The sequence below is a fragment of the Pseudarthrobacter linnaei genome (genome assembly GCF_055412825.1).
The window spans coordinates 55,750-112,370 of sequence record NZ_JBVAYX010000005.1 but is presented as its reverse complement, the minus strand read 5'-3'; the positions used below and the strand labels follow the sequence as shown (position 1 = coordinate 112,370).

The window sequence follows — 56,621 nt, the reverse complement described above, 5'->3', positions numbered from 1 at the left end:
CGACGGTGTTCTGGGCGGCGTTCATGTCAGCGGCCGGGGAGGCGGAAGTCATACGGGCTCTTTCTTGTCGGCAGCAATGGGTCGATCAACGCGATCGTCATCGGTGAGCAGTTCTTCGAATTCAGCGTCCGGACCCGGATCGCAGCCGGTGGCACCGGATTTCTCGGCCGGATCCTCGGTGGCGCTGATACCGGCGGCCGCTTCGGCGGCGGTTTCCGACGCTGCGGCGCCGAGGGCGGCATCTCCGGCGGCGGCGGGGAGCCCGCCAAGGTCGGTGCGTTCGAGCAGGTTCTTGCCCAGCTTGTCGGCGCCCGGGAGTTCAATCGGGTACTGGCCGGTGAAGCAGGCGGTGCACAGGCGTTCGCGCGGCTGCTGTGTGGCGCCGATCATGCCGTCTTCGGAGATGTAGGCCAGGGAGTCGGCGCCGATGGCCTGGGTGATCTCATCGACTGTGGCGCCGTTGGCAATCAGTTCCGCCCGGGAGGCGAAGTCGATGCCGTAGAAGCACGGCCACTTTACTGGCGGGGACGAAATTTTGATGTGGACGCTGGCGGCGCCGGCCTCGCGGAGCATCCGGACGATGGCGCGCTGTGTGTTGCCGCGGACGATCGAGTCATCCACGACCACCACGCGCTTGCCGCGAATCACGGATTCCAGCGCGTTGAGCTTGAGCCGGATGCCCAGCTGGCGCAGCGTCTGCGAGGGCTGGATGAAGGTGCGGCCGACATAGGAGTTCTTCACGAAGCCGTGGGCGAACGGGATGCCCGATTCCTCGGCGTAGCCCACGGCGGCGGGCGTGCCGGACTCCGGCACCGGAATGACGATGTCCGCTTCCTGGGTGTTCTCGCGGGCCAGCTGGCGGCCCATTTCCACGCGGGACTCGTACACCGAGCGGCCCGCGATGGAGGCGTCCGGGCGGGCGAGGTAGACGTATTCGAAGACGCAGCCTGCCGGCGTCGCCTCGGCGAAGCGCTGGGAGCGGACGCCGTCCTCGTCGATCGCGATGAACTCCCCGGGCTCGATTTCGCGGATGAAGCTGGCGCCGACGGTGGCGAGGGCGGACTGCTCGGAGGCGACCACCCAGCCGCGCTCCAGCCGGCCCAGGCAGAGCGGGCGGACGCCGTACGTATCGCGGGCCGCGTAGAGGGTGCCTTCGTCCATGAAGACAAAGCAGAAGCCGCCCTTGATCTTGGGCAGCAGCTCCATGGCGGTCTGTTCGAGCGACTTGCCCTCTTCACCCTCCAGCAGGGCGGTGACGAGGGCGGTGTCCGAGGTGTTGCCCTGCTTCATTTCACCGGTGAGGTGGCCGCCGTTGCGGTCCACGATCATGGCCTTGAGCTCGGCGGTGTTGGTCAGGTTGCCGTTGTGGGCCAGGGCCACGGTACCGGTCGCGGTCGCGCCCAGGGTGGGCTGCGCATTGGCCCAGTGGCTGGCACCGGTGGTGGAATAACGGCAGTGGCCGACGGCCAGATGCCCGGTCAGGGTGTTGAGCGTGGTCTCGTCAAAGACCTGGGAGACGAGTCCCATGTCCTTGTAGACGTTGATCCGCGTGCCGTCGCTGGTGGCTATACCAGCCGACTCCTGACCGCGGTGCTGCAGTGCATACAGCCCGTAATAGGTGAGTTTTGCAACCTCTTCGCCGGGAGCCCAGACCCCGAAGACGCCACATGCGTCCTGGGGGCCTTTCTCGCCAGAGAGAAGGTCATGAGAAAGTTTTCCATCGCCGCGTGCCACTGGTCGATTATCTCACGTTGTGCGCTAGGACTTTCCCGGCGGCCGGTTTATGACCTGAGGCCCGTTCAGGCCCCCGGCTCGTCCCCGGTTTCGGGCGCGGAATCCGGAACGGATTCGACGACGGCGCGCTGGGCGCTGCGGACGCTCAGGCGGTCCAGGATGAGCGCCGCGACGCCGCCAAGGATGACGCCGCCCGCGCCGCACAGAATCATAAAGAAACCGAAGACGGCCCCGGCGTCGTAGGCTTCATCGCCCGGGAGCCCGTAGGCGAGGAAGGCGGCCACGGCGAAGCCCAGGAGCCCGCCCAGGACCAGGAACGGCACGTACTTCGGCGCCCGGCGCACGGTGACTTCGCGCCGTTCGGGGACGTGCTGTTCGCCTGCGGTGCCGGGGTTTTCGGGGGTAGACATGCCGTTAAGCCTACTGCCCCGCCAGCCATTGCTCCGGCCGGGGCGGCGGGGGCACACTAGGGGTGGGGGAGGGTGCGGTCCGGGCGTAAGGAGTCGCACCATGTCAGTCACAGCAGACAGCATCGGTGACCAGCAGCGCATCATCTGGGACCAATTCGCGGCCGGCTGGCAGAAATGGGACGCCGAACTGCTCGGCTGGCACGGCCCGTTCGGCGACGCCCTGATTGAGGAGGCGCGGCTGCAACCGGGTGCCTCGATGCTGGACGTTGCGTCAGGGACGGGCGAGCCCGGGCTCACCGCAGCGGCCCTGGTGCCGGACGGCCACGTGGTCCTGACCGACATTTCAGCCGGAATGCTCAAGGTGGCCGAGCTCAAAGCGTCGGCCAAAGGCCTTCAAAACGTGCGCTTCGAGGTCTGCGATGCCGCCGCCCTGCCGCTGGAAGACGAATCCTTCGACGCCGTGTTTTGCCGTTTCGGATTCCTGTTCTTCCCCGCGATCTCGCCCGCGCTCCGGGAGATGGTCCGGACGGCCAGGCCCGGGGCGCGGATCACGGCCGCCGTGTGGGGCCGGGCCGCGGAAAACCCGTGGGCCAGCCTGATCCTGGGCACACTGGCCCACCACACGGAACTCCCGCCGCCGCCCCCGGGGACACCGGGGTTGTTCCGGTATTCCGCGGCGGGACTGATGTCCCGGATGTTCCGCGAGGCCGGCCTGGTCGACGTCAGCGAACGGAAGGTCAGCACGGACCTGGTGCACGAATCCCCGGAACGCTACTGGGAGTTCATGACCGACATTGCGACCACCGTGGCGATGGGACTGGCCAGGTCGGACGCGGGGTCCCGGGAGCTGATCCGCTCCGAGGTCTTCCAGCTGCTGGGCCGCTACGAGCACAACGGCGCCATCCGGCTCCGTTCCGCGGCCACCATCGTGGCGGGGACGCGGGCCTAGCTGGTTTTCGCGGCAATTCCGGACGGGCGCGGCGCGGATCGGGGGTGCGCGTGGTCCGGCAGCGCCGCGCAACCGCGGGGTGCCTAGACGCCGAGCTCTTCCTTCAGCGCGGCGACGTGGCCCTGCGCCTTGACCTGGTACTGCGCCAGCGTCACCCTGCCCTCGGGGTCGAGCACCACGGTGGAGCGGACGATCCCCTCAGTGACCTCGCCGTTGAGCAGCTTCTCGCCCCAGGCGCCGTAGGCGAGGGCCACGGCGTGGTCCTCGTCGGCGAGCAGCGGGAAGGTCAGGGCGAAGTCGCCGGTGAAGTGCGCCAGCGCCTCCGGCCCGTCGGGGGAGATGCCCAGCACTTCATAGCCTGAACCCTGCAGGGATGCCAGGTTGTCGCGGAAATCGCAGGCCTCGGTGGTGCAGCCCGGGGTGGCGGCCTTCGGGTAGAAGTACACGATGACGTTCTTGCCGCGGTAGTCGGCCAGTGCGACCTTCTGCCCCGCGGCGTCCGGAAGCGTAAAATCCGGGGCGGGGGTTCCGGGCTGGAGTTTGATGGTCAGTTGGGGGCTCATGGGGTTCCTTCGGGGTCTGTAAAGGGTTCTTCCGCGGAGTTCTGCGGAGAAAGCGGTCTGCCGATGCACAACCACGGGTTCAGATGCTGTATTCCGCCGGTCCGCGCACCTTGGTGTGGGGTCCGGGCAGGTCTGACTCCGCGACCCACGGGACCTGCCCCTTTGCCGGGCCGTCAGCTTGCACCGCGGCGCAGCAGCCTGCCGCGCGGTGTGCGGCCGTCGATCTCCTGTCCGCGGACGAAGGTTTTGCGTACGACGCCGGAGAGTGCCTTGCCGTCGTACGGGGTGATGGGGTTCTTGTGCTTGAGCTTGGAGACGTCCACCACGAAGGCCTCGTCGGGCGCGAAGATGGAGAAATCGGCGTCGAAGCCCGGGGCCAGCTGCCCCTTGGTTGTCAACCTTGCCAGCTCGGCGGGCCTCCGGGCCATCCAGGACACCACCTGCTCCAGGGCAATGCCGCGGTGCCGGGCCTCCGTCCAGATCAGCGACAGGCCCAGCTGCAGCGAAGAGACCCCGCCCCAGGCCACGGCGAAGTCACCGTTTTCCAGGTCCTTGAGGTCCAGGGTGCTGGGCGAGTGGTCGGAGACGATGCAGTCGATGGTGCCGTCCTGCAGGCCCTGCCAGAGCAGTTCCCGGTTCGAGGCCTCGCGGATCGGCGGGCAGCACTTGTACGCGGTGGCCCCGTCGGGGATTTCCTCGGCCATCAGGGTGAGATAGTGCGGGCAGGTCTCGACGGTAAGCCGGACGCCGTCGCGCTTGGCGCTAGCGATCATGGGGAGGGCGTCCGAGGAGGACAGGTGCAGGATGTGGGCGCGGGCACCGGTCCAGCGGGCGCGCTCAATCACCTCGGCGATGGCCTTGTTCTCCGCGCCGCGCGGCCGGGACGCAAGGAATTTGGCGTACTCGTGCCCGGCGGCGTGCGGCGCACGGTCGATCGCGCGGGGGTCCTCGGCGTGGACGATCATCAGCGCGTCGAAGCACTGGAGTGCGGCCAGGTCCTCTTCCAGCTCCTCGGCGTCCAGGTGGGGGAACTCCTCGACGCCGGAGTGCAGCAGAAAACACTTGAAGCCGAAGACGCCCTCGTCATGCAGCGGGCCGAGGTCCGCTTTGTTACCGGGAACGGCTCCGCCCCAGAACCCGACGTCCACGAAAGCCTGGCCCTCGGCGACCTCGCGCTTGAGGCTGAGGGATTCCACCGTTGTGGTGGGCGGGATGCTGTTGAGCGGCATGTCGATAATGGTCGTGACGCCGCCGGCCGCCGCGGCCCGGGTGGCCGAGGCAAAGCCCTCCCACTCGGTGCGGCCCGGTTCGTTGACGTGGACGTGGGTGTCCACGAGCCCGGGAAGCAGGGTTTCGCCGTCCGCGAGTTCGATGACCTCGGCGCCGGAGAGCCCGCTGCCGAGCGGTTCAACGGCAACGAATTTCCCGCCGCGCACCCCCATTTCGCGCGGCGCGAACCCGTCCGGTGTGAGGACGCGCCGGCCGCGGATGACGAGGTCGAAGGTCTCTTCAGGCATTCAGGCGCTCCTTGCTTCCTGCCGCGGTCCCGCTGGCGGGCCGAGGCTCCGTCCGGTCCAAGAGCGCCGCCGCCGCCTCCGCTATAGATGTGTCTACCCTGCTTTCGGTCTGCGTCAAAGCACGCACCGCGCGGAAGCCTGATGTCACACGGTCGCTGCCCCCGGTGCGCAGCCTGCTCCGTCGAAGCCGGTGCGGGGCGGTCAGGAGGACATGCGCTGGCGGGTAACCCAGTCGAAGGCGGTCTCGGCGGGTGCCTTGTATTCGAGCGCGATGTAGCCCGCGTAGCCGAGCTGGCGGCTGCGCGCGATCCATTCGCCAAGGGGCAGCTCGCCGGTTCCGGGAGCCCCGCGGCCCGGGTTGTCGGCGATTTGGATGTGGCCGAACCCGGGGGCGTGATTCTCGATGACGGCGGCCACGTCGTCGCCGTTGACGGAGAGGTGATAGAAGTCGGCGAGGAGCTTGATGTTCTCCGCCCCCGTTTCCGCCGACACGCGGGAGATGGTCCGGAGCGCGTCCTTGGCCGTGCGCAGCGGGTAGCGCGGGGCGCCGCTGACCGGTTCAAGCAGGACGGTCCCGCCGATGCTGGCGACACCGGCGGCCGCGGCCGCGAGGTTGGCGACCGCGAGGTGGTCCTGGGACTCCGCGGTGTGCCCGTCCTGCCGGTTGCCGTAGAGGGCATTGAAAAACTTGCACCCGAGCCGGCCGCCGATGCCGGCCACGACGTCGATGTTGTCCTTGAACTCTGAGCTGCGGCCCGCCCAGGACACCAGGCCCCGGTCCCCGTCGGGCATGTTGCCGGCGTTGAAGTTGAGGGCGGCGAGCTGGACGCCCGCGTCGGTGATCGCGCACTCAAAGCGGGTGAGCTCGGCGTCGCCCGGCACGGACGACGCGAAGGGCCACCAGAACTCGACGGCGTCGAAGCCGGCGGCCCTGGCCGCGGCGGGCCGCTCGAGCAGGGGCAGTTCTGTCAGCAGGATGGAGCAGTTCACGGAATACGTCATGGTGGATTCTTTCCGGTGTGGGCGGCCGGGGTTACCCCTTCGAGGGGTCCTTCCGGGCCGCCAGGCCCACCAGCGCCCCGACGGCAATGCCGATCAGCAGGCCGGTGAACGGCTTGTCGACGGTGGCCACGCCGATGGCGAAGCCGAGGGCGGCGCCCACGAGCATTCCTATCCACAAGGACTCGTACTTCACTCCCTCAGGCTAGCAAGACCCGCCAAGCCCCCCGAGGGAACTCCGCTTTGCTCAGGTCAGGCGGATCTGGCGGTTGACGTCCTTGTAGAGCAGGTAGCGGAACGGGCCGGGCCCGCCGGCGTAGCAGGCCTGGGGGCAGAAGGCGCGGAGCCACATGAAGTCCCCGGCCTCGACCTCCACCCAGTCGTCGTTGAGCCGGTAGACAGCTTTGCCCTCCAGGACAAAGAGCCCGTGTTCCATTACGTGGGTTTCGGCGAACGGGATGGTGCCGCCGGGCTGGAACGTGACGATGTTGACGTGCATGTCGTGGGCCAGATCGTCCGGATCCACGAACCGGGTGGTCGCCCAGGCGCCGTTGGTGTCCGGCATGGGCAGCGGCTCGACGTCCTGGTCCCGGGTCACGAAGGACTTCGCCGTGTACCCCTCCACGGGCTCATACGCCTTGCGGATCCACTGGAAACTGGCGGCGTCCCCTGCGGCGTCGTTGGAAACCTTCCAGTCCGAGCCCGCGGCGAGGTAGGCGTAGCCGCCGGGCTCCAGGTGGTAAATCTCGTCGTCGAGTGTCAGCGTCAGCTCGCCCTTGGTGAGGAAGATGACGCCTTCGACGCCGGCCTCCGCCTCGGGCTTCTGGCTGCCGCCGCCCGGGGCGACCTCCACGATCAGCTGCGAGAAGGTGGTGGCGAAGCCGGCGATGGGCCGGGCGATGATCCAGGCCCGGGTCTTGGTCCAGCCGGGCAGGTTGCTGGTGACGATGTCGCGCAGCACCCCCTTAGGGATGACTGTGTAGGCCTCCTTGACCACGGCGCGGTCGGTGAGGAGCTGGGTTTGCGGCGGCAGGCCGCCTTCGGGAGAAAAGTAGGTGCTCACGGGTGCGCTCCTTGGTGCAAAGGTCAGTGAAAAGGTCGGTGAAAAGCTCAGTCAAAACGGGTCAGTAGTTGGAGGAGGCTGCGGCCTGCGCCAGCCGGGGGTGCGCGAGGACAGTCAGCCCGGGCAGGCCAAGGCCGGTCAGTTCGTGGACTTCGGCCGCGCCCGCGGCACCGCATTGGAGGCCGCGCAGCACAAAGGCTGCCAGGGCTCTGGCAGTTGCAGGCTCGTCCAGAACGCCGCCCGCCGTGCGCTCCACGTAGTGGCGGAGCCGTGTGGCGGCGGCCGGAAGGCCCTGCCGGTAGAACGCGTAGGTGGCGGCGAAGCGGCTTGGCAGCTGGGCGGGATGCAGGTCCCAGCCCTGGTAGTAGCCGCGTTCCAGCGAGCGGCGGACCAGCCCGCCATGGACCCGCCAGGCATGCAGTACACCGTCGCCGACGGGCAGGACGTTGCTGGAGCCGTCCGAGAGCCGGATGCCGGTGCCCGCCACGGCAAGCTGCATCACCTCTTTGGCGTAGTCCGCCGCCGGGTGTTCCATCGACTGGTATTCCGCTGCGATCTGCAGGGAGGCCGAGTAATCGTAGGTGCCGTAGTGCAGGGCGCTGATCCGCCCGGGGACGGCGTGCGGCAGCTGAGCTACCGGGGACGTGCCGTCCGGTCCCAGGATCAGCTGCGGCGTTTCGACCTGGACCTCAAACCGCAGACGGCCTGCGGGCAGTGAGTGCAGGTCCTCAAGCCGGGACACGGCGTACGCCATCGCCTGGACCTGCGCGACCGTGGTGGCCTTCGGCATCGTCAGGACCAGTCCGGCCGGGAGCTCGCCCGCGGCGGCCAAGCCGGAGACGAACAGATCCAGCGTGCGCAGCCCGCGGGCCCGGGTCGGCGCCTCAAAGCACTTGAACCGGATCCCGATGAACGGCGGGGCGCTGCCGTCCGCTACTGCGGCGGCGACGGCGGCCGCAGCGCCGATGGCGTCGGCGTCTTCGGCGGCGTCACCCCGGTCCCCGTAGCCGTCCTCAAAGTCCAGCCGGAGATCCTCGATTGGCTCGCTGCCTAGCTTCGCGGCCACCCGGGACGCGACGTCGGCGGCCAGGGCAGCGTCCTGGCCCAGCAGGGTTCCGAGCTGCTCCAGTCCGCCGTGGGCGTCGGCGGCAGCCAGCGCCTGGGCGCCCCAGTCGGCGGCGAAGCCCGGAGTGAACCGGTCGGCCGGGACGTAGACCGTGTGCACGGGCTGGCGCGTGCCGTCGTCACCCGGATAGTTCCGCGCCAGCAGCAGGTCCGTCGCCGCCAGCTGGGCATCGATCCTGCTTACATCGGCGCCCGTCAAGGACCCTGACGGCGGCAGGGCCACGGCTCAGTCCACCAGTTCGTAGGCCGGCGTGGTGAGGAAGTCCGTGTAGTCCTCGGAGAGGCAAATGTCGCCGATGAGCTTGCTGGCGGGCAGGTAGTGCTTCGCGAAGGCGTCCTCGCCCACCTCGCCGCGGAGCTTCTCGGTTTCCTCGGCCAGGATCCCGGACACCAGTTCGCGGGTCACGGTCCGGCCGGTGTCGGCCAGGACCACCTGGTTGCGGATCTGCTGCCAGACCTGCGAGCGGGAGATCTCCGCCGTCGCGGCGTCCTCCATCAGGTTGTGGATTGCGACGGCGCCACTGCCCGAGATCCACACCGCGGTGTAGGCGACGGCGACGTAGAGGTTCAGCCGCAGGCCCGCCTCGGTGACCGTGCCGCCGGCGGAGGCGATGTTCAGGAGTTGGTCCGCGGTGACCGAAACCTCCGGGCGTTGCCGGTCCAGCTGGTTCGGCCGCTCACCCAGGACGGCGTCGAAAACGTCCTGGCAGACCGGTACCAGGTCCGGGTGGGCCACCCAGGAACCGTCAAAGCCGTCGTTCGCCTCGCGGGTCTTATCCGCGCGCACCTTCTCAAAGGCCTGGGCCGTCACCTCGGGTTCCCGGCGGTTGGGAATGACGGCCGCCATGCCGCCCATCGCGAAGGCGCCGCGGTGGTGGCAGGTCTTGACCAGCAGTTCGGTGTAGGCGCGCATGAACGGCGCCGTCATCGCCACGGTGGCGCGGTCCGGCAGTACAAAGCGCGGGCCGGCGTCGCGGAAGTACTTGATGATGCTGAACAGGTAGTCCCAGCGCCCGGCGTTCAGGCCGGAGGCGTGGTCGCGGAGCTCAAAGAGGATCTCGTCCATTTCGAACGCGGCCGGGATGGTCTCGATCAGGACGGTGGCCCGGATGGTGCCTTGCGGGATGCCGAGGTAGTCCTGCGCAAAAACGAAAACTTGGTTCCAGAGGCGGGCCTCGAGGTGGCTCTCCATTTTGGGTAGGTAGTAGTAGGGTCCCTGGCCGTTCTCCAGCAGCTGCCTGGCGGTGTGGAAGAAGTGGAGCCCGAAGTCCACCAGGGCCCCCACGGTGTGTTCCCCGTCGATCAGCAGATGCTTTTCGCCCAGGTGCCAGCCGCGCGGACGGGCGACGACGACCGCCAGCGGGGCATCGGTCCGGAGCCGGTATTCCTTCCCCTCCGGGGACGTATAGGACAGGGTGCCCGCCGCGGCGTCGCGGAGGTTCAGGATCGACTCGATCACATTGGGCCAGGTAGGGGTGCTGGCGTCCTCGAGGTCAGCCAGCCAGATTTTCGCCCCTGAGTTCAGCGCATTGATCGCCATCTTGGCCGGCGCGGCCGGGCCCGTCATTTCCACCCGGCGGTCCTGCAGGGCGGCCGGGGCCGGGGCAACCGTCCAGTCGCCCGCACGGAGGTCGCGGGTCTCCGGCAGGAAATCGAGCCGGCCGGTGCGGGCCACTTCCCCGCGCTTGAGCGCCCGCTCCCTGAGCAGCTCCCCGCGGGTGGCGGCGAAGCGCTGGTGCAGTTCCTCTATGAACGCCAGGGCCTCCGGGGTGAGGATCTCCTCCGCACGGTCTATAGGGCTGGGGGCTGAAATGGTGAGAGCCATGGTGGTCCTTTCCTGGGCTGCGATCGTGCTGCGGTGTGCCTCGAAGCAGCCCGCGAATCGTGCGGGCAAAGCGGCGTGAGGCGATGATTTGGACGCTATTCCGGCGCGGTGGCCATGGCGAACACACTAGCGCCCTTGGCCATGGTTGCCACCCTTTGGATTCCTCCCGCGCTGCGCCGCGGTCCCTGCCTAGCAGAAGCCGGCGATGCCGGACCATGCGGCCTCGGCCGGTACGGCGTCTTCGCGCTGGACCGTCGCCTCGATCAGGCCGTAGGGGCGGTCGGCCGCGAAGAACACCTCGTTGGGGTTGTCGAGGTCGAACGGTGAAAGGTCCACCAGGAAGTGGTGCTTGTTCGGCATCGAGAATTTGATTTCCTCGATCTCGCCGTGTGCTTCCAGGACCTTGGTGCCCATGTCGAACAGGGTCTGCTGCAGGGCGTGGGAGTACTTCTCGGTGAAGGCCTCCAGCAGGAGCGCTTTGACGTCGCCGTAGCTCTTGTTGAAATCGAGGGAGCTGAAGTCCGTTCCGGTCTTGAACCGCCAGCGGGCGGAAACATCGGTGGCCAGGATCCGGTCGGCGGTCTCGGGCAGGGTGGTGTACTTGTCCCGCGGGAAGCCGGCGAAGCCTGACTGCGTGGACTTCAGAACGGTGAGGTCTTTGAGCCCTGCCATGAGGTGCCGGTCGGCGCCGTCGCGGACCAGCACTGCTGTCCGGACTTCCTGGCCGCTGCGCACGAAGGAATGGTCGTGGGCCGCGCCGTGGGCCTGGATGCGGTCCCAGTGATAGGATTCCGCCTCCCACCGGCCGCCGGATACCCAGTCGAAGCTTGACGTGAAGTGCTCGCCCAGCCGGAGCAGGAAGGCCTCCGGCGAACCGATGCCCTCCCGGGCGAACGCGTAGATGGTGTTCTTCTGTGTATCGGTAGCGACCACGTGGCTGTTGTCGCCTGCGAGGTGGGCCGCGGCAAAGTCGCCGCGGAGTTCCGAGGTGACGTTGAGGTCTTCGATTTCGTGGCGCTCAGTGTCGCGGGTGATCTTGACGACGCGGACTTCGGCCTTGCCGTACTGGTTCTGTCCGAGGATGATCCTGCTGTTCATGGTGCGGTTCCCAACTTCCGGTAGGTGGAATGAAATTCCTGTAAAGGAATTCCTGCGCATTACGCGTTTGTTGCTTGCCTCTCCGACGCACAAAAAAGAGCTGGCGCCAATTGGCGCCAGCTCATTACGACCCTGCCTGCTGCTCCCAGGTTACGTGGCCGGGGCCACGAATTATCCCAAGGCTAACCCGGTCAGGCGGCCGTGTACACCACAACCCGGCCGCACGGTGAAAACGTGGAAACACTAATCCCACGTCGCGTAAGCGTTCTTCCACAAAACATGGCGCAGCCCAAGATGCGCTGTTAGTCTCGCTGGTGTCAACGGCGAGCACCCGGACTCGGGAGGCTAGCTACCAGGCACAATTGAACCTTCATCGCACCCGTTGAAGCCTGGTATCCGGCGGAACTGGCACTTCGTCTTTCGCCAGCCGGAGCAGGCTTCCACAGCACCAGGGAGTGTCACCATGACTGTCGTCGTCACGGACCAGGCGTATCTTGCCCGGTCCATCGAGCTCGCCACGGCCAATGTCATGGACAGCGGAGGCCCGTTCGGGGCCGTTATCGTCACCGCGGACGGAAAAGCGTTCGACGGCGTCAACCGCGTCACTGCCGCCAACGATCCCACCGCCCACGCCGAGGTAACAGCGATCCGCCGGGCCTGCACCGAGCTGGGCCGGTTCGTTCTGAGCGGAGCGACCCTGTACAGCAGCTGCGAACCGTGCCCGATGTGTCTTGCTTCCGCCCTGTGGGCCCGCGTGGACCGGGTGGTTTTCGCCGCCGACCGCCACGACGCAGCCTCGGTCGGATTCGACGACGCCGCGTTCTACGAGTACTTCGAGAACAACCGGCCCGACTCCGTCCTTCACGTGCGCCAGCTGGAGCTCTTCGGTCCGGAAGCGCCGCCTGCGCTGCAGCCCTTCACCACCTGGCGCAGCCTGCAGACCCGGACTGACTACTAACCCGGCCTGCCAGGGGCGAGAATGTGCTCACACCGCGCCACACAGTGCGGGGCACAAGGAACCTCGCCCCGCAGCCCGCAGCAGCTGGCCCCGCAGCACGCAGCAGCTCGCCCCGCAGCACCAGGAGGTGCCATGGACATGAACACCATCGAGGCCGTGGTCCGCACGACGGATCCGGCCGACTGGCAGGTCGGGGATGCCTGGCTGGCCGGCGGCACCGTACTTTTTTCCTACGGGAGCTTCGCCTTTGGCGCGGAACCGCTCAGGCGGCTGCTGGACCTCGGCTCCGCAGGCTGGCCGGCCGTCACCGTGTCTGAAGCCGGGATCGAACTCGCGGCCACCTGCACCATCGCCGAGCTCTATGCGCTCTCCGGCAGCGAAACGGGCTGGCCGCACGCGGCCATCTGGCCTGCGCTGGAGCTGATCCGGCCGTGCTGTGACTCGTTCGTGGCGTCGTTCAAGGTGTGGAACATGTCCACAGTGGGAGGCAACCTCTGCACCGCCCTGCCCGCGGGACCCATAATCTCGCTCTGCGCGGCACTGGACGGCGTGGCCACAGTGCTCGGCCCGGGTGGGGCCTGCCGCACCGTCCCGGTGCTCGACTTCGTCACGGCGGATGGGCGGAACTGCCTGGCGCCCGGCGAACTGCTCCGCAGTGTCCACCTCCCGGCGTCGGCCCTTGCCTCGAGGGTTGCGTTCCGCCGCTTGTCGCTGAGCAACCTGGGCAGGTCCGGAGTGCTCCTCATCGGAAGGCTCGACGCCGACGGCCGCCTGGTCCTCACGGTCACCGCCGCCACCAAGCGCCCGGTGGAGCTGCGCCTCGGGGACTGTTTCGGCGAGTCCGGCGACACCGCAGACGGCCAAGGTTCGGCCGCCGGGCTGTCCGATGCGCTGGACGCCGCCATCCCGGACGAGCTCTACCACGACGACATCCACGGACTGCCCGCCTGGCGCAAGGACATGACCTACCGGCTCGCCGAGGAAATCCGCGCCGAGCTGGCGGCCTCCGCGGGGACCGCAGCACACGTGTCCGGCGACTTCTGGCCGCCGCGTCGCCCAGCACGGCCGGCTCCGCCGCCGCAGGGAGGGGCCTGAGCATGGCCATCGAGATCAACGGTGCCGCGGCGCAGACCGGCCCGAGGCCGGGGCAGTGCCTGCGGACCTTCCTGCGGGAGCAGGGCAACTTCGGTGTAAAGAAGGGCTGCGACAGCGGCGACTGCGGCGCCTGCACCGTCCACGTCGATGGTGTTCCCGTGCACAGCTGCATCTACCCCGCGGTCCGGGCCGAAGGCAGGGCCGTGACGACGGTGGAGGGCCTCGCCGGCACCGGCCCCGGCGCCAGCGCCCAGCTGCACCCCATGCAGCAGCAGTTCCTGGATCGCCAGGGCTTCCAGTGCGGTTTCTGCACCGCGGGCATGGTGATGACGGCGGCCACCTTCGATGATGTACAGAAGGCGGACCTGCCGCGGAACCTCAAGGGGAACCTGTGCCGCTGCACCGGCTACCGGGCCATCGCGGACGCCGTCGGCGGCGAGGCCGCACACAACGAATCCGCCCACCCCGACCCCGAAGGACCGGGATCCAGCCACCCCGACCCCGAAGGACCGGGATCCAGCCACCCCGACCCCGCGGGGCCCGGATCCGGGATCGCCGGCGAGAACCAGCCCGAGCCGCGTCCCGGCCAGCTCGGCGACGACGTCCCGGCCCCCGCCGGCCGGGCGATCGTCACCGGCACGGCACGCTACACCCTGGACGTGCCGGCGTCGGAACTTCCGGGCCTGCTGCACGTGAAGCTCCTGCGCTCGCCGCACGCCCACGCCCGGGTGCTGTCCATCGATTCCACCGACGCGCTGGCAAGTCCCGGCGTCGAGGCGGTCTTCACCCATGAGGACTCACCCGCGCAGCTGTTTTCCACCGCGCAGCACGAGTTGTACACCGACGATCCGGACGACACCCGGGTGCTCGACGACGTGGTCCGGTTCGTCGGGCAGCGGATCGCCGCCGTCGTCGCCGATACGGTGGCCGCGGCGGAGGCCGGCGTCCGGGCGTTGAAGGTGGAGTACCAGGTGCTGGACGCCGTGTTCACCCCGCAGGACGCGCTGCGCCCCCGCGCCCCGGCGATCCACGGGGACAAGGACGCCGCCACGGCCCGCATCGGGCGGCCGGAACGGAACGTCGTCGCCGAGCTGCACTCCGAACTCGGCGACGTCGCGGCGGCCTTCGCCGCCGCGGACTTCATCCACGAGCAGACCTACCGCACCCAGCGCGTGCAGCACACCGCGCTGGAGACCCACGCCGCCATCGCCTTCATCGACGACGACGGCCGGCTCCAGGTCCGCACCTCCAGCCAGGTGCCGTTCCTGGTCCGGCGCACCCTGGGCCGGGTCTTCGCCCTGCCGGAGGACCGGATCCGGGTGGTTGCGGGACGGGTCGGCGGCGGCTTCGGCGGCAAGCAGGAAGTCCTCACCGAGGACATCGTGGCGCTCGCCGCGCTGAAACTGCGCCGCCCGGTGCAGCTCGAATTCACCCGCACGGAGCAATTCACGGCAGCCACCACCCGCCACCCGTTCACCATCCGGCTCAAGGCCGCCGCCAGCACCGAGGGCCACCTGACGGCCCTGCAGCTGGACGTGCTGACCAACGCCGGCGCCTACGGCAACCATTCGGTGGGCGTGATGTTCCACGGCTGCGGGGAATCCCTGGCCGTCTATAACTGCGCCAACAAGAAGGTCGATGCGCAGGCGGTGTACACCAACACCGTCCCGTCCGGCGCGTTCCGCGGTTACGGACTGAGCCAGATGGTCTTCGCGATCGAGTCCGCCGTCGACGAGCTCGCCGCCGGGATCGGCATGGACCCGATGGAGTTCCGCCGCCGCAACATGGTCCGCGAGGGCGATGACATGCTCTCCACCCACCCCAACCCGGAAGAGGACGTCCTTTACGGCAGCTACGGGCTGGACCAGTGCACCCGGCTGGTGCAGGACGCCCTGGCCCGCGGCCGGGAACGCTACCGGGACGCCGGACTCGAGGATTTCGGCCCGGACTGGGTCACCGGGGAGGGCTCGGCGCTGTCCATGATCGCCACCGTCCCGCCGCGGGGCCACTTCGCGCATTCCCGGCTCCGGCTCCTGCCCGACGGGAGCTACCAGGTGGACGTGGGCACCGCGGAATTCGGCAACGGCACCACCACCGTGCACGCCCAGCTCGCCGCCACCGCCCTGTCCACCACCGCGGACCGGATCACCGTCCGGCAGTCGGACACCGACCTGGTCGACCACGATTCCGGCGCCTTCGGCTCGGCAGGGACGGTCGTGGCGGGCAAGGCCACGCTCGCCGCGGCCGAGGAACTGGCGGTGCGGATCCGGGCCTTCGCCGCCGAAATCCGGCAGATCCAGGCCTCCGGGTGCGTGCTGGAGGTCGGCGCGGTCGTCTGCGGGGGAACCCGGGTGCCGCTGGCGGACCTGTACGGCGCCGCCGCAGCGGCCGGCGTCGAACTCTCCGGCGAGGGGCGCTGCGGCGGGACCCCGCGGTCGGTGGCTTTCAACGTCCACGGATTCCGGGTGGCCGTCAACACCGGGACGGGGGAGCTGCGGATCCTGCAGAGCGTCCAGGCCGCCGACGCCGGCGTCGTGGTCAACCCGCGGCAGTGCTGCGGGCAGATCGAGGGCGGCATCGCGCAGGCGCTCGGCGCCGCGCTGTACGAGGAGGTCAGGGTCGACGACGCCGGCAAGGTCACCACCGACATCCTCCGGCAGTACCACATCCCGTCCTTCGCCGACGTGCCGCGCAGCGAGGTGTACTTTGCCGACACGTCCGACAAGCTGGGCCCGCTGGGCGCGAAATCGATGAGCGAGAGCCCGTTCAACCCGGTGGCGCCGGCACTGGCCAACGCCATCCGTAACGCCACGGGGGTCCGGTTCGCGGAGCTGCCGATTGCCCGGGACAAAATCTACCTCGGCCTGAAGGAAGCCCGCCTGGCCGCCGGCCCCTAACCGCATCCCCCAAAACCAACCCCCAAAACCAACGCGGGGTCAGCTACGGCCCATGTTGTGGGGGTTCTTGGGCCGGATCTGACCCCGCGTTGCTGTTCCGGCCTATAGTCGGATGATGGAAAAGCGAATCTTGGGCAAGACCGGACGGAACGTCTCCATTGTTGGACTGGGGACCTGGCAGCTTGGCGCGGACTGGCGCAACGTGGACCCCGCGCAGGCGCAGGCCCTCCTGGCCGCCTCCGCGGAAGCCGGTGTCACGTTCTTCGATACCGCGGACGTGTACGGCGACGGCCGCAGCGAGCAGGCCATCGGCAAATTCCTGGCAGACAACCCGGGCCTGGACATCACGGTGGCCACCAAGATGGGCCGCCGGATGGCGCAGTTGCCGGAGCACTACAACCTCGCCAACTTCCGCGAGTGGACGGATCGGTCCCGGCGCAACCTGGGCGTGGAGCAGCTGGACCTGGTCCAGCTGCACTGCCCGCCGACCGCCGTGTACAGCAACGCCGAAGTCTACGATGCGCTGGACACCCTGGTCGCCGAGGGGGCCATCCGGAACTACGGCGTCAGCGTGGAGCGGACCGACGAGGCCCTCGAGGCCATCCGGCACGCGGGCACGGCTACCGTGCAGATCATCCTCAATGCCTTCCGGCTCAAGCCGCTGGACGAGGTGCTGCCCGCGGCGGAGGCCGCCGGTGTCGGCATCATCGCGCGCGTGCCGCTCGCCTCGGGGCTGCTTTCCGGCAAATACACGGCGGACACGTCCTTCGCGGCGGATGACCATCGGAACTACAACCGCACCGGCGCGGCGTTCGACGTCGGGGAGACCTTCTCCGGTGTGGACTTCGGGCAGGGCCTCCGGGCGGTGGCCGAGTTCGAGGAACTCGTGCCCGACGGCGTCAGCACCGCCCAGGCGGCCATCGCCTGGATCGCGGCGCAGGACGGCGTCAGCACGGTGATCCCCGGCGCGCGGAACGTGGACCAGGCCCGCTCCAACGCCGAAGCGGCAGGGGCCAGCGGCATCGACGCAACGTTCGACGTCGGCGTCCACGAAATCTACGACAAGTACTTCCGCGAAGCGATCCACCCGCGCTGGTAGCCCCGCCCAAAACCAACGAGGGGTCAGCTACGGCCCATGTTGGGGCCCTTCTTGGGCCGTAGCTGACCCCGCGTTGTGGCTGGCGTGAGACGGCCATAAAGCGCGTGTCGGCGGCGAAGCGGCCCGGTTAGTCTGATTACCCGACGAATTGCCAAGGGAACGGGCCTGGAATGACATCATCCTTCATCGAGGGCTTTGTTGACCGGCTCGCCGCCGTGCCAACAGGGCCGGGGTGCAACAATTTCTTCGACCACACCGTGCCGGGAAATGCCCAGCGCCGACGGAACCTGGCGATCTACCTGAGGGAAATGCAGGACCGCTCCCCGACGGTACTGCTGGTCGGGGAAGCCCCCGGCTTCCGGGGCATGCGGATCACCGGGGTCCCGTTCACCAACCGCACCATGTTCGAGGGGCCCGCCAACGCGTTTGGGCTGTTCGGGCCTGGCAAGGGCTACGTGCTGCCGGCGGAGGCGGCGGGAGTGGCGGCGGAACCGACGGCCACGGTGATGTGGGAGGTGCTGGCCGAGCTGGACGTCCTGCCCCTGCTCTGGAGCGCCTGCCCGTGGCATACCCATGTGCCGGGACGCCCGCTGTCCAACCGCACCCCGAAGGCCTCCGAGGCAGCACTGGGAACCCCGTTTTGGCAGGCGCTGACCGAGGCGTTTCCCATCGAAACGGTGGTGGCCGTGGGGAATGTCGCGCACCGCAGCCTGCAGCGGAGCGGCCTGGACGTGCCGAAAATCAGGCATCCCGCCCACGGCGGCCGGTCCGGTTTCAAGCTCGGTCTGCAGGAGCTTCTGGGCACCTCCCGCTAAAACCCGACGCGGCTTGCCTGGCCCATGCCGGGGTGTTCCTTGGGCAGTAGCTGACCCCGCGTTGCGGCGGTGGGCGGCGGGCCCGGCTGCGCTGGGCCCTAGTCGAGGAGGTGCAGTTGGCCGGGGTAATCGAGGTCCTCGCCGCCTGAGAGGTCGCTGCAGTCCACAAGGTCGATCAGCTCCGGATGGCCCTGGAGGAAAAAGCGTGCCCCGGCGTCGCCCGCTGCCATTTCCACAGCCTCGGCGCGGAGGCTGACATCCAGGAGCAGCGGATGCCCGCGCATGAGTTTCCCCTCCGCGCCACGGTAGCCGGCCGCCGTCACGCGGCCGGGCCGGTGGGCTGCCAGCACGCGGGCGACGGTCGCCGCTGTCAGCCCGGGCTGGTCCACCAGCGCGATGAGCACATGGTCCGCCGGGGCGGCCGCGGTGACTCCGAGCCGGAACGAGCTGCCCATCCCGGTGTCCCAGTCCGCATTGTCGATGACCCGGTGCCGGCTGAGGTCGGCGGAGGCGCGGACCGTTGCCGCGTCCGCGCCGAGCACCGCCACCACTTCCCGGCAGCCGCCCGCGAGCAGCACCCCGGCCAGCACTTCCACGAGCGTGCGGCCGCGGAACCGGAGGAGCGCCTTGGGCCCGCGCCCCAGCCGCGTCCCGGCGCCGGCGGCCAGCAGCACCGCCGTAGTGCCTGGTGCTCCGCTACGGCTCAGTGCTCCACTGTCGCTCATCTGCCCACCCTAACGTCGCAGGTCCGGCGTCGCCCCCGGTTCTGCCGGTGGTCCCGGACGGCGCTCAGCTGCCCCGGTAGGTGGAATACGCGAACGGGCTCAGCAGCAGCGGCACATGGTAGTGCGGCTCCGACTCCACCACACCAAAGGTGAGGATCACTTCGGGGAAGAACGTTTCGGTCCCGCTGGTGGCGAAGTACTCTCCCGTATTGAAGGCCAGGCGGTAGGTCCCTGTGGGCAACCGGTCCGGTCCCAATTGTTTGATGCGCCCGTCAGTGTCTGTGGCGCCCCCGGCGATCTGGACCCAGCGATCGCCGTCGAGCAAATGGAGGGTGACCGGTACCTCCGCCGCTGGCTTGCCGGAACCGGTGTCGAGTACGTGGGTGGTGACGTGGGACATGCTCATTTTCCCATCAGTCCTTCGAGTCGGAGCACAGCGATTTCCCGCAGCTGCTGGCCAGTAATTGCCTGTTCTTCGGCGGGCGTGTGGCCGAGCCGGGTGTTGAGCGCGGCCAGGATGTCCGCGCGGCTGCGGCCGGCTGCACGGATCAGGAACACCTGCCCGAACTTCTCCTCGTAGGCCCGGTTGCCTTTCGCCAGGGCTTCCGTGACGGCCGCGCCGGCCTCGCCAAGTCCGGCCTGTTCTGACTGGGAAAGCCTGGCCTCCGTGCTGTTTCCCTGGGACCGCTCGCCGATCCGCGGGTGATGGGCCAGTGCTGCGTCGATCTCCGCCGGAGTGAACGGGTCGGCTGCGGCGCGGCCCGCCTCAAGAAGTGCGTCAACCCCGGAAAAGGGCCGCGCGTCGGCCAGCGCGTCGATCCAGCGCTGGATGTCCAGGCAGGGCCGCAGGGCATCGGCGGCGTCCGTGCGGCTGGCCGCATTGAACTGGTCAAGGTGCATAGGGCGGGTCCTTGGTCTTGATGCTGGCATCCACGGGGAAAGCTCCGGAGCGCCAAAGGTTCAGGCGAAAAGGTCCGGACGCGAATTCCCTCCCCACGTTAGTGTGGGACGGAGCCAATCCACGGATGAAAGGCAGTGTCATGAGGGATCCGAACGAACCGCGCACCGATCCGGCCGACCTGCGGGGGCCCGGCGACCCGGACGCCGTCGAGGCTTACCAGCCGCACGCCGAACCCGGCCAGGCCGGCAACATCCGCGAGGAGCAACTGACCCAGGCCGCAGGAACGGTGCCCGCCAGCTACGTCGGATCCGGCGACCCCGAGGCGGAGAACAAGCCCGAGAACGCCGCCGACGCCGGCATGTGGGACGACGAAACCTAAAACTCCGGCGGAATTCCAGCTGCGGGCGATGATCCAGCAGAGCGACAACGACTCGTGGTCGCTGATCATGGACGCCGTGGGCCACCCAGAGCTGACAGACTACGCGGCCGCGATGGGCGTGGACTACGCCCCCACCAGTAACACACTCACGCCCTCGGAGATGACCCGCAGTCTGGCCGGGCTGTATAACGGGACGCTGCTGGAACCCGGCAACACCGCGCAGCTGCTGGGCTACATGCAGCACACCAACTATGAAACGCTCATCCCGGCCGCCGTCCCTGCCGGCATCACCGTCTTCCACAAGTACGGGCTGCTGGGCGGGGAGCTGCACGACGCCGGCATCCTCGCCAAGGACGGTAATGCCTACGCCCTCGTGATCTTCACCAAGGGTGAGGACCTGGGCAGCGTCCCCCAGCGGACCGACATCATCCACCAGGTGACGGCGGCCGTGGCGGACGCCCTGTTCTAGACGAGGGTCCGTCCGGATGGCTTCGCCCCAGGCCGGCGCCGGCCGGCGTCGACCGGCGGTCCGGGGGCACTTTGCGGCCGTCCGGCGTCGACGTGGCCGACGGCGGACCGTCATTTCGAGTCAAAGTGCCCCCGGACGGCAGGGGATGACGCCGGACCGCGGGGGGACGGCGTCGAATGGGCACCGGAACGGCACCCCGCGGCGGGCGTCACGCCATGAACTTCAGGCAACAGGGAGCCAGGGGACATGTCCCCTGGCTCTCGGTGCGCGGGCGCGTGGGCCCCGGGATGATCACTAGTAGATTCTGGCTACCTCGCTCTTGTCCCAACGGGTCCAATCGGACCAGTGATCGCTGTTGCCGCTGCGGACGCGGAAGGAAACGAGTTGGTAGACCTCCTCGGTGCCCCGGCGGTCCAGCACGCTGTCGTAACTGTGAATTGTCACGGCGTCGTCACGGCGATCGAAGGACTCCCAGAACTTGGACCACCCCAGGAGATCGTCGTGCCTGCCGCGGTCGTCTTCAAAGCGCAACTGCCGGATTTGCACGGTCTTGTTGCCGTCGCAGTTCACATAGATCCGGAAATCCAACTTAATTCTGTCTCTGTCTCTGCCTCTGTCTTTGTTGTCTTTGTTGTCTTGCTTGACGGGCCTGAGGGGATCGACTGTGCAGCCGCGTTCGGAGGGTGAGGCAACGGCCGGCCCGGCCGCTGCAACAGGTCCCCCGATGAGCCCGAGGGCGACAGCCGGGATCAGGGCGATCCGGGCCGCCCGGGGGCGGGTCTTACTTGGTGATTTGGTGATGGACATTGTCTTCATTCTTCTGCCTGATGGTGCGGATCTTCAGCATTAAACGGCGTCTGGCCGCCATGATCACACCGCGGTGGCGCTGCAAATCAGGCGGCGGCATCCCGTTCCAGTTTCAATTAGCTCGCCCGTACTCTGCGGGGGCTCCAGCCGGCGTCCGCCCATAACAATGTGGGGACCCGGTCCTCTAATCCTCCGCCGGCCGCGGCCCATGATCAATAGGCGCAGGTTAGCTTTCCCGGCCGGTGTCCTCGGCGGCCGCTGGCACTTTTGCTCTCGGCGGGCGGGGCATTTTGGTGGGCCGGCGTCGCAATGGACGACGCCGGCCCGGCGTTTCGTGTCAAAGTGCCCCCGGGCGGCACAAGCTCGGTCAGGGTTGGGGCCAGAGTGCCCCAGGCAGTCTCCCCGAGAGCCCGGGCCGGCTCGGGCTACGCCCGCGGCGTCCCCAGGAAGCCCAGCAGCACCTCGTTGACCTCGGCGGCGTGGGTCCAGAGCATGCCGTGCGGGGCGCCCTCAATCTCCACGTATTCGGCGCCGGGCAGGGCCTTGGTGAAGCGCCGGCCCGTGACGTCGATCGGCAGGATCCTGTCCGCGGTGCCGTGCACGATCAGGGCCGGGACATCGATCTTGGGGATGTCGGCGCGGAAGTCGGTGAGCCAGGAGGGCTGGGCGGCCGCGGAGGCCGTGGGGCCGCCCGAGGTTGCCAGGTTCCAGCCCGCCCGCATGACTTCCTCGCTGAGCCGGGGCGTGCCGAGGAAGGTATCGCTGTTGTAGAAGTTCTTGAAGAACTCGGTGAAGAAGGCGTAGCGGTCCGTGGTAACAGCCTCCAACAGGCCGTCGAACACGGACTGCGGGACGCCGTCGGGGTTGTCCTCGGCCTGCAGGACGTAGGGCTCCAGTGAGCCGAGGAACACAGCCTTCGCCACCCGGGCCGAACCGTAGCTGCCGAGGTACCGGCCCACCTCGCCGGTTCCCATCGAGAAGCCCACCAGCACGACGTCGTCCAGGTCCAGTGCGGTGAGCAGGGTGTTGAGGTCGGCGGCGAAGGTGGCGTAGTCGTAGCCGTCGGTGGGCTTGCTGGACTGGCCGAAGCCGCGGCGGTCGTAGGTGATGACCCGGTAGCCGGCGCCCAGCAGGGCCGTGGTCTGCTTCTCCCAGGAGGAGCCGTCCAGCGGGTAGCCGTGGATCAGGACCACCGGCTGCCCGGTCCCGTGGTCTTCGTAGTAGAGCTCGATGTCGGTGCTGTTCTCGGTTCCAACCTTGATGTAAGCCATGTCAGCGGTCCTCTCGGTACGGTTCGGAAGTCAGTTCGTGCAGGAGCGGCGCAGCGCTGGTGCCACTGTACGGAACCAACGCCGGCAGGCCGCAGGGTGTTCCCGCGCGATTGGCGGCGCGCATTTGGACCCAAATACCCCTAGGGGTATAGTAGTAATAACGGACCTACCAACAAGGAGAACCAGATGTGCCGACAGGTTGCATGCAAGAAGTGCGGTAAGACCACTTGGGCCGGCTGCGGCCAGCACGTTGACTCGGTCATGCGGGGCGTCAAGAGCGCCGACCGCTGCAAGGGTCACGAGGGTGAAGTCAGCACCAAGACCGGCTTCTTCGCCAAGCTCTTCGGCCGCTAAGCCGGTTCTCCAGCTGGAGCGCGGGACCCCGTTGCACACCGTGCAGCGGGGTTCGGCGCGTTAACAGCCCGGGCGCTTACGTCAGCCCGGGCGTTAAGGCCCAGCGCTGACGCCGTCCGCACTCACGCACCCGCGTGGCTCCCGCTACCCCAGCACCGCCTTTGTGACCACATCCGTCAGATCGTGGATCATGGCCAGGCGTTCCTCGCTCTCGCCATCCTCGCCCCAGCTGTAGATGGTCAGCGCGTAGGACCGGTCGCCGGAGCTCAGGAGGGCCGCGTCGTGGACATAGCCCTCCAGATGGCCGTACTTGTGCTGCACCGTGATGCCCGGGCCGACGGCAGCCGGAATGAGCCGTTCGTTGTTCGTCTGCTGCATGTGGCCGAGCAGCTCCTGCGTGTGCTCCGCGTTGAGCAGTTTGCCCGTGGACAGCTGTTTGAGCAGGTCCGCCATCTCGGCAGGGGTCAGCAGGTTCTGCTCCGGGTCGTAACTGATCCCGATCGACGCGGCGTACTCGATCAGCCGGGGGTAGCCGATGTCCTGCATCAGCAGCAGCCAGGCGTCGTTGCTGCTCGCATTGACCATCGCCTGGATCTGGAACGCGGCGTTGTAGCTCCCCAGCGGCACGTCCAGCGACTTCTCGCCGGTCTCCACCAGATGGTAGTAGGCGGCCGCCGTAATGATCTTGGCGGTGCTGGCGGCTACAAAATCGGACCCGTCACCGTAGCCGCGCGGTTCACCGCCGTGGGTGTCCGCGAGGACGACGCCGATCCGGTAGCCGGAGTTTTCGGCCAGGACCCGCCGCACCCCGGCGTCGAGGGCGTCGAGGTCGACGGCGGCCTGCGGGGCCTGCGCCGCCGGGGCGTCGTCCCCGGGCTGTTCGTGCCACGGGTCCTGCCACGGGTCCACCGGGCCTGCGAGGAACTCCGTCCCGGGAACCGGCCCGGTGCGGACGACGGCGACGGTCACCGTGCCCAGCAGCAGCAGGGCCGTGGCCGCCCAGACCAGGAGCAGCTTCGCCCCGGCTGTGAGGGGCGTGGCGGGCGGACGGGAGGGTCCCGAGGTGTTCATGGTGCAGGACCTTCCAGGTCAGTTAGGGGCAGGGGTTTCCTGCAATGTATGCCCGGGGAATGGGCATGTCCAAATGCCGCGCGGGGCGGCGCGAAGGTGAGGGCAAACTCCCGGCCGGCACGGCACCGGACGTGTGACACGGCCCACGGCGGAAGCGCCGTCCGGGGGCCTCTGCACCATTAGGCTGGCAGCTATGCCGAGGAAAATAGCCATGAGCCTGCCGGACCCGACCCTGCGCGAGTATCTCCAGCCCCACCCCGACGTCACCGTCCTGGAGTGGGACCTGACCGGGGAGCCGCCCCGGCCGCGTCTGGACATCGTGGTCCAGCCGTACATGGGCAGCACGGAGATCCTGCGCGGCCTGGAATCGGTGGACACCGAGCTCGTGCAGAGCCAGTCGATCGGGTACGACGGAGTCGCGGAATCGCTGCCCGCGGGCCGGGTGTTCGCGAACGCCGCCGGTGTCCACGAGACCTCCACCGCCGAACTGACCCTGGCCCTGATCCTGGCCAGCCAGCGTGAGTTCCCGCGGCTGCTGCAGAACCAGCAGGAGGGCCGCTGGGAGACCCGGCCCACCGCCAGCCTCGCGGACCGGCGGGTGCTGATAGTCGGCTACGGCGGTGTGGGCAGGACGATCGAGGACCGCCTCCTGCCCTTCGAAACCACCGTGACCCGGGTGGCGAGCAGGGAACGGACGGACCCGCGCGGCCACGTCCACGGCATCGCGGAGCTGCACACCTTGCTGCCGGAGCACGACATCGTGATCGTGGGCGTGCCGCTCAGCGACGCCACCCGCCACCTCATCGATGACGCCTTCCTCGCGGCCATGCCCGACGGCGCCCTGGTCGTCAACGTGGCCCGCGGACCGGTCGCGGACACCGACGCCCTGGTCCGGCACACCGGCACCGGCCGGATCCGCGCCGCCCTGGACGTCACCGACCCCGAGCCGCTGCCGCAGGACCACCCGCTGTGGCGGACCCCCGGCGTCATCATCAGCCCGCACGTGGGCGGGGCCAGCTCGGCCATGCGGCCAAGGATGGGGAAGCTCGTCCAGCGGCAGATCGAGCTCATGCTCGCGGGCGAACCCCCGGTGAACGTGGTGCTGGGCGGCTAACTGCCGGGCTGCTCGGGCGGCGTCGGGTTGCCGCACGGTGTCCACGACGCCGACCACGCTGCCGTGGGTCGGCAAAGATCAAGCAGTACGCATCGTCCGCCTGCCCGCAGGTGGCTCCCCGCGCGAGCAGCCCTTTATTGGGCATCGTTTCCACAAGAATATTTCGAGCCCCAACCTCGCAGGCGAATCTGCACGCAGCGCGAGCCTGTCGTGCGGCTTTGCTACGTCCGCGGCCCCGCGCGGCCTCTTCGTCGCAGGGACGAACAGATCGGCCGGCGCGAGAACCGCGCGGGGAATGGTCCCGACAAACATCAACGCCGGGCCCCAACGGGGTGCTGGTACCCGGCAGTGAAACTAAACGGCCGCAGGGACGTCGAAGCGCTGCCCCTCCGGCTTGGACGGCAGGATCATGAAGACCAGCAGCGCCAGGCTGCCGAGGAACGGCACGAGCCCGATAAGGACCATCCAGCCGCTGAAGTTCACGTCGTGGAGTCGGCGCACAACCAGCGCCAGGGACGGGACCATGACCGCCAGGGCCCAGATGGCCAGAAGGATGATACCGACGACGGCGCCGGGGCCCGGCACTGTGGCGCCGGTTGCGTCAGTAGTCGAACCCGCTGCACCGGCCACGGACATGATGACGTTCAAGACGATGGAGACCGCACTTGAAATGAGGGTCCACCACCAGTATTCGCTGCGGCTGGCGCGTCCGGTGAACGTGGCGTATTTCTTGAAGAAGCGCTGCGCGGCCTCCCCGATCGGTGCACCATAGTACGGTGCCCACAGGGGGACGGCGCCGACGGGCTTGACCTGCTGGTACTGCTGTGTGTTCGACAAGTGGATCTCCTTGTTTGATGTGCGCTGACGGTCCATCCTAGGGGCGGAATCCAGCCGGAACGGGTCCCGCAGATGAATTCTTCGAGTGTGTCCTCTCGTCCCCCTATAGGGCTTGACCTGCGAAAACACCGGACCTGTCCCGAACAGCGGCTTGGCCGTGGAATACCGGCAGGCAGGTGCGGACCACTTGGAACCACCGGGGCCGCGAGGGAACCCCCGGCCCGCTTGGCTGGTTGATGCGGTGCCGATTCCGCCCATGCCAGGGAGTCCGCGTCAGGCTGGAGACTGTCCGCCTGATTGATCATCGCCGGGATCGCTCGGACGATCTCAAGAATCTCAGGCGGCATGTCCCGCATGTACAGCTCGAGGGCGCGCCCCCGTTCCCCCGCGGCGATCAGGACGCGGAGGTCATCCGCAAGCTCCCTCGCACCGCTGCCAGGCGGGGCCAAGGGGGCCTCCCAGAGGGCGAGCCCGGTCACCGGGACACCGTTCGCAGCGGCGAACAGGGAGAGTGAACACCCGGACGAATGCCCGCACAGCACGGTGCTCCCGCCCACCGCTTCGACGAGAGCGGTGATCGCAGCCAGTTCCCTGTTGAGGGAGATCGGGGCGTCGGCGCTACTCTCGCCTCGGCCCACGCGGTCATCAACCACCGTGGTGAACCCTCTGTCGGCGAGAAGCTCGGCCGTTGCGGTGGTGGCCGGATCGATCTCGCGCCACGGGCCAGCGCCGGCGACGAAGATCACCGACGGGCCGGTTCCGCGCATGTCGAAGGCGATACGGTCATTCAGGGCGGTAGCCACAAAACTGGATATGTCTTCCTCATTTCTCCAGGACGAACGGCAACAATGCCAGCGGCCTCCGTGGCGGGGTGGTGGGGTCTGCGCGCTTGCACACCGTCAACCTATTGGCGCTCGGGAGATGACGCAAGCAGGCGAGGACTGGTGGGCTTTGGCCCTTGACGGCCATGGTGAAGACTTCGAGAGGGAACACATCAAGGCTTGGACTTTGACCAGCCGGCAGATGGCCGCCGAACGCCGACAGCGGGGTTCGCCCTGACAGGGCACGGTCCGCACCCAGCATCCGGACGTAAACTGACCTCCGGATCACCTAGCGGGAAACACCGCGTGGCTGGGAGTACGGATGCTCTGGAAACTGCTCGTTGAATACCTGGCACCGCAACGCAGGCTGCTGCTCGCCGTCGTCGTCTTCCAGCTGGCGCAGTCCATCGCCTCGCTGTACCTGCCCACCCTGAACGCGGACATCATCGACCAGGGGGTGGCGAGGGGGGACACGGACTACATCCTGCGCATCGGCGGGGTGATGCTGCTGGTGACCCTGCTGCAGATCGCCTGCGCCATCGCGGCCGTGTATTTCGGGGCGAAGGCGGCGATGGCGATGGGCCGGGACGTGCGCGGGGCGATCTTCAGCCGCGTGGCGGCCTTCTCCGAGCAGGAGGTCACCCGCTTCGGCGCGCCGAGCCTGATCACCCGCTCCACCAACGACGTCCAGCAGGTCCAGCAGCTGGTGCTGATGTCCGCGACCCTGATGGTGGCCGCGCCCATGCTGAGTGTCGGCGGGGTGATCATGGCGATCCGGCAGGACGTGCAGCTGTCCTGGCTGATCGCGGTCAGCGTGCCGGTGCTGATGGGGGCGGTGGGGCTGATCATCACCCGGATGGTGCCGCTGTTCCGGCTCATGCAGACCCGGATCGACACCGTGAACCGGGTGTTGCGCGAACAGCTCACCGGCATCCGCGTGGTCCGCGCCTTCGTCCGCGAGGACGTGGAGACCGCCCGCTTCGCCCGGGCCAACGAGGACGTCACGGACACCGCCCTGCGCGCCGGCCGGCTGATGGCGCTCGCGTTCCCCACCGTGATGCTGGTCCTGAACGTCTCGAGTGTGGCCGTGATCTGGTTCGGCGCGTTCCGGATCCAGGACGGCTCCATGCAGGTGGGCACCATGATCGCGTTCCTGAGCTACCTCATGCAGATCCTGATGTCCGTCATGATGGCCACCTTCATGGCGGTCATGATCCCGCGCGCGGCGGTCTCTGCGGACCGGATCGGGCAGGTCCTCGGCACCGAGTCCAGCGTCCGGCCGCCGGAGCATCCGGTGGGCTTTGAAGGCCGCACCGGCCGAGGCGAACTGGAAATGCGCGACGTCGGGTTCGCCTACCCGGGGGCCGAGCAGCCGGTCCTGTCCGGGATCAGCTTCACCGCCCGGGCGGGGCAGACGACGGCGATCATCGGCGCCACCGGCTCCGGCAAGACCACCCTGGTGAACCTGATGCCGCGGCTCTTCGACGCCACCGCCGGCTCGGTCCGGATCGACGGCGTGGACGTCCGCGAGCTGCACCCGGACCTGCTCTGGGGACACATCGGCCTGGTCCCGCAGCGGCCTTACCTGTTCTCCGGCACGGTGCGGAGCAACCTGCTCTACGGCAAACCCGACGCCACCGAGGACGAACTCTGGCAGGCGCTGTCCATTGCGCAGGCGGACGACTTCGTCCGGGAAATGGAGGGCGGGCTGGACGCGCCGATCTCGCAGGGCGGCACCAACGTCTCCGGCGGGCAGCGGCAGCGGATCGCGATCGCCCGGGCACTGGTGAAACGCCCCGAGCTGTACATCTTCGACGACTCCTTCTCCTCGCTGGACACCGCCACCGACGCACGGCTGCGGCAGGCCCTCCGGCAGCACACCGCCGGCGCCACCCTGGTGATCATCGCCCAGCGGGTCTCCAGCATTCTCGACGCGGACCAGATCCTGGTGCTCGACGGCGGCCGGCTGGTCGCGCACGGCACGCACGAGGAGCTGCTGGAGACCTCGGAGACCTACCAGGAGATCGTGAACTCCCAGCTCGCGGCGGAGGAGGCGGCATGAGCGCTCCGAACCGCATCGGGCCGGCCGCCGCTCCGGGCACGCCGGATGGCGGGGGAACCGGGGCTCCCGGTGCTGCTCCCGCCGTCGAACGCATCCCCCGTCCGCGCGGCGGCCCCGGCCACGGCGGACCGTTCGCCGGGATGAACGTCCCGGCGGAAAAGGCCACGAACTTCGGCCCCTCCGCTAAACGGCTGCTGGGCCAGCTCCGGCCCGAGCGGTTCTGGCTGGTGGTGGTCCTGATGCTCGCCGTCGTGAGTGTGGCGTTCTCGGTGATCGGGCCGCGGCTTCTGGGGGAGGGCACCAACCTGATCTTCGCCGGCGTCGTGTCCAAGGACCTGCCGGCCGGGGTGAGCCAGGAGCAGCTGATCGCGCAGCTGCGCGCCGAGGGGCAGGACCAGCAGGCGGACATGCTCAGTGCAATGACGCTGACCCCCGGCGCCGGGATCGACTTCGCCGCGCTGGCCACCGTGCTGCTCTGGGCGCTGGTGCTGTACGTGCTGGCCTCGGGCTTTATGTGGATGCAGGCATACATCCTCAACGGCGTCGTGCAGCGCACCATGTTCCGGCTGCGCGAGCGGATCGAGGCCAAGATCAACAAGCTGCCGCTGCGCTACTTTGACACGGTCCAGCGCGGCGAGCTACTGAGCCGGGTCACCAACGACGTGGACAACATCTCCCAGAGCCTGCAGCAGTCCATCAGCCAGGCGGTCACGTCGCTGCTGACCGTGCTGGGGGTGCTGGTGATGATGTTCATCCTCTCGCCCACCCTCGCCCTGATCGCGCTGGTCACCGTGCCGCTGACGCTGGTGACGACGGCGCTGATCGCCAAGCGCTCGCAGAAGCTGTTCGTGGCGCAATGGAAGCACACCGGGGAGCTGAACGGGCAGATCGAGGAGACCTACACCGGGCACGCGCTGGTGAAGGTGTTCGGCCGGCAGCGGGAGGTGGAGGAGCGGTTCCGGCAGAAGAACGCGGAGCTGTATGAGGCCAGCTTCGGCGCGCAGTTCGTCTCCGGCCTGATCATGCCGGCCATGACGTTCATCGGGAACCTGGTTTATGTGGGGATCGCCGTGGTGGGCGGGCTGCAGGTGGCCGCCGGCGCGATGCAGCTCGGGGATGTGCAGGCGTTCATCCAGTACTCGCGCCAGTTCACCCAGCCGCTGGCCCAGCTGGGGTCGATGGCGAACCTGCTGCAGTCCGGCGTGGCCTCGGCCGAGCGGGTGTTCGAGCTGCTCGACACCGAGGAGCAATCGCCCGATCCCACTCCCGGGGTCGCTCCCGCGGCGACGCGGGGGAAGCTGGTGTTCGAGAACGTCTCGTTCGCGTATTCGCCGGACAAGCCGCTTATTGCGGACCTGAACCTGGTGGCCGAGCCGGGGCAGACCGTGGCCATCGTTGGGCCCACCGGGGCGGGCAAGACCACGCTGGTGAACCTGATGATGCGCTTCTACGAGCTCGACGCCGGGCGGATCACGCTCGACGGCGTGGACGTCACCGCGATGACCCGGGATGAGCTGCGCTCGCGGATGGGCATGGTGCTGCAGGACACCTGGCTGTTCGGCGGGACCATCCGGGACAACATCGCCTACGGCCGGCCCGCTGCGTCGGAGGTCGAGATCCTGGAGGCGGCGCGGGCGACGTACGTGGACCGGTTCGTCCGGTCCTTGCCGGAGGGCTATGACACGGTGCTCGACGACGAGGGCGGCAACGTCTCCGCCGGGGAGAAGCAGCTGCTGACGATCGCGCGGGCATTCCTGGCCCGCCCGTCGGTGCTGATCCTGGACGAGGCCACCAGCTCGGTGGACACCCGCACCGAGGTGCTGGTCCAGAAGGCGATGAGCGCACTGCGCTCGGACCGGACGAGTTTCGTGATCGCGCACCGCCTTTCCACCATCCGCGACGCCGACCTCATCCTGGTGATGGAGGACGGCCAGATCGTGGAGCAGGGGACGCACGCTGAGCTGCTGGCGGCCGCCGGGGCTTACGCGGAGCTGTACGCGGCGCAGTTCGCGGCTCCGGTGGCGGAGGTCTAGGGGACATGCAAGACGTTTCTTGTCGCTCCCGAGGCGTAGAGGTACGGATCGTCTCTGGACGGCTCAACCTTACGTAATATCCGATATAGGCGATGGTTGCGGAGTTTTCGGGATGCTTGCTTAGGTCCGAAGCGTTTGATCTACGTGGCTGGCTGCGCGGCACCTCACGCCGCCGCCACCTAATATCGCACCGGATCCATCCCCGCCGCCCACTGCATCAAGGCTCAAATTTAGCCCCGATCAGTGCGCCGCACAGATGCCCCGCCACGTCGTCGCGGACACCGACCGAACAAGTATGCCCGGGTGCTGTCCCGCTGCGGCGCCTGGCTCTCGGAGCCCCGGCAATCCCGCCGTCGACCGCTCGTTCTTGTGACAGGCAGAACTTCCCACCACCCGCCGCCGTAGTACACGGACACACAGCGCAACTTGCAGGCCCCACACGTAACCTGTTTGGATGCCTCGTTTTGCGCTCGATATCGACTCCGTCCCCCGCCCCGTCCGTTCGCAGGAGCTGCTGGATGCGGTGAACCATCGGGTCGTCATTGCCGATGGGGCGATGGGCACGATGCTGCAGGACCGGGAATTGTCCCTCGAGGACGATTTCCTGGGGCTGGAAGGCTGTAACGAGATCCTCAACGCCACGCGTCCCGATGTCCTCGCGGACATTCATGACGCGTACTTCGCAGTGGGCATCGACGCGGTCGAAACGAACACCTTCGGCGCGAACTGGTCAAACCTCTCCGACTACGGCATCGATGACCGGATTGAGGAGCTCGCCCGGAAGGGTGCGGAGATCGCCCGTGACCGCGCTGAGGCGGCAGAAAAAACAGACGGACGGATGCGGTGGGTCCTGGGCTCGATGGGGCCGGGCACCAAGCTCCCGAGCCTCGGGCACACCAGCTACGACTACCTCAAGCAGACCTTCGCCCTGCAGGCCGGGGGCCTCATCGACGGGGGAGCGGATGCCTTCCTCATCGAAACCAGCCAGGACCTCCTGCAGACCAAAGCCGCGGTCAACGGCTGCAAGCAGGCCATCGTGGCCCGCGGCGTCCGGCTCCCCATCTTCGTCGAGGTGACGGTCGAAACCACCGGAACCATGCTGATGGGATCCGAAATCGGCGCCGCGCTCACCGCGCTCGAGCCGCTCGGCGTCGACGCCATCGGCCTGAACTGCGCCACCGGTCCGGATGAGATGAGCGAGCATCTGCGCCACCTGGCCAAGCAGTCCTCCGTAGCGATCGCCTGCATGCCCAACGCCGGCCTCCCCGTCCTTGGCGCCAACGGCGCGCACTATCCGCTCTCGCCCAGCCAACTCGCCACCGCGCACGAGCAGTTCGTGCGCGAATTCGGCCTGGGCCTGGTGGGCGGCTGTTGCGGTACGACGCCGGAGCACATGGCCGCCGTCGTCGAACGTCTTGCGCCCTTGCGCGCCAGCGCCGCCGTCTCCAGCGGCGGGAACGGCTCCGCCGGTGGGAATGGTGGCAGCCGCGTTCCCACCGAGAGGGAAGCAGGCATCGCTTCCCTCTACCATCACGTGAATTTCGACCAGGAGTCCGCGTACCTCGCCATTGGCGAGCGCACCAACGCGAACGGTTCGAAAGCCTTCCGCCAGGCGATGCTCGACGAGCGCTGGGACGACTGCGTCGACATCGCCCGCGGGCAGGTCCGCGTCGGCGCGCACCTGCTCGACGTCTGTATTGATTACGTGGGGCGCGACGGCGTGGCCGACATGAAGGAGATCGTCTCGCGTTTCGCGTCGGCCTCCACGCTCCCGCTCGTCATCGACTCCACCGAACCGCACGTGCTGCAGGCCGGGCTCGAACACATCGGCGGGCGCCCGGTGATCAACTCCGTCAACTACGAGGACGGCGACGGCCCGGACAGCCGCTTCGGGCGCATCATGCCCCTCGTGAAGGAACACGGTACCGCCGTGATCGCCCTGACCATCGACGAACAGGGCCAGGCACGCACCACCGAGGGCAAGGTGGCCATCGCCTCGCGCCTGATCGATTCCCTGGTGGGTGAATGGGGGATGCGCGTGGAAGACATCATCGTCGACTGCCTGACCTTCCCCATCGCCACCGGCCAGGAAGAAACCCGCCGGGACGGCATCGAAACGATCGAGGCCATCCGCCAGATCACCGCGAAGTACCCCGGCATCCACACCACGCTCGGCGTCTCCAACGTCTCCTTCGGCCTGAACCCGGCAGCGCGCATGGCCCTGAACTCGGTGTTCCTGCACGAAGCCGTGCAGGCGGGACTGTCCAGCGGCATCATCGACGCCGCCAAGATCGTGCCGCTCGCGTCCCTGCCGGAGGAGCAGCGCAAGGTGGCCCTGGACCTCGTCTGGGACCGCCGCGAATACGACGCCGACGGCAACGTCACGTACGACCCCCTGAACAGCATGCTGGACCTCTTCGCCGGCGTCGACACCGCAGCGCTGAAGGACCAGCGCGCGGCGGAACTGGCGGCGCTGCCCACCGGCGAACGCCTGGCGCGGCGCATCATCGACGGCGAGGGCAAGGGCCTTGAAGAGGACCTCGACCTCGCACGCAGCGAGGGCATGACCCCGCTCGCCATCATCAACGACCAGCTGCTCGAGGGCATGAAGGTGGTGGGCGAGCGCTTCGGAGCCGGCGAGATGCAGCTGCCGTTCGTGCTGCAGTCCGCCGAGGTGATGAAGACCGCGGTGGCCCTGCTTGAGCCGCACATGGAGAAATCGGATTCCTCCGGCAAGGGCACCATGGTGATCGCCACCGTGCGCGGCGACGTGCACGACATCGGCAAGAACCTGGTGGACATCATCCTCACCAACAACGGCTACAAAGTGATCAACATCGGCATCAAGCAGGGCATCGCCGAGATCATGGCCGCGGCGGAGGAGCACAACGCGGACGTGATCGGCATGTCCGGGCTGCTCGTAAAGTCCACCGTGGTGATGAAGGAGAACCTCGCCGAACTCCAGTCGAGGGGCCTCGCGAAAAAGTGGCCCATCATCCTCGGCGGCGCAGCCCTGACCCGCGCCTACGTGGAGCAGGACCTGGCGGAGCAGTTTGAAGGAACCGTCAGGTACGCCAAGGACGCCTTTGAGGGCCTGGCACTGATGGAACCGCTGGTGCAGGTGGCCCGCGGCGCCGACCCGGCCGCCGTCGGCCTCCCGCCGCTGAAGAAGCGAATCCATAAAAGCGGCCCGAAGTTCACGGTGACCGAGCCGGAAGCGATGCCCGGCCGTTCCGACGTCGCCGCCGACAATCACGTGCCGTCGCCGCCGTTCTGGGGCACACGCATCGTGCGCGGCGTCTCACTCCACGACTACTCCACTTTCCTCGACGAACGCGCCACCTTCATGGGGCAGTGGGGGCTCAAGCCCGGCCGCGGCGAGGACGGCGCCTCCTATGAGGAACTGGTGGAACGCGAAGGCCGGCCGCGCCTGCGGTACTGGCTGGACCGTATCCTCGGCGAGGGAATGCTCGACGCGTCCGTCGCGTACGGCTATTTCCCGGTGGTCTCCGAGGGGGAACAGGTGGTGGTGCTGCACCACGGGGAGGACCGCGACGGCGTCCTCGGCACCGCGGGACTACTCGCCCCCGACGGCGGCTCCGGCGGCCCGCTCGGCACCGAGCGGCTGCGCTTCGACTTCCCGCGCCAGCGCCGCGACCGGCACCTGTGCCTCGCCGACTTCGTCCGCCCGCGCGAATCGGGGCAGATCGACGTGCTGCCGGTGCAGCTGGTCACCGCCGGCTCCAAGATCGACGAGTTCACATCAAAGATGTTCGCCGCCAACCAGTACCGCGACTACTACGAACTCAACGGCCTGGTCATGCAGCTCACCGAGGCGCTCGCGGAGTTCTGGCATGCACGCATCCGCTCGGAGCTGGGATTCGCGGCCGAGGAGCCCAAGGACAAGGCCGGCCTGTTCAAGCTCGACTACCGCGGTGCGCGGTTCTCGCTCGGATACCCTGCGTGCCCGGACATGGAGGACCGCCGCAAAGTGACCGAACTGCTGAAGCCCGAGCGGATGGGCGTGGTCCTGAGCAATGAGCTGATGCTGCACCCCGAACAGTCCACCGACGCGTTCGTCTTCCACCACCCGGGGGCGAAGTACTTCAAGGTGTGAGTTGAAGCCGGTCCCTGGACTGGGCGGGTTGGGACTGGGCGGGTTGGGCCTGCGCGGCCTGCCCGCCCACACTTCCGCCCACGCTGGAGACCGGCTTCACCCGCCGGAGTGCGGCGAGAATAGCCCGGCCCACCACGGCGATTCCGATGACAGTGGTGATGGCACGCAGGGTGTCCCAGCCCGCCGTCGAGGTCACCAGCGAGTAGAGCAGGAAACTGCTGAGGTTGATGCCCAGCGGCGCGCCGGGTTCGTAGGAGATGCCGGTGCCGGCGCCCACCGCGAAGGGCCAGAACCACAGGTTGGTCAGCAGGCCGAACAGGTAGGACGCCAGGACGCCGTAGCCGCCCAGCATCCACAGCTCGGCCTTGCCCCGCACCTGCCGGGGGAGCAGGCCGGCCCCCGCGCCCACCCACGCACAGGCGAAGATCTGGAACGGTATCCAGGGCCCGAAGCCACCCCACAAAGCGCTCGAGAGGGTGATGGTGGCGGCGCCGAGGAGCATGCCGAAGCGGGGACCGAAGGCCCGGCCGGCCAGGATCAGCAGGATAAACACCGCCTCAACACCTCCGACGCCGGTGCTCGCCACCCGCACCGCGGAACCCACGGCGGCCAGGACGCCGAGCAGCGCCACCGTGTGCGCGGAGCGGACCGAACCGTCCATTGACACGACGACGGCGATGGCGGCGAGCGGCGCAATGGCCAGCGCCGCGAAGGGGAGGGCCGCGGCGGCATCCTCCGGGAAGGCCGCGGCAAGCAACGGCCAGCAGAACGCTGCGAGGGCCAGCACGTTTGCCGCTGCCAGTACTGCGAGCTCGACGCCCCGCGGCATCCGGATGCGGCGCTGCCTTCCCGGGCTCCGGGTGTCTGTTTGGTCAATGACCCGTGGCCTCGGTCCGGCATGTGCCTGCCGGGCAGGCGGGAGTTCTGGCTCCGGCGTCGGGGCCGCCACGGAGGAAGGTGCGACGCCGTCACGCATCGGGAGGATCCGGGCGCCGAGGCTGTCGGCGAAGTCGAGATCGTGCGTGGCGATCAGGACCGCCGCGCCCGAGTCCGCTGCCGCCCGCAACGCCGCCGAAACTGCTGCGCGCGCCGCAGGATCGAGTCCTCGGGTGGGCTCATCGATCAGGAGTACCTGGGGGTCGTCCATGGTCTGCAGCGCGATGGCCAAGATCCTGCGCTCTCCCGCCGAGAGGTCCCGGGGATGCACGTGCCCAATGGGAATGCTGCCCTCGCCCCGCAGACGGGCCAGACGTAACGCCGCGGGCCTTGGGGGGAGCTGGTCATTGCGCCGGTCCTGGTGACGCCCGGTGCGAGCCTGGCGTGCGGCACGCGCCTGGCGCCGCTCGGCCGCGCGGAGCTCTCCCGCCACCGTGTCCCTGGTGAAGAGGTCGTCTGAGGCGTCCGGGACGAGGGCGACGCGGCCGCCGTCGACCGTGCGGCCGTTGACGGTTCCTTCACCGAGGGCGAGCGCCACCAGGAGGGACGACTTCCCGGCGCCGTTCGGACCCACCAGAGCCACCACTTCACCACGGTGCAGGGTCAGGGATGCCTCGCGCACGAGTGGCTTGCCCTTGCGGTGCACCGCGAGATTTGCCGCAGTCAGCACGGGCGCCCGCTTCGCTGGCTCCGCCGGCGTCGGACCGGCAACGGCAGGGGATGCAAGCGCGGATGGCGCGGCACCCGGCACCAGGGCGCCGTCGTCGATGGTCCACCACGAATCGGCCACCGGTACGAGTTGCACCGCCCGGTGCTCCGCCACGATGACGCAGACACCGTCATCGCGGGCGAGATCCTTCAGCACGGCGATGACGTGCCGCCGAGCTGCGGTATCAAGGTCCGCCAGGGGCTCATCAACCAGGAGCAGGGCAGGATGCTCCACCACCGCGGCGGCGATGGCAACCAGGGTTGCCTCACCCGCTGAGAGGGTGCTGACATTCCGGTCCAGCAGCGCCGACACTCCGATACGCTCCGCGACCTCCAGCACCCGGACCCTGGCGGTCCCGGAGGCCATGCCGCGCAGCTCAAGGGCGAGGGAGATTTCGTCCCGGACCCGGGTGCTGGCGAATGCCGCGCGGGGATTCTGCAATACGACGCCGATGAGGCGGGCGGTATCGCGCGGCGGCGTGGTGGCACGGTCCGTGCCGGCGACGCGCACGGTACCGGAAATTTCTCCGCCGTCCACGTGGGAGAGGAGGCCGGCGATACCCCGCAGGATGGTGGACTTGCCGGAGCCCGTCGGGCCGGTAATGACCGTGATGGACCCGCTCGGCGGCGTGAAGCCGGCGACGCGCACCTGCGCGTCGCCGATGCGGAAGTGTGCGTCCCGGACGAGAACCGGGGTTTCGGTACCTTGGCCGGGTTGGTGTGCTGCCCCGCTCCCGAAGCCGCGCAATTCCAGGGCCGCGGCAACCCGGCCCGCGTGCTCAAGGGTGCGCTCGAGCACCGGCACCAGGGCGCGGGGTCCGAAGCGTTCGCCCCGCAACCGGAACGCCAGGCGGACGGAGGTCACGGCGTCGGCAAGGGCCGGAAGCGCTGCCCACGCCACCACGAGCGTCCGGGCCAGGCCCTGCATGGGGCCTCCGCGGGCCAGGTGCACGAAGCCTCGGGCCACATCCACCCAGGCGTTGAGCAGCCCGAAGGCGAGGAACATCCCGGCAATCGGCAGGGCGGACACGACCGCCGCCCACAGCCCGGGCGCCGTCACCGGACCGAGGAGGACCACATGGGCGTACGGGGCGGGCAGCCGGATCGCCGGCAGGTCGAGCAGCACCGGTTCGCCAATGCCCGCCCCGTTGAAGAGGATGCGGTAGATGACCCGCGCCGCGATGAAGACGACGGCGAGGACCGCCGCCGCGCGTAACGGCGCGGGTCGAAAGGTCATGCCGCGGGGGCGGCCGGTTTGCCGTCGACCGTGTAGAGCAGTTCCAGGCTCTCGCCCGGGTTCACCTGCAAGGTGGTCAGGCCTTCCTGCGCGTACGCCCAGTCACCGGAGGCCGGCTTCACCCAGAGCGCCCAGTAGGCGAAGGCTGCGGGCATCTTGCTGCATTCTTCCCGGTACGTGCCGCCCTTGTGGGCGATGTCGAGGTCTGCGGCGGGCACACCGTTCACACGGCAGACCAGTTCGTTGGGATATTCGGCTGTGCCCTCGGTTTTCACCTTCGCCTCCTCCAGCACCTTGGAAGCGGGAGTCGGCCCGTCCGCGGTCACGCAAACGGAGGAATCAGCGGCGGCCTGCTTCAGGGAGCCCGAATCGACGATGACGTTCACACCGGCGCAGGGCCCGGAGGCGGCGCTGGATGAAGCCGCTGCCGTAGGCGCCGGGGCAGAGGTGGTTGGTTGGGTGGCGGCCGGCGTGGAACAGGCGGCGAGGGTAAACAGTAGACCGGCAGCGGCGAGGGAGGTCGCGGCGGCGGTGCGGATTTGAGTCAAAGTCACGTGTCAAGGGTAGGGCGTTGCTGATCCGGATGCGGAGGCCGTCGCGTTGTGTGACGTTAGGTCTCCAGGTAAGCCAACGTCGCAAACCCGCAGGCCCTTGCCACCTCGGCCGGCGGCTGGTCCGCGCTGTCGGGAGGGCCACCAAACGCACGCGGACGACGGCGAGATCTAGCCGTCGTCCGCATTTCCTGCATCGGTGGCTCAGGGCACTTCCGGCATATCCTTCAGCCTTGTTGTGCTGGCGTAGCTCCAGATGGCGTGGTCTAGTTCCTTCGCCTCGACCCCGAGCTTCTTGGCGGCCTCCTTGATCAGAACGCAGGCACGATCAGACGTCTCCTGACGACCGAGCGCCCGCCTCACGAATTCCATGATCCAGGTGTCTGCCTTCACACCGTCATGGCTCAGAAGCATGGTGAAGTACTCCCACGTGACAGGACCCAGGCCCGAAACCCCTATGTACTGAGCCCGGTGATCAGGGTCGTTGGGTCGGAGGTGCGCTGGCTCGGTGACGCCAATGGCCGCGAAGCGCTGAGCCGCTTCCACGATGGCAAAAGCCTTGGTCTTTCCTGCATGCACTTTCTGGCGATTCAGGATCTTTTCGAGGGCAATCGGGTCCTGACCCGCCAGATGGATCATCGCCTCTGAAGAAGTGACGTGCTCCGTGTGCTTCTCGTATCGCAATACTGCGCCGCGTGCACCAGTCCACCCACCGTTACGTTCCCTGCCGTACCGGAAACGGATCGACATGACCGCATCGACCAGCGCTAGGTCCAAGCGGTCGGGATAACCGCCGGGCCATTTCTTCCAGGGTGTCGGCATAGCCGCGATTGCAACCAGTAGCAGGTCGAGGTCAGGAGCTGCTTCACTCACAGGTAGCTCTTTACACTCGCGCGAAGGGCTTCCGTGTGCTCGTAGATCTCTTCCAGTGAGCTAATGGGCACTCGGGTCTCTTCCTTGCTTTCGTCGAATATGCCGATGTACTTCTGGGTGCGATTGAAGTGCAGACGCGCGATCGGCTTCCGGTTGTTGTCGTCCAGCAGCACCGCGAAATAGGATTTGGCATCCCTCTGAACCACGCGAGCGGGCTTTACTTCGCTGCAGACGATGGCTCGCACGATCTGGTACCCCTCAATTTCCTCCAGCGTCGTCTCCAGCCCGTCAGCCTCGGCCAGATCCGCTTCGGCCACGGGTGCGCTGGTAACGCTGGCCGCCAACGTCGCGTCGTCATTTGGCGGGAAGGCCGGGGCGCCGAGGGCTTTCTTCAGTCGTTCGTTCACCTGGTCGTTCAGGAATTGCCTTGACGCTTTGGTTACCAACGCGGTGAACTGCTCGCGCACCTTCTGGGTGTAGGGGCCCGGATACACCCGTCCGGTAAGGAACTTGATCCACTCGTCCTCCGGCTCCTTGAATTGTGCTGCGAGGGTCCTCTTAAGTTCACCGATATATTTCAGTTCGCCAGCTGCGCTGATGATCGAGTCGAGATCGAAAACGTCCTTGGACAGCTTTTGCAGCTCCGGTATGAGGGATTCGTCGATGTCGTCTAAATCGAGCACAAGGAACGGCTTGGCGTCCATGCGGTTCGGTGCATCGAGGTCCGTGAAGAATTGGTAGACCTCGCCGTTGGTGAGGATCGCGATCCTGGCGTTGGTAACGGCAAAGTACCGGAAAAGCTGGGATGCGTGCTCGATCTTCACTGGTTCCGTGGACTTCTTGCATTCGATCAGGATCTGGACCTCGCCGTCCTTGACGATCGCATAGTCGATCTTCTCGCCCTTCTTGAGCCCTACATCCGCGATGAACTCCGGAACGACTTCCATGGGATTGAAGACGTCGTAGCCAAGAATGGTGGAAATGAAGGGCATGACGAAGGCGTTTTTTGTTGCCTCTTCTGTTTGGATTACACCCCGTTGTTGGCGCACCTTTGCTGCCAAAGCTGAAAGTTTTTCTGCAAACTCCAATTGTCCCCCTAGGAATTGATGGTGCTGCCAACCGTAGCGCAGCCCTGTGTCACTTTGATGAAAACAGGGTTTAGCGCGGGATTGAGGCTGCAGACGCATCTCCTGGCCCCCGATCACCTTCCTGCTCAGCGATGACGGCACCAGCGTCAACGGCGCCGTCCTCGCCTCGACGGCGGCGGGTCTGCACTGTGCGGAGGGCGGGGATCAGGCTGTGGAGCCAGGACCAGACCCCTATCGTCGGAAGCGCCCGGCGTTACGATGCCCTGTGACCATTAGTAGCGGCCACGCGGACAACCACAGCCTTCGCGTGTACTCCGGGGTCCACGGCAGACGAAAACCACCCGCTCTGCATGTGTGGCGGGACGCCGGCTGTGTCCTCGCGCGCGCGGCCAAGGTGGGCGTGCGCCAGCGGTACTCTGCCGGCTACCCTTCGATTCATTATCTTGACGATATCTTCACTATGGCGGACGATCGTGGGATGGAGAATCACGGCGGCGACACCGGCACAGGACAGGAATTCCCCGGCGTGGAGGATCAGGCCGAGCGGGCAATGACGGTCGTGGGTGCGCTGGTCCTGCAGTTGCGGCGCGAGGCCGGGTACAGCATCGGGAGCCTGGCGGCAGCGGCCGGCCTGAGTCCGGGTCTGCTCAGCCAGATCGAGCGCGGCCAGGGCAACCCGTCGTTGACCACGCTGATTAAGCTGTCCCAGGCTCTGAAAGTGCCGGTCGGGCGCTTTTTTGACACGAAGGACCAGGGCGGTGCGCTGGTGCGGCGCGAGGACAGGCGGCGCCTCGAAGTTGCCGAGGATAACCTCATCTATGAGCTCCTGACACCCCATATGAGCGGCCAGTTGGGCATGCTCCGGGCTCAAATCGCGGCTGGCTGGGACAACGAGGATGCTCCCTTCAGGCATGCCGGCGAGGAGTGCGTGACCATGGTGCAGGGCAGGCTCCACGTCTGTGTCAACGGCGTGGGGTACGACCTTGAGGAAGGCGATTCGCTGACCTACGACTCCTCGCTGCCGCACTGGTACCGCAACTCAACGTCGGAAGACGCGGTGCTAATCGGCGCCATGACGCCGCCGTCGTTCTAGCTGTCGCCTCCCGCCGGGACTCGGGACGCAGCCATCGGCGGCGGGCTGCCAGGCTCGCCAGGACGAACCCGGCTATTCAATTTAATGAATAAATCGCATTCAAAGTGTTGACATGGGCAGCGGGCCGGCCAAATACTTGTGGGAACGCGTGGAGCCAGCCGGCTGCCAACGCCTGCCGCAGCCGGCCGCCCACCCCGGCCGTCCGCCACCCCAAGGAGTCTGCCCATGACGCTCAGCACCGCACCGGCGACCGACGTTCCAACCACTGAAAATCCTGCCACCGCAGCCCCCAGCGCAGCCGCGCTTGCTTGGGCCAAGAAGCTGGTCGCCTTCGACACCACCAGTCGCAATTCCAACCTTGCGATGATTCACAGCATGACGGAGGAGCTCACCGCCCACGGACTCACCCCGGTGATCGTTCCCAGCCCGGATGGCCGCAAAGCCAACCTTTTTGCCACGATTCCGGCCCATGACGGCACGGTCACCGGCGGCATCATGCTGGCCGGTCACACCGACGTCGTCCCCGTGGACGGCCAGGAGTGGGACAGCGAGCCGTTCACACCCGAGGTCCGCGAGGGGCGGCTGTACGGCCGCGGTACCACTGACATGAAGGCCTTCAGCGGCGCAATCCTGGGCCTCCTGTCCGAGTTCCTGTCCGCTCCGCTGGCGGAGCCGCTGCACTTCGCCTGGACCTACGACGAAGAGGTCGGGTGCCACGGCGCCGTCGTTCTGCTGGCCGAGCTCGCCGCCCGCGGGATCCGTCCCCGGCTGTGCTTCGTTGGAGAGCCCACCAGCATGCGTCCCGTCTCGGCGCACAAGAGCAGCCAGCTCTACCGCGTCAGTGTCAGCGGGATTGCCGCTCACTCCTCGATGACGACCACCGGCGTCAATGCCATCGAATACGCGGCCAGGTCCATTGCCTTCATCCGCTCCCTCGCCGATGAATACCGGCTGTCCGGCCCGTTCGATGAGAGCTTTGTGGTGCCGTACACCACCGCCAATGTCGGCATCGTCAGTGGCGGTGCGGCTGTGAACACCGTTGCCGAAAAGTGCGACTTCGAGTTTGAGTTCAGGACCATTCCGGGCGACGACCCGGGGGCGGTGATATCCCGCATCGAGGACAATCTGGCCGGGCTGCGGGTGGAAATCCAGCAGGAGAATCCCTCCGCGGACATCCGCATGGTCCCGCTGGGCACGGTCCCGGGACTCAGTCCCGAGGGCCCGCGCGTCGCGCTGGAACTGGCCCAGGACCTCACCGGCCAGGCCGTCGAAGAGTCCGTGGTCTACGCCACCGAGGCCGGTCTTTTCCAGCGGGCCGGCATCGACACCGTGGTGTGCGGGCCCGGGAGCATGGACCAGGGCCATACGGCCAACGAATACATCGAACTGACCCAGATCGCCGCCTGCGAGCGTTTTCTCCAGGCTCTCGCCGGTCACCTCGCCACGACCGATCGGACTGCATAGCCATGAGCCATCAAACCGCCCCCAGCCTTGGTTCCAGCGACCAGATCGTCGAACCGCGTTCGCCGGCCGCCCTGGCGCTGGAACAAAGCAACGCCCGTAAGGCCGTCGTCGCAGCTTCCATTGGCAACGGGCTCGAATGGTTCGACCTCATCGTCTACGGCACGTTCGCTGTCACCATTTCCAAGCTGTTCTTCCCGACGACGAATGAAACGGCGTCGCTGCTGTTGGCCTTCGCCTCATTCGGGGTGTCGTTCATCATGCGCCCGCTCGGTGGCATCATCATCGGCCGCTACGCTGACAGGGCCGGCCGTAAGGCGGGCATGCTGGTGTCCCTCTTTGTCATGTTCGTTGGCACCCTGCTGATTGTTGTGGCACCCACGGCGGCCGCCATCGGGGTCACGGCGAGCATCCTGATGCTGGTGGCCCGGCTGCTGCAGGGATTCGCCACCGGCGGGGAATTCGGCACGGCCACGGCCTTCTTGATCGAGTACGCACCCAGCAGGAAGGCGTTCTATGGCAGCTGGCAGGTTGCTACACAGGGAGGCGGAATCCTGCTGGCCGGAATCTTCGGGTTCGTACTGAACACCTATCTCAGCACCCAGGCGCTCGACTCCTGGGGCTGGCGGCTGCCGTTTATCTTCGCGCTGGCCATTGGACCCGTGGGCTGGTACATCCGGTCCAAGATGGAGGAAACGCCGGAGTTCTTGGCCACGGAACGTTCCAAGTCGCCCCTGCGGGAGACGTTCATCGGCAACGGCGGTCGGCTCTGGGCCATCGTCGGCGTCGTGTCCCTGGGATCCGTGGGCGTCTACATTGCCCTCTTCATGCCTACCTACGCGATCGTGAATCTCGGGATGCCGAAATCCGTGGCATTCCTCTCTACCCTGATCTTCGGTGTGGTCATGAGCATCGGTTCCCCGTTCATCGGCATGCTTGCCGACAAAGTGGGGCCGGCCCGAATCATGACGTGGGCTGCCATTGGGTCCATGATTGTCGGGATTCCTGCGTTCATGCTGCTCATCGCGGCGCCTGCACTGCCCACCATGATCGTGGTCGAACTGGTGCTCTCGGTGCTGGCCACGGCCTACTTTGCGCCGCTGCCGGCCCTCATGTCCTCGATGTTCCCGGCCCGCATCCGCTCAACGGGACTCTCCCTGGGATACAACATCGGAGTCACCGTCTTCGGCGGTTTTGCTCCCTTTATCCTGACGTGGCTGATCGGCAGCACCGGTTCTCTTCTGGTGCCCGGCTTCTATCTTGTTGCCGTCGCGGTGATCGCCGCCGTCAGCCTCACCATTTCGCGGAAGGTGTACCGCCAGGCCTGAGGTGGACTGAACCCAGAGCGAGGGACGACGACGGCGGGAAGCTCCCGCCGTCGTCGTCCGCTCACCTTGTCATTCCTGGGCGCTGAGCTTCCAGTGGACTCGGACGGCCTCGGCAATCGGGCCAGCGGTGACGTCGACCCGGAAAGCGACGGGTGCGGTTCCTGTCTCTTCGATGACCGAGTCACGGTACACGCGGCCGCATGAGGGACACAGGGTGTAGAGGTCCTCATCCGCGGGCCATTCCGCCAGCCCGGCGGGGACCGGGGCGTTGTCTCCGATGTAGATGGGGACGCCCTGCGAATTGGCCTGGATCAACCCGTCCTTACTGACGGTGTTGTTGCGGACGCGAGGGGCGGCAACCGGCTCGGCGTAAGGTAGGTTGTCGGCAAACTGACATGCCTAGCCGGATACTTATCTGGCAAAGGCGGAATCGTAGGAGGCGCGGAGGCGCTCCTCACCTCTCGAAGGATGGAAGAACGCACGATGCCCGCTGCCACCCGGAACGCGCCGGACCGCACTGCCAGGTTCGGCGTCGCTTTCATCGGCCTGCTGCTCATCGCAGTTAACCTTCGGGTGTCCTTTGTCAGCGTGGGACCGGTCCTCGGGAACATCAGCAGCGACCTTGGGTTATCCAGTGCCGCGGCAGGGTTCCTCACGGGTCTTCCGCTCATCGCGTTCGCAGTCTTCTCCCCGCTGGCGCCCGGCTTCGCTTCCCGTCTGGGTCTCGACCGGGCACTGTGGATGTCCCTGCTGATCCTCGCCTCGGGCATCGTGCTTCGCTCCTTACCCTTGCCCGGCGTCATCTGGGCGGGCACGGCACTGATCGGCCTGGCTATCGCGTTTCTCAATGTCCTGGTGCCCTCCCTGGTAAAGCGGGACTTTCCGATGCGGGTCAGCCAGGTCACCGGAAGCTACACCGCCACACAGGCCGCCTTCGCCGCCCTCGGGGCCGCCGTCGTCGTTCCCGTGGCACAAACGTCCCCGGCGGGATGGCGGCTGGCCCTCGGCATCTGGGTGGGGCTGGCTCTCATCGCCATGGCGGTGCTCCTGCCGTGGCTGCGCCGCCACAGGTCAGGGACCGCGCACGCCACCAGGCCGGAGGTTTCCTTCCGGTCGCCCTGGACCTCAGCCCTGGGCTGGCAGGTGACGATCTTTATGGGACTGCAATCGATCGCCTTCTACGTCCTGATGGCATGGCTGCCCACCATCGAACAAAGCCAAGGGGTTCCCGCCACTGTTGCGGGCGTCCACCTGTCCGTCTTCCTGCTCATCAGCGTGTTCGCCAGCCTTGCCGCCGGGGGAATCCTTCACCGCGGTTCGGACCAGCGGCTTGTATCCTTCACGAGCGGCGGGCTCACGTTCGTGACGTTTCTCGGGCTGGCGCTCGCGCCGGACCTCATCTTGCTGTGGGTCATTCTCGGGGCAATCGGGTGCGGGAGCCTCATAGTCATCGCTCTGTCGCTGTTCAGCCTCCGGACCGTGAATTATCCGCAGGCAGCGTCATTGTCCGGGATGGCGCAATCTGTCGGCTACGGTCTCGCCGCGGCGGGGCCGGTACTGTTCGGTGGCCTTCGCGACGTGAGCGGAGGCTGGACGCTTCCGCTCCTCGTCACGGCCGGCATCATGGCGGTTCTCGCCGTGATGGGTCTGCTGGTTGGACGTGACCGGGTGATCAGCGGTCCAGCGTGATCCGCACTTTGGCCACGCGTTCAGGAAATCAGCATGGACACCGCTTCGCCCAGTGCCCAAGATGGGGCCATGACCTCTGGCGGTTCCGCGCGGCGGGCGACGACGGCCGACGCCGCCGTCGTTGCCCAGCTGCTTCATGATTTCAACACTGAGTTCTCGACGCCGACCCCCGACGCTGGTGAGCTTCAATCGCGTCTGACGCAGCTCCTGGCGGGCGACGACCTGGTGGTCCTGCTGATCGGCGAGCCGGCGAGCGGAGTTGCTGTGCTGAGTTTCCGGCCCAGCGTCTGGTACCGGGGGCCGGTCGCGATCCTGGATGAGCTCTACGTCCGTCCGGAGCTGCGCGGTCACCGGCTCGGCAGCGCCCTCCTGGACGCGGCCCTGGATCTGGTACGCGACCGGGGCGGTGCGCTCCTTGAGATCAACGTCGACGGCGAGGACACCGATGCGCGCCGTTTCTACGAAGCACACGGGTTCACCAACACCGAACCCAACCAGACAGACCCAATGCTGTACTACTACCGAGAGCTCTGAGACGGGCAGTTGTGCACGGCCGGTGCCGCGGTGCGGGGTTGGGGATGGCCGTCGCGCCGGGCGGCAGATAGCATGAATTTATGATCCCCGGCAGCCCGCCGGGCGGTATCCCAAAGGAGGAAACCATGGGTCTGGGTGACAAGATTCGGAATGCGTCAACAAAGCTGACCGGCAAGGCCAAAGAATCCACAGGCAAGGCAACCGGTGACAACCGCCTCAAGAACGAAGGCAAGGGCGACCAAGTCAAGGCGGACCTGAAGCAGGCTGCCGAAAAGGTGAAGGACGCTTTCAAGAAGCACTGACGACCGGTAGCGCCGGGACCTTAGCCCGCCGCCCGGGTTCCTTACTGGCTGCTGAATGTGGGGATCGGTAGCCGCCGGGGCGATGCAGCTGGGCAATGTGCAGGCGTTCATCCAGTACTCGCGGCAGTTCACCCGGCCGCTGACCTACCTGGGGTCGATGGCGAACCTGCTGCGGGCCGGAGCGGCGTCACCCGAGCGGGTGATTGAGCTACAGGGCACTTGGCTGTTCGGCGGGACCATCCGGGACAACATCGCCTACGGCCGGCCCGGCGCCACGGAGGAGGAGATCCTGGAGGCCGCGCAAGCGACCTACGTGGACCGGTTCGTGCGGTCCCTTCCGGAGAGCTACGACACCGTGCTCGACGACCGAGGGCTCCAATGTGTCCGCCGCGAGAGGCAGCTGCTGACGATTGCCCGGGCGTTCCTGGCCCGGCCCTCTGGACGAGGCCACCAGCTCGGTGGACACCCGCACCGAGGTGCTGGTGCAGAAGGCGATGAGCGCGCTGCGGTCCGACCGGACGAGCTTCGTGATCGCGCACTGCCCCCTCCATCATCCGTGACGCCGACCTCATCCGGGTGATGGAGGAACTGCTCGCCGCGGGCGGGGCCTATGCGGCGCAGGTCGCGGCTCCTGTGGCGGAGGTTTAAAGGTGCTGGCGGTGGCTTCCCGGGGCCGGGTATTCGATGTCCGACTCTGAGTTCGAGTTTCTGCTTCCGGGTCGTCAAAAATGGACCTTCGACGACATTGAAGCGAAGTACCTGCCGGAGACTGAATCAAAGTCGACGGCAGTTGATATGGCAACAACTTAAGTTGGCGACAGAGACTCTGTGTCAGACTGTGCCAGTTGCCGCGATGGGGATCGGCGGATCTTTCCTTCAGCGCCGCGGCCGACGAGAATCTGCCCAGTGGGCGTCGCTAGGAGAGGCTTGTGATAGTCGAGACCTCGACAGACTGGCCAGTAGCGGCCGCAAGTTTCGCGGCTTCGATGACGGCCACCGACTGTGCCGCGTCGCCCACTGTTACTTGCGGCTCGACAACGCCGCGCACGACGTCGATGAAGTGACTTAGTTGGTTGCTGTAGGAATCGCCGGTGGCCTTCTCCGCAAACGTCATGCTCAGCGGCTGCGTCCAGTCCGAGAGTGCTTCGTGATGGTATCGCGCCAACTGTGGGAACGCCAGGGACCCGTGTGTTCCGGCAATCTGGTAGCAAGAAATGGTGGGATTGAAGGGAAATGTCGGGTCGTCCTCGGTCGCCTGGTCCCACCCCCACGGGGCCACAACTGTGTCTGAGATGATGAACGACCCCAGTGCGCCATTTTCGAACTCGACGATTACTGCGGCTGTGTCCTCGACTTCAAATCCGCGCGTCCGGTTGCTGACTTTGGCCTGCACAGCGATGATGTCCCCGCACAGATGCCGGAACAGATCCAGATCATGCACCAGATTAATCAGCATCACGCCTGCTCCCTGACGTTTGCGCCAAGGCTCATGGAAATAGCTGTCGGCTTTCTTGGTGAGCCAGGTGCCGTTGACGGCAACCAGCTTGCCTAATTCTCCGCCGGCAATGAGATCTTTGGCGGCCTTGACTGCCGGGTGGTGGCGTCGGTGATGGCCGACGAGAATGGGTGTAGCAGACGCTTTAGCGACCCAAACGAGCCGCGCGGCTTCCGTATAAGAGGTGGCCATCGGTTTTTCCAGGAGGGAAGGAATACCGCGGTCCAGACAGGCCAATGCCGTGTCGACGTGGAAGGCGTTGGGACTGGCTATTATCACCGCATCCACTTCTCCTGCCGCCAGCAGCGCGGCGTGCCCGGAAAAGTATGGGACAGCGTGCTCCGCTGCCAATGCACGACTGCCCGGGTCCGCGACCGCCGCAAGCCTCGCGTTTGGGTTGCGGGCAATAACCTCAGCGTGCTTGCGTCCCATGACGCCTGCCCCGATCACACCAATCCTCACGGGCCGTTCCGCGGACGCTGATCCCGACATTACGAAACCATCAGATCGGCCTGGCGTTACTCGGGGAGGGCCGCGACAACATCGATTTCCACCAGTATGTCGTAAAGGTCCGAGCCGACGGTGGTGCGGACGGGGAACGGAGCAGGAAAGAATTCAACGTAGGCCTGGTTGTACTCGTCGAAGTCCCTTTTGAGGTGCTGCAAGTGTGTGGTGACCTTGACAACGTCGGCGAAGGTGGCGCCGGCTTCAGCGAGGACCGCTTGCAGATTCCTCAATACTTGACGGGTCTGCGCCGCGACTCCGTCGGGGACCTCGCCGGTGATGGGATCCTGGGGACCAAAGCCTGCTGTATAGAGGAAACCGTTGGCCACGATGCCCTGGCTGTAGGGGCCGGCCGGGGCCGGGGCGTTCGGTATGACGATGGCTTTCTTGGGCATGATGCTCCTAGTGTTGTGGTGTTCGTTCGGTTTGATGGTTCGTTAGGCAGCTGAGGTACCGACGGCGGCGCGGACGGCATCTTCGACCATCTGCTCTTCACCGTCCTTGAGAAGGTCGGGGCTGATCCAGAATCCGTGCGGAGTGCCGTTGCGCAGATCCGGATGCACTGCCACCCGAGGTGTCGCTTCCGCAAGCGCGGAAAGCGTCCGGCTGGCGTGGGTGGTGTCCGACATTCCCACGTAGAGCCGGGGCACTGGCTGGCCGGCCTCATTTAGCATCTCGGTTCGCAGTGAAACTCCATCAAGATCGAGCAAGGCGTCGGACCAGGCACCTACCGTTGCTAGCCATTGCGCGTGAAGGGAGGCATGATCCAGGTCGATGAAGCGTTCCACTGCGGCGACAAGACCCGCGATTTCCTCCTTGCCCACCTTCATGGCGCGGGCCCATCGCTGGTAGGGTGCTCCATTCTGGCGTGCGGACTCGATAATATCGGCGCGGCCGACCATGAATCCGCTGGCTTGGGGACCCCGCAGCGCCTTTCCGCCGGAGAACACGGCTACGTCAGCACCCGCCTCGCGGGTAAAGTGCCACAGGTTTTCCACGGGCGGCAGCTGTGCGGCGGCATCGACTAGGACTGGCACCCCACGGGACTTCGCGATGCGGACCACTTCAGCGAGAGGAAGGGCGACTTGGGGCAGATGCGAACCTGCCACGTAGAGGATGGCGGCCGTATTGTCGTTGATGGCGGCCTCCAGTTCCCAGTCAAAAGTCTGTTGGATGTTCCCGATCTGGCGGATGGTTACACCCGCCATTGCAATGGCGGCATCATATGGAATGCGGTGCGCTGCGTGCATGATTACTTCGCTCGGCGCTAGGTCCCGCCCTGGGAACGAGGTCAAAACCTGGGGATCCCCCTTGGTCCGGATCCCCAGCAGCGCCAGGATCAGCGCGGCGGCGCAACCGGACGTGACATATGCTGCCTCGTTCCGAGTGATCTGTGCCAGCCGTTTCCCGGCGGCCAGGTGCAGTTCGTGCATGTCCACAAACGAACCTGCTGCGTCGCTCATTGCATCCAGCACCTCTTTGGGCATCAGCGAACCGCCGAGTGCGGTGAAGGTTGTGGCTGCGTTGATGACGGGTTTCAGGCCCAGATCGGAATAGAAGGTCATAGTGTCTTTCAGATCCTAGTTAGCCGAGTTGCCGGGAAATTGCCCGGGCGGTGCTGCGGATGTCCTCCAGATAGACCTTAAGGTCCTCAATGGTTGCCACAGCCTTGATGGCGGTGAGGGAAATAGCACCGACGATCGTGGCGCTGGTGTTTGAGACGGGAACTGCGATGCAGTTAACGAAATCCTCGAATTCTCCGTCATCGACCCCCCACCCCTGGGCCTCGATTACAGCCAGTTGCTCGTCCAGAGCTTCCCTCGAAACGACGGTGTGCTCGGTGAAGGGTGTCCATTCGGCACCGGCGAGCACTGCGTCACGACGGGCTTCTGAGATCTGGCTGAGAATCGCTTTACCCACGCCGGTGCAGTGGGGAAGAACGGTCTTGCCTATGCGTGAGTACATCCGCACGCTGTCCTGACCTTCCACCTTGTCCACGTACATCACCGTCGATTCCACGAGCTGGGCAAGATGGATGGTGTTGCCAGTGCGGGCGTGCAGTTTCCGGATTTCGTCGTGGGCAACGGAAGGCAGGTCCAAACTGTCCAGAGCCTGCTGGGCAATGGAGATCATTTTGGGTCCAATGCTGTAATGGCCGTTTCCGCGGCGAAGCACGAATCCCGCTTCTTCAAGCGTCTGCAATTGGCGCAGAACCGTAGACCGGTGCACGTCAAAGCGCTTGGCTACCGCGCTGAGGCTCTGCGACCCTTCACCGAGAAACTCCAGTATTTCGGTGGCCCGTTGCACAGCTTGAGACATTCTTCACCCCTATATACTGATCCGGTTCGTCCAATTTTGCACACATATGTGCATACTATGCAACATCATTCCGAAGTGAGGCAACTATGGCGAGTTGGGTTTTGCGCGGCGGTTCCGTAATTGACGGTCTAGGGGGCCCGCGCTATGAAGCCGACATTCTCATCAGTGAAGGCCGCATCGCAGGCATACTTGCTCCGGGGCAGGGGGCGGCCGGAGATGACATTGACGTCTCGGGACTCGTGGTCTCTCCCGGGTTCATTGACATGCATGCACACTCGGATCTGGCAGTCCTAGCGGATCCCGCACATGTATCCAAGGCTGCCCAAGGTGTCACGCTGGAGGTGGTTGGCCAGGACGGGCTCGGATACGCCCCGGTGACTGATGCCGTCATGGCTGTGACCAGAGAGCAGATCGCGGGGTGGAATGGCACTCCGGATCTCGACTACGCCTGGCGCAGCGTAGCCGACTATCTGGATCAGGTAGACAAAGGCGCGGCTGTCAACGTAGCCGTGCTCGTCCCGCACGGAACGGCCAGAATGGCAGTAATGGGGACCGAATCACGGGCCGCGACGCCCGGAGAGCTGGAGCGAATCCGCGAGATTGTGGCCCAGGGTTTACGGGACGGGGCCATGGGTATGTCGACCGGGCTGACATACACGCCCGGAATGTACGCTTCCGACGAGGAGATTATTCACGCGTTGTCCGCTGTCAGCGAGCTCGGCGGCTACTACTGTCCGCACCACCGGAACTACGGCGTCGACGTCGTGAATGGCTATCGTGCCTGCCTTGAAATAGTCAGGGCCGCCGAGGTGCCGCTTCACCTGGCCCACTGCCACGTCAATTTTCCGCAGAACAAAGGTCGCGCGGGCGAGGTTCTCGCAGCCTTCGACGAGGCGATTGCGGCCGGCGTCGACATCACCTTGGATTCCTACCCTTATCTGGCCGGCGCCACGTACCTTGCCGCACTACTGCCAAGCTGGGTTCATGAAGGCGGGAATGACGCAATGAGCGCCCGTGTGAGCGACCCCGGAACGCGTGCGCATATTCTCCAGGAAATCGAGGTGCAGGGTTCTGACGGCCACCATGGAGTCCCCATGGACTGGTCCACGATTGTTATCGCGTCAACTCAGCAGCCCAGGAACGACTGGGCGGTAGGAAAATCTGTGTTGGACCTGGCCGGGGAACGGCAGTCGCCCGCCGGGGAAGTTTTCCTTGACCTCCTCCTCGACGATAACTTCGGTACCGGGTGCCTTGTGCAGGTCGGCAATGAAGAGAATGTCCAAGCTGTTATGCGGCACGCCGCCCACACTATCGGCAGTGACGGCATCCTGGTCGGAGAACGTCCCCACCCTCGCGGGTGGGGTACTTTTCCGAGGTTCCTGGGGCATTACGTTCGCGACCTGGGCGTGATGACCCTGGAGGAGGCGGTGCTTCACGCCACGTCACGTCCTGCCAGGCGACTGGGCCTGACCGACCGCGGAGTGGTGGCGGAAGGCAACTGGGCCGATCTCGTGGTGTTCGATCCCGGCACTGTGGGATCACGCGCCACGTACGACAACCCCAAAGTCTGGCCAGATGGCATCCCGTACGTATTCGTTAACGGGGAGCCCACCATCGCGGGGGGAAAAAGGACGGAAATCCGGCCCGGGCGGGCCGTGCGCAGGTCGCCAGGACCGACTTCTTTGTAAAAACTGTTTACAAGCCGGGATTGCACCTGACAGGATGGCAGCTACCGCAACACGCGTTGCAACATATGCACACATCAGGAGTGTTAGTGAAGACTAGAACAGCGATGAAGAGCGCAATCATGGCGGTTGCGGTGGGGCTGGCGCTGAGCGCCTGCAGCGGCGGCGCCGACGGGGGAGCCGCCAAGGCCTCGGGCCCCCCGGCAGCGGAAGGCGGCACACTGACCTTTGCCAACTGGCAGTGGCTAGAGCCAGGTCGCGGGGCCAACATTCTGGACGCGGTAAAACAGTACGAAAGTGCCAACCCCAAGGCCAAAGTCGAGAAGCAGGAGATCACCCGGGCCGATTACGAGAAGACGATCAGCACCCAGATCGGATCCGGGGCGGGTCCGGACATTCTTATCATTCCGGACCCGTTCTTCCCCGAACTGGCATCCAGCGGGGCACTCGAACCACTGGACGGGGTGCTTGATCCGGCCAGCGAAAGCGCACTGCGCAAGACGAATGAGAACTACAAATTCGATGGGAAGCAGCTGGGCCTCATCTGGGAGGCTGTGCCGTACGCCCTGTTCTATAACAACGACATCATGTCGGCGGCCGGCGTCAAGCCCCCAACCACGCCGGACGAGCTGGCCACTGCCGCCCGAACGATCAAGGACAAAACCGGCAAAACGGGATTCGCCGTCCGACACCAGCTCAACGAGGAATCACCGTGGTTCACTGACTACAGCAACTGGGCCTACGGGTTCGGCGGCAAATGGTCCGATGGAAAAAAACTGACTCTCAACAGTGAAGAGAACATTGCGGCTGCGGACGCCTTCCTCAAGGCGTACAAGTCCGGTGGGTTCGGCGTAGGCGATGACGCCTCGACATACCGCAGCAAATTCGCGGCCGGACAGGTCGGCATGGTCATCGACAATTCATCTGCCCTGCTGACCATGGTTTCAAGCAAAGACGGCGTGAAGTCATCCCAGGTCTCCGCCTCGGTCCTACCGTTCCCTGGCGGAGGATCCGCTTATGCAGGATTCTCCATTGGCATCAACGCCAACTCTAAGAACAAGGAGCTGGCCAAGGACTTCATCAAATGGATGATGACCACTGACACGCAGTCAAAGTTTGCGGACGCGCTGTTCCCCTCCGGTATCGCCACCGGAGTATCTGCTCCGCAGGCCAAGATCGATGCCAATCCTTGGATCGACGCCTTCTACAAGCAGCTGGACAACTCTTCATCCGTCGTCATTCCGGGATTTGAAACCAAGACACCGCAGGTCCGGACCATAGTCCTCACGCAAGTGGCAAGAATGCTGACTACCGGAATTTCCGCTAAGGACGCTATGGACGCCGCCCAGCAACAGGCCGCAAGCCTCACCCCCTAGAAGCCGGAGGCTGCCCTGGACGGAGAACCGTCCGGGGCAGCCTGTTCCTGAATCGAGAGAACGTATCGATGACTGTCACCACACCCGTCAGGACGCAAGCTCCGTTCCGCCCTCCGTCCCGACGCCGGCGCTTTAGCTGGACCCCCTATCTGTTCATTGGACTGGCTGTCCTGTATCTGCTGGTGTTCGCTGTGCTGCCGCTGCTGAAGGGTCTTGACCTTAGCTTCACGAACACTCGCCTGCTGAATCCGACCGCCGGTAAGTACATCGGCTTCGAAAATTACAACCAACTTTTGAGCAGCGGAGCCTTCTTCAAGTCGGTGGCGACCACACTCATATACACCGTTTTCACCGTCGTTGGATCCCTGACACTGGGAACTGTGTCGGCCTTTGTCATCAACCGCTTCTTCCCCGGTCGCACACTGGCCAGAGCTGTCATGGTCATGCCGTGGGCAGTGCCCACAGTTGCCGTCGTGCTCGTCTTCCGCTGGATCTACAACGATTCCACCGGTGTAGCCAACGCAGCCACCGCAGCACTCGGCCTGGGGCAAAGGGGCTGGCTGACCGATCCGAACTACGGCATGCTGTCCGTCGTGATTGCGACCGTCTGGAAGGTCACCCCCTTCGTCATGCTGGTGGTATTGGCAGCCCTGCAGTCAGTCCCAGAGGATCTATACGAAGCCACAAGAATTGATGGAGCCGATAGCTACAGCACATTCAAATTCGTGGTGCTGCCGTTCCTGCTGCCGACTCTGCGCGTGGTCGCTTTGCTGATGACGATCTGGTCCTTCAGACGGTTCGAAATCATCTGGCTGCTTACCGGCGGCGGCCCTGTGGACGCCACCACGACGATCGTCATCGACGTCTACCGGCATGCATTCAGCAACAGTGAACTCGGCATGGCGGCCGCGGCAGGCGTCCTCGGGCTGCTGCTATCGCTGATCGTGACTGCAGTCTATTTTGTCGCCGAACAACGTGCCAACAAGCAGAACGGAGTCCACGCATGATTGTGCGCCGACGTCTGAGCACCGGAGTAAGAGCCCTGCTCGCGCTGCTTCTCACCTGTCTTGCGGGCTTCCCGCTTTACTGGATCATCAACACAGCGATGACCCCCACAAATGATCTCTACCAAGGTCAGCAGAAGCCCTTGCCCGACATCTCCCGGGCCTTGGATCTGTTCTCCGTGCTAACTACCGACACGCCGTTCCTGGGCTGGATGGCCAACTCCGCCTTCGTCGCTTTCGGCACCACCATGTTGAGTCTGCTGATGGCAACTATGGGCGCTTACGCCCTGTCCCGTTACAGGTTCGTGGGCAAGGGACCCATGGGTTTCCTTTTCTTTGCCACCCAAATGCTTCCTGAAGCGTTGCTCGTAGTGCCGTTATACTCACTGTTTGCCGCTCTCGGGCTACTGAACCAGCTCTCGGGGCTGGTATTGGTCAATACAGCCTTTGCAATGCCGGTGGCACTCTTCATCCTCAAATCAGCAATTGATAACGTCCCCTACGAACTCGAGGAATCTGCCCGAGTGGACGGCTGCAGTCCCTTGAGCATTCTGCAGTTTATGGTGGTGCCGCTTGTGGCGCCGTCCATGGCGGCCGCAGCGGTCATTACCTTCTTTGACGGTTGGAATGAATACCTCTTCGCCACCACATTCATTCAGGACCGCTCATCCTGGGTCGCGTCGACTGGTCTCGCCTCTTTCATCGGCGAGTTTTCAACTCCCCTCGACACGGTATTCAGTGCAGCTCTGGTCTTCACGATCCCTGCAGTAATTTTCTTCCTCCTAATGCAACGCAAGATCGTCTCCGGACTTACCGCCGGATCAGTAAAGGGATAGATCCATGCCAACGATTGAATTTGATCAAGTCAGCAAAAACTTCGCCGGCAACACCGTCATCAAGGGATTCGATGCAACGGTTCCGGACAAAGAGTTCCTGGTCCTCCTGGGGCCCTCGGGCTGCGGTAAATCGACCATGCTTCGGATGATCGCAGGGCTGACGGACATCTCCTCCGGCGAGCTGCGTTTCGACGGGGTTGTCGTGAACGATTTGGAGCCAAAGAAGCGGAACATCGCCTTCGTCTTCCAGTCCTATGCCCTGTACCCGCACATGAGCGTCCGCGCCAACGTTGCCTTCCCGCTGGTGATGGACAATTTCAAATGGTGGCACCATGTCCCGCTCGTGGGCGGTCTGGCACGCCGTTCGCTAATGAGGCGCGCCGACATCGCAAGGAAAGTCGATGAGGTCGCCGAGATGCTGGAGCTGACGGACTACCTGGACCGGCGCCCCAAGGCCCTCTCCGGCGGACAGCGCCAGCGTGTCGCCGTAGCCC

The 56,621-nt window shown here is 66.3% G+C and carries 50 protein-coding genes and 3 pseudogenes (2 of these 53 only partly in view); 25 read left to right on the top strand and 28 right to left on the bottom strand.

Translation table 11 applies throughout. The features are described from left to right. The 3 genes from purM to ACZYZ3_RS06980 form a co-directional block, all read right to left on the bottom strand. Positions 1-52, bottom strand: partial view of a phosphoribosylformylglycinamidine cyclo-ligase gene (gene purM / locus ACZYZ3_RS06990; protein ID WP_463963101.1) — the 5' portion only. Its footprint begins 1,121 nt before the window's first position; the window shows 52 of its 1,173 coding nt (coding positions 1-52); its start codon is at positions 50-52; its stop codon lies off the left edge, out of view. Further along, complete coding sequence (purF, locus tag ACZYZ3_RS06985; RefSeq protein ID WP_463963100.1) at positions 49-1,734, bottom strand: amidophosphoribosyltransferase; 1,686 nt, start codon at positions 1,732-1,734, stop codon at positions 49-51. Before purF ends, purM begins: the two co-directional genes overlap by 4 nt. 65 nt (positions 1,735-1,799) lie before the next feature. Continuing rightward, positions 1,800-2,144, bottom strand: coding sequence for a hypothetical protein (locus ACZYZ3_RS06980; protein ID WP_463963099.1), 345 nt, complete (start codon positions 2,142-2,144; stop codon positions 1,800-1,802). A gap of 100 nt (positions 2,145-2,244) precedes the next feature. On the opposite strand from ACZYZ3_RS06980, the gene ACZYZ3_RS06975 reads away from it, so the two are divergent. Beyond that, positions 2,245-3,093, top strand: a complete 849-nt coding sequence (locus ACZYZ3_RS06975; RefSeq protein WP_463963098.1) for a class I SAM-dependent methyltransferase — start codon at positions 2,245-2,247, stop codon at positions 3,091-3,093. Positions 3,094-3,176: 83 nt separating this feature from the next. Here ACZYZ3_RS06975 and bcp read toward each other — a convergent pair whose 3' ends face one another. The 8 genes from bcp to pucL all read right to left on the bottom strand — a co-directional run bounded on the left by bcp (position 3,177) and on the right by pucL (position 11,283). Then, positions 3,177-3,656, bottom strand: a complete 480-nt coding sequence (bcp, locus tag ACZYZ3_RS06970) for a thioredoxin-dependent thiol peroxidase (protein WP_463963097.1) — start codon at positions 3,654-3,656, stop codon at positions 3,177-3,179. Between the two features lie 173 nt (positions 3,657-3,829). Next, the gene (gene allB, locus ACZYZ3_RS06965; protein ID WP_463963096.1) at positions 3,830-5,173 is read right to left on the bottom strand and encodes an allantoinase AllB; all 1,344 of its coding nucleotides are present in this window, start codon (positions 5,171-5,173) and stop codon (positions 3,830-3,832) included. A 201-nt stretch (positions 5,174-5,374) separates the two neighbouring features. Continuing rightward, entirely contained in the window at positions 5,375-6,175 is an 801-nt protein-coding gene (locus tag ACZYZ3_RS06960; RefSeq protein WP_463963095.1) for a hydroxypyruvate isomerase family protein, read from the bottom strand. A gap of 31 nt (positions 6,176-6,206) precedes the next feature. Beyond that, on the bottom strand, positions 6,207-6,368 hold the full coding sequence (locus ACZYZ3_RS06955) for a hypothetical protein (protein WP_463963094.1): 162 nt from the start codon (positions 6,366-6,368) through the stop codon (positions 6,207-6,209). A 51-nt stretch (positions 6,369-6,419) separates the two neighbouring features. After that, on the bottom strand, positions 6,420-7,235 hold the full coding sequence (locus ACZYZ3_RS06950; protein ID WP_463963093.1) for a bifunctional allantoicase/(S)-ureidoglycine aminohydrolase: 816 nt from the start codon (positions 7,233-7,235) through the stop codon (positions 6,420-6,422). A gap of 61 nt (positions 7,236-7,296) precedes the next feature. Beyond that, positions 7,297-8,583 carry a DUF6986 family protein gene (locus tag ACZYZ3_RS06945; protein ID WP_463963092.1) on the bottom strand — a complete coding sequence of 429 codons (1,287 nt, stop codon included), beginning with the start codon at positions 8,581-8,583 and terminating at the stop codon, positions 7,297-7,299. A 3-nt stretch (positions 8,584-8,586) separates the two neighbouring features. After that, positions 8,587-10,185, bottom strand: coding sequence for a malate synthase A (gene aceB / locus ACZYZ3_RS06940; RefSeq protein ID WP_463963091.1), 1,599 nt, complete (start codon positions 10,183-10,185; stop codon positions 8,587-8,589). Positions 10,186-10,374: 189 nt separating this feature from the next. After that, positions 10,375-11,283, bottom strand: a complete 909-nt coding sequence (gene pucL, locus ACZYZ3_RS06935) for a factor-independent urate hydroxylase (protein ID WP_463963090.1) — start codon at positions 11,281-11,283, stop codon at positions 10,375-10,377. 463 nt (positions 11,284-11,746) lie between these two features. Here pucL and ACZYZ3_RS06930 point away from each other — a divergent pair, with 463 nt between their 5' ends. From ACZYZ3_RS06930 to ACZYZ3_RS06910, 5 genes are all read left to right on the top strand, one after another. After that, positions 11,747-12,241 (top strand): nucleoside deaminase, encoded by a 495-nt coding sequence (locus tag ACZYZ3_RS06930; protein WP_463963089.1) that lies wholly within the window; start codon positions 11,747-11,749, stop codon positions 12,239-12,241. Positions 12,242-12,373: 132 nt separating this feature from the next. Next, entirely contained in the window at positions 12,374-13,336 is a 963-nt protein-coding gene (locus ACZYZ3_RS06925) for an FAD binding domain-containing protein (protein WP_463963088.1), read from the top strand. A gap of 2 nt (positions 13,337-13,338) precedes the next feature. Further along, positions 13,339-16,233, top strand: a complete 2,895-nt coding sequence (locus ACZYZ3_RS06920) for a molybdopterin-dependent oxidoreductase (RefSeq protein ID WP_463963087.1) — start codon at positions 13,339-13,341, stop codon at positions 16,231-16,233. 115 nt (positions 16,234-16,348) lie between these two features. Continuing rightward, positions 16,349-17,332 carry an aldo/keto reductase gene (locus ACZYZ3_RS06915; RefSeq protein ID WP_463963086.1) on the top strand — a complete coding sequence of 328 codons (984 nt, stop codon included), beginning with the start codon at positions 16,349-16,351 and terminating at the stop codon, positions 17,330-17,332. A gap of 170 nt (positions 17,333-17,502) precedes the next feature. After that, positions 17,503-18,147 (top strand): uracil-DNA glycosylase, encoded by a 645-nt coding sequence (locus tag ACZYZ3_RS06910; protein WP_463963085.1) that lies wholly within the window; start codon positions 17,503-17,505, stop codon positions 18,145-18,147. 98 nt (positions 18,148-18,245) lie between these two features. Here ACZYZ3_RS06910 and nboR read toward each other — a convergent pair whose 3' ends face one another. From nboR to uraD, 3 genes are all read right to left on the bottom strand, one after another. Then, on the bottom strand, positions 18,246-18,872 hold the full coding sequence (gene nboR / locus ACZYZ3_RS06905) for a nicotine blue oxidoreductase (RefSeq protein WP_463963084.1): 627 nt from the start codon (positions 18,870-18,872) through the stop codon (positions 18,246-18,248). Positions 18,873-18,936: 64 nt separating this feature from the next. After that, positions 18,937-19,278: a hydroxyisourate hydrolase gene (gene uraH / locus ACZYZ3_RS06900; RefSeq protein WP_463963083.1), complete on the bottom strand. Its 342-nt coding sequence runs from the start codon at positions 19,276-19,278 to the stop codon at positions 18,937-18,939. After that, the gene (gene uraD / locus ACZYZ3_RS06895) at positions 19,275-19,772 is read right to left on the bottom strand and encodes a 2-oxo-4-hydroxy-4-carboxy-5-ureidoimidazoline decarboxylase (protein ID WP_463963082.1); all 498 of its coding nucleotides are present in this window, start codon (positions 19,770-19,772) and stop codon (positions 19,275-19,277) included. Before uraD ends, uraH begins: the two co-directional genes overlap by 4 nt. 140 nt (positions 19,773-19,912) lie before the next feature. Between uraD and ACZYZ3_RS06890 the strand changes: the two genes are divergently transcribed. Beyond that, a complete protein-coding gene (locus ACZYZ3_RS06890) occupies positions 19,913-20,152 on the top strand; it encodes a hypothetical protein (protein ID WP_463963081.1) in 240 nt (79 codons plus the stop codon). A gap of 16 nt (positions 20,153-20,168) precedes the next feature. Next, positions 20,169-20,621, top strand: a pseudogene (locus ACZYZ3_RS06885) (serine hydrolase); the annotation flags it as partial. A 294-nt stretch (positions 20,622-20,915) separates the two neighbouring features. Here the strand turns inward: ACZYZ3_RS06885 and ACZYZ3_RS06880 are convergent. Continuing rightward, positions 20,916-21,428, bottom strand: coding sequence for a hypothetical protein (locus ACZYZ3_RS06880; protein ID WP_463963080.1), 513 nt, complete (start codon positions 21,426-21,428; stop codon positions 20,916-20,918). A 425-nt stretch (positions 21,429-21,853) separates the two neighbouring features. Continuing rightward, positions 21,854-22,699 carry an alpha/beta fold hydrolase gene (locus tag ACZYZ3_RS06875; protein WP_463963079.1) on the bottom strand — a complete coding sequence of 282 codons (846 nt, stop codon included), beginning with the start codon at positions 22,697-22,699 and terminating at the stop codon, positions 21,854-21,856. A gap of 186 nt (positions 22,700-22,885) precedes the next feature. Between ACZYZ3_RS06875 and ACZYZ3_RS06870 the strand changes: the two genes are divergently transcribed. Next, a complete protein-coding gene (locus ACZYZ3_RS06870) occupies positions 22,886-23,053 on the top strand; it encodes a DUF8730 family Cys-rich protein (protein WP_307464437.1) in 168 nt (55 codons plus the stop codon). Positions 23,054-23,197: 144 nt separating this feature from the next. Here ACZYZ3_RS06870 and ACZYZ3_RS06865 read toward each other — a convergent pair whose 3' ends face one another. Then, entirely contained in the window at positions 23,198-24,124 is a 927-nt protein-coding gene (locus tag ACZYZ3_RS06865) for a serine hydrolase (protein WP_463963078.1), read from the bottom strand. Between the two features lie 193 nt (positions 24,125-24,317). On the opposite strand from ACZYZ3_RS06865, the gene ACZYZ3_RS06860 reads away from it, so the two are divergent. Then, positions 24,318-25,238 (top strand): 2-hydroxyacid dehydrogenase, encoded by a 921-nt coding sequence (locus tag ACZYZ3_RS06860; RefSeq protein ID WP_463963077.1) that lies wholly within the window; start codon positions 24,318-24,320, stop codon positions 25,236-25,238. A 354-nt stretch (positions 25,239-25,592) separates the two neighbouring features. Here ACZYZ3_RS06860 and ACZYZ3_RS06855 read toward each other — a convergent pair whose 3' ends face one another. Together ACZYZ3_RS06855 and ACZYZ3_RS06850 are read right to left on the bottom strand one after the other, a co-directional pair. Then, on the bottom strand, positions 25,593-26,075 hold the full coding sequence (locus ACZYZ3_RS06855) for a DUF805 domain-containing protein (RefSeq protein ID WP_463963076.1): 483 nt from the start codon (positions 26,073-26,075) through the stop codon (positions 25,593-25,595). Between the two features lie 242 nt (positions 26,076-26,317). Continuing rightward, a pseudogene (locus ACZYZ3_RS06850) lies at positions 26,318-26,917 on the bottom strand (alpha/beta fold hydrolase); the annotation flags it as partial. Between the two features lie 301 nt (positions 26,918-27,218). On the opposite strand from ACZYZ3_RS06850, the gene ACZYZ3_RS06845 reads away from it, so the two are divergent. From ACZYZ3_RS06845 to metH, 3 genes are all read left to right on the top strand, one after another. Then, positions 27,219-28,958, top strand: coding sequence for an ABC transporter ATP-binding protein (locus ACZYZ3_RS06845; RefSeq protein WP_463963075.1), 1,740 nt, complete (start codon positions 27,219-27,221; stop codon positions 28,956-28,958). Continuing rightward, a complete protein-coding gene (locus tag ACZYZ3_RS06840) occupies positions 28,955-30,991 on the top strand; it encodes an ABC transporter ATP-binding protein (RefSeq protein WP_463963074.1) in 2,037 nt (678 codons plus the stop codon). The genes ACZYZ3_RS06845 and ACZYZ3_RS06840 overlap by 4 nt, the downstream gene beginning before the upstream one ends. Before the next feature lie 454 nt (positions 30,992-31,445). Continuing rightward, positions 31,446-35,108 (top strand): methionine synthase, encoded by a 3,663-nt coding sequence (gene metH, locus ACZYZ3_RS06835; protein ID WP_463963073.1) that lies wholly within the window; start codon positions 31,446-31,448, stop codon positions 35,106-35,108. Here the strand turns inward: metH and ACZYZ3_RS06830 are convergent. The 4 genes from ACZYZ3_RS06830 to ACZYZ3_RS06815 form a co-directional block, all read right to left on the bottom strand. Further along, positions 35,098-37,989, bottom strand: a complete 2,892-nt coding sequence (locus ACZYZ3_RS06830) for an ATP-binding cassette domain-containing protein (protein WP_463963072.1) — start codon at positions 37,987-37,989, stop codon at positions 35,098-35,100. The genes metH and ACZYZ3_RS06830 overlap by 11 nt on opposite strands. Continuing rightward, positions 37,986-38,543, bottom strand: a complete 558-nt coding sequence (locus ACZYZ3_RS06825) for a hypothetical protein (RefSeq protein ID WP_463963071.1) — start codon at positions 38,541-38,543, stop codon at positions 37,986-37,988. Before ACZYZ3_RS06825 ends, ACZYZ3_RS06830 begins: the two co-directional genes overlap by 4 nt. A gap of 201 nt (positions 38,544-38,744) precedes the next feature. Beyond that, positions 38,745-39,413, bottom strand: coding sequence for a DUF8548 family protein (locus ACZYZ3_RS06820; RefSeq protein ID WP_463963070.1), 669 nt, complete (start codon positions 39,411-39,413; stop codon positions 38,745-38,747). Then, complete coding sequence (locus ACZYZ3_RS06815) at positions 39,410-40,501, bottom strand: type I restriction endonuclease (RefSeq protein WP_463963210.1); 1,092 nt, start codon at positions 40,499-40,501, stop codon at positions 39,410-39,412. The genes ACZYZ3_RS06820 and ACZYZ3_RS06815 overlap by 4 nt, the downstream gene beginning before the upstream one ends. A gap of 265 nt (positions 40,502-40,766) precedes the next feature. Here ACZYZ3_RS06815 and ACZYZ3_RS06810 point away from each other — a divergent pair, with 265 nt between their 5' ends. The 3 genes from ACZYZ3_RS06810 (at position 40,767) to ACZYZ3_RS06800 (ending at position 44,383) form a co-directional block, all read left to right on the top strand. After that, a complete protein-coding gene (locus tag ACZYZ3_RS06810; RefSeq protein WP_463963069.1) occupies positions 40,767-41,594 on the top strand; it encodes a helix-turn-helix domain-containing protein in 828 nt (275 codons plus the stop codon). A gap of 225 nt (positions 41,595-41,819) precedes the next feature. Beyond that, positions 41,820-43,058 (top strand): acetylornithine deacetylase, encoded by a 1,239-nt coding sequence (gene argE / locus ACZYZ3_RS06805; protein ID WP_463963068.1) that lies wholly within the window; start codon positions 41,820-41,822, stop codon positions 43,056-43,058. A 2-nt stretch (positions 43,059-43,060) separates the two neighbouring features. Further along, on the top strand, positions 43,061-44,383 hold the full coding sequence (locus ACZYZ3_RS06800; protein WP_463963067.1) for an MFS transporter: 1,323 nt from the start codon (positions 43,061-43,063) through the stop codon (positions 44,381-44,383). Between the two features lie 69 nt (positions 44,384-44,452). On the opposite strand, the gene ACZYZ3_RS06795 is transcribed toward ACZYZ3_RS06800, so the two are convergent. Next, a complete protein-coding gene (locus tag ACZYZ3_RS06795; protein ID WP_463963066.1) occupies positions 44,453-44,698 on the bottom strand; it encodes a hypothetical protein in 246 nt (81 codons plus the stop codon). A gap of 153 nt (positions 44,699-44,851) precedes the next feature. Between ACZYZ3_RS06795 and ACZYZ3_RS06790 the strand changes: the two genes are divergently transcribed. From ACZYZ3_RS06790 to ACZYZ3_RS06775, 4 genes and pseudogenes are all read left to right on the top strand, one after another. Next, the gene (locus ACZYZ3_RS06790) at positions 44,852-46,072 is read left to right on the top strand and encodes an MFS transporter (protein ID WP_463963065.1); all 1,221 of its coding nucleotides are present in this window, start codon (positions 44,852-44,854) and stop codon (positions 46,070-46,072) included. A 69-nt stretch (positions 46,073-46,141) separates the two neighbouring features. Next, complete coding sequence (locus tag ACZYZ3_RS06785; protein WP_463963064.1) at positions 46,142-46,606, top strand: GNAT family N-acetyltransferase; 465 nt, start codon at positions 46,142-46,144, stop codon at positions 46,604-46,606. A 125-nt stretch (positions 46,607-46,731) separates the two neighbouring features. Then, on the top strand, positions 46,732-46,908 hold the full coding sequence (locus ACZYZ3_RS06780; protein WP_463963209.1) for a CsbD family protein: 177 nt from the start codon (positions 46,732-46,734) through the stop codon (positions 46,906-46,908). Between the two features lie 208 nt (positions 46,909-47,116). After that, a pseudogene (locus ACZYZ3_RS06775) lies at positions 47,117-47,556 on the top strand (P-loop NTPase family protein); the annotation flags it as partial. Positions 47,557-47,824: 268 nt separating this feature from the next. On the opposite strand, the gene ACZYZ3_RS06770 reads toward ACZYZ3_RS06775, so the two are convergent. The 4 genes from ACZYZ3_RS06770 to ACZYZ3_RS06755 all read right to left on the bottom strand — a co-directional run bounded on the left by ACZYZ3_RS06770 (position 47,825) and on the right by ACZYZ3_RS06755 (position 51,226). Continuing rightward, positions 47,825-48,853 carry a Gfo/Idh/MocA family protein gene (locus ACZYZ3_RS06770; protein WP_463963063.1) on the bottom strand — a complete coding sequence of 343 codons (1,029 nt, stop codon included), beginning with the start codon at positions 48,851-48,853 and terminating at the stop codon, positions 47,825-47,827. 68 nt (positions 48,854-48,921) lie between these two features. After that, positions 48,922-49,302, bottom strand: coding sequence for a RidA family protein (locus ACZYZ3_RS06765; protein WP_463963062.1), 381 nt, complete (start codon positions 49,300-49,302; stop codon positions 48,922-48,924). Between the two features lie 42 nt (positions 49,303-49,344). Continuing rightward, on the bottom strand, positions 49,345-50,472 hold the full coding sequence (locus tag ACZYZ3_RS06760) for an aminotransferase class V-fold PLP-dependent enzyme (RefSeq protein ID WP_463963061.1): 1,128 nt from the start codon (positions 50,470-50,472) through the stop codon (positions 49,345-49,347). A gap of 19 nt (positions 50,473-50,491) precedes the next feature. Further along, positions 50,492-51,226, bottom strand: a complete 735-nt coding sequence (locus tag ACZYZ3_RS06755) for an IclR family transcriptional regulator (protein WP_463963060.1) — start codon at positions 51,224-51,226, stop codon at positions 50,492-50,494. Between the two features lie 86 nt (positions 51,227-51,312). Here ACZYZ3_RS06755 and ACZYZ3_RS06750 point away from each other — a divergent pair, with 86 nt between their 5' ends. The 5 genes from ACZYZ3_RS06750 to ACZYZ3_RS06730 form a co-directional block, all read left to right on the top strand. Next, a complete protein-coding gene (locus ACZYZ3_RS06750; protein WP_463963059.1) occupies positions 51,313-52,914 on the top strand; it encodes an N-acyl-D-amino-acid deacylase family protein in 1,602 nt (533 codons plus the stop codon). 20 nt (positions 52,915-52,934) lie between these two features. Beyond that, the gene (locus tag ACZYZ3_RS06745) at positions 52,935-54,287 is read left to right on the top strand and encodes an ABC transporter substrate-binding protein (protein ID WP_463963058.1); all 1,353 of its coding nucleotides are present in this window, start codon (positions 52,935-52,937) and stop codon (positions 54,285-54,287) included. Between the two features lie 68 nt (positions 54,288-54,355). Continuing rightward, a complete protein-coding gene (locus ACZYZ3_RS06740) occupies positions 54,356-55,294 on the top strand; it encodes a carbohydrate ABC transporter permease (protein WP_463963057.1) in 939 nt (312 codons plus the stop codon). Beyond that, positions 55,291-56,127 carry a carbohydrate ABC transporter permease gene (locus tag ACZYZ3_RS06735; protein ID WP_463963056.1) on the top strand — a complete coding sequence of 279 codons (837 nt, stop codon included), beginning with the start codon at positions 55,291-55,293 and terminating at the stop codon, positions 56,125-56,127. The genes ACZYZ3_RS06740 and ACZYZ3_RS06735 overlap by 4 nt, the downstream gene beginning before the upstream one ends. 4 nt (positions 56,128-56,131) lie before the next feature. Further along, positions 56,132-56,621, top strand: the beginning of a protein-coding gene (locus tag ACZYZ3_RS06730) for an ABC transporter ATP-binding protein (RefSeq protein WP_463963055.1). The gene runs 695 nt beyond the window's last position; 490 of the gene's 1,185 nt are visible here — the first part of the coding sequence; its start codon is at positions 56,132-56,134; its stop codon lies beyond the right edge, outside the window.

Excerpts from the sequence above, each read along its gene's own strand:
- ACZYZ3_RS06980 (WP_463963099.1), bottom strand. The coding sequence starts at position 2,144 with ATGTCTACCCCCGAAAACCCCGGCACCGCAGGCGAACAGCACGTCCCC.
- ACZYZ3_RS06975 (WP_463963098.1), top strand. The coding sequence starts at position 2,245 with ATGTCAGTCACAGCAGACAGCATCGGTGACCAGCAGCGCATCATCTGG.
- bcp (WP_463963097.1), bottom strand. The coding sequence starts at position 3,656 with ATGAGCCCCCAACTGACCATCAAACTCCAGCCCGGAACCCCCGCCCCG.
- allB (WP_463963096.1), bottom strand. The coding sequence starts at position 5,173 with ATGCCTGAAGAGACCTTCGACCTCGTCATCCGCGGCCGGCGCGTCCTC.
- ACZYZ3_RS06960 (WP_463963095.1), bottom strand. The coding sequence starts at position 6,175 with ATGACGTATTCCGTGAACTGCTCCATCCTGCTGACAGAACTGCCCCTG.
- aceB (WP_463963091.1), bottom strand. The coding sequence starts at position 10,185 with ATGGCTCTCACCATTTCAGCCCCCAGCCCTATAGACCGTGCGGAGGAG.
- pucL (WP_463963090.1), bottom strand. The coding sequence starts at position 11,283 with ATGAACAGCAGGATCATCCTCGGACAGAACCAGTACGGCAAGGCCGAA.
- ACZYZ3_RS06930 (WP_463963089.1), top strand. The coding sequence starts at position 11,747 with ATGACTGTCGTCGTCACGGACCAGGCGTATCTTGCCCGGTCCATCGAG.
- ACZYZ3_RS06925 (WP_463963088.1), top strand. The coding sequence starts at position 12,374 with ATGGACATGAACACCATCGAGGCCGTGGTCCGCACGACGGATCCGGCC.
- ACZYZ3_RS06920 (WP_463963087.1), top strand. The coding sequence starts at position 13,339 with ATGGCCATCGAGATCAACGGTGCCGCGGCGCAGACCGGCCCGAGGCCG.
- ACZYZ3_RS06915 (WP_463963086.1), top strand. The coding sequence starts at position 16,349 with ATGGAAAAGCGAATCTTGGGCAAGACCGGACGGAACGTCTCCATTGTT.
- ACZYZ3_RS06910 (WP_463963085.1), top strand. The coding sequence starts at position 17,503 with ATGACATCATCCTTCATCGAGGGCTTTGTTGACCGGCTCGCCGCCGTG.
- nboR (WP_463963084.1), bottom strand. The coding sequence starts at position 18,872 with ATGAGCGACAGTGGAGCACTGAGCCGTAGCGGAGCACCAGGCACTACG.
- uraH (WP_463963083.1), bottom strand. The coding sequence starts at position 19,278 with ATGAGCATGTCCCACGTCACCACCCACGTACTCGACACCGGTTCCGGC.
- uraD (WP_463963082.1), bottom strand. The coding sequence starts at position 19,772 with ATGCACCTTGACCAGTTCAATGCGGCCAGCCGCACGGACGCCGCCGAT.
- ACZYZ3_RS06890 (WP_463963081.1), top strand. The coding sequence starts at position 19,913 with ATGAGGGATCCGAACGAACCGCGCACCGATCCGGCCGACCTGCGGGGG.
- ACZYZ3_RS06880 (WP_463963080.1), bottom strand. The coding sequence starts at position 21,428 with ATGTCCATCACCAAATCACCAAGTAAGACCCGCCCCCGGGCGGCCCGG.
- ACZYZ3_RS06875 (WP_463963079.1), bottom strand. The coding sequence starts at position 22,699 with ATGGCTTACATCAAGGTTGGAACCGAGAACAGCACCGACATCGAGCTC.
- ACZYZ3_RS06870 (WP_307464437.1), top strand. The coding sequence starts at position 22,886 with ATGTGCCGACAGGTTGCATGCAAGAAGTGCGGTAAGACCACTTGGGCC.
- ACZYZ3_RS06865 (WP_463963078.1), bottom strand. The coding sequence starts at position 24,124 with ATGAACACCTCGGGACCCTCCCGTCCGCCCGCCACGCCCCTCACAGCC.
- ACZYZ3_RS06860 (WP_463963077.1), top strand. The coding sequence starts at position 24,318 with ATGCCGAGGAAAATAGCCATGAGCCTGCCGGACCCGACCCTGCGCGAG.
- ACZYZ3_RS06845 (WP_463963075.1), top strand. The coding sequence starts at position 27,219 with ATGCTCTGGAAACTGCTCGTTGAATACCTGGCACCGCAACGCAGGCTG.
- ACZYZ3_RS06840 (WP_463963074.1), top strand. The coding sequence starts at position 28,955 with ATGAGCGCTCCGAACCGCATCGGGCCGGCCGCCGCTCCGGGCACGCCG.
- metH (WP_463963073.1), top strand. The coding sequence starts at position 31,446 with ATGCCTCGTTTTGCGCTCGATATCGACTCCGTCCCCCGCCCCGTCCGT.
- ACZYZ3_RS06830 (WP_463963072.1), bottom strand. The coding sequence starts at position 37,989 with ATGACCTTTCGACCCGCGCCGTTACGCGCGGCGGCGGTCCTCGCCGTC.
- argE (WP_463963068.1), top strand. The coding sequence starts at position 41,820 with ATGACGCTCAGCACCGCACCGGCGACCGACGTTCCAACCACTGAAAAT.
- ACZYZ3_RS06800 (WP_463963067.1), top strand. The coding sequence starts at position 43,061 with ATGAGCCATCAAACCGCCCCCAGCCTTGGTTCCAGCGACCAGATCGTC.
- ACZYZ3_RS06790 (WP_463963065.1), top strand. The coding sequence starts at position 44,852 with ATGGAAGAACGCACGATGCCCGCTGCCACCCGGAACGCGCCGGACCGC.
- ACZYZ3_RS06785 (WP_463963064.1), top strand. The coding sequence starts at position 46,142 with ATGACCTCTGGCGGTTCCGCGCGGCGGGCGACGACGGCCGACGCCGCC.
- ACZYZ3_RS06780 (WP_463963209.1), top strand. The coding sequence starts at position 46,732 with ATGGGTCTGGGTGACAAGATTCGGAATGCGTCAACAAAGCTGACCGGC.
- ACZYZ3_RS06765 (WP_463963062.1), bottom strand. The coding sequence starts at position 49,302 with ATGCCCAAGAAAGCCATCGTCATACCGAACGCCCCGGCCCCGGCCGGC.
- ACZYZ3_RS06760 (WP_463963061.1), bottom strand. The coding sequence starts at position 50,472 with ATGACCTTCTATTCCGATCTGGGCCTGAAACCCGTCATCAACGCAGCC.
- ACZYZ3_RS06755 (WP_463963060.1), bottom strand. The coding sequence starts at position 51,226 with ATGTCTCAAGCTGTGCAACGGGCCACCGAAATACTGGAGTTTCTCGGT.
- ACZYZ3_RS06750 (WP_463963059.1), top strand. The coding sequence starts at position 51,313 with ATGGCGAGTTGGGTTTTGCGCGGCGGTTCCGTAATTGACGGTCTAGGG.
- ACZYZ3_RS06740 (WP_463963057.1), top strand. The coding sequence starts at position 54,356 with ATGACTGTCACCACACCCGTCAGGACGCAAGCTCCGTTCCGCCCTCCG.
- ACZYZ3_RS06735 (WP_463963056.1), top strand. The coding sequence starts at position 55,291 with ATGATTGTGCGCCGACGTCTGAGCACCGGAGTAAGAGCCCTGCTCGCG.